Source organism: Cellulosimicrobium sp. EB106-03-01-XG111 (assembly GCF_058792115.1).
Map to the genome: position 1 here is coordinate 204,497 of NZ_JBYTEQ010000007.1, position 42,646 is coordinate 247,142.

The window sequence follows — 42,646 nt, forward strand, 5'->3', positions numbered from 1 at the left end:
CCCCCCCCCCCCCCCCCCCCCCCCCCCCCCCCCCGCCGCATCGCGACGGTGGTCAGGGCGGTGCCCGACGCGACGAGCGCGTCCTCGAGCGTGAGCAGGTTCGCGGCCCCGCCGGTGCCCATGACGAGGCGGGACCCGATCGGGGTGCCGGCGACGACGAACGGGTCGTCGGCACCGGCCGGGCCGCTCGCGGTGGCGGGGGAGAGGTCGGTCGTGGTCATGGGTCCTCCTCAGCCGCCCTGGACGGCGGTGACGATCTCGATGCGATCCCCGGGGGCGACGACGGTCGTCGCCCAGGCGCCGCGCGGCACGACGGCGTCCCCGACGGCGACCGCGACGCCCTGCGGCGTGCCGTCGGCGACGTAGGCGGGGACGAGCGCGGCGACGAGCCGCTCCAGGTCGACGTCGCCGTCGAGCGGGTACGGCTCGCCGTTGACGAGCGCGGAGGATGCGGGTGCGGTCACGGGTCTCACCTCGGTGTCGTGGCGGTGCGGACGAAGCGGTCGGTGCGGGCGGTCGCGAGGGCGGTCGCGACGTCGTCCCCGGGGGCGGTCCCGCCCGGCTCGGTCGAGCCGGGCTCGGGGAGGCCGCCGAGCCCGAAGACGACGGCGTCGGCCGTGAGCGGGGCGAGCAGGATGCCGTTGCGGCCGTGGCCCGTCGCGAGGTGCAGCCCCGGGACGTCCGTGGGCCCGACGAGCGGGAGGTTGTCCGGGGTCGCCGGGCGGGCCCGCGGCGTCACCTCGACCAGCGCGGCCTCGTCGATCCCCGGCAGGAGGGCACGCGCGTCCCGCAGGAGCGCGAAGACGCCGCCGGCGGTGGCGCGGCGGTCGTCGGGGTTCTCCTCGGTGGTCGCCCCGACGACGACCTCCCGGTGCCCGGCGCGCGGCCCCTCCGGCTCGGCGTCGCGCGGCACGACGTACACCGGCCGGCCCTGTACGAGCCCGCGCACGACGTGCTCCAGCGCGAGGTCCGGGCCCGCGTCGAGCCGCAGCGTCTGTCCCTTCACCGGGCGGGTGGGCACGACGACGCCCGGCACGCCCACCAGCAGGGCGCCCGACTGCCAGCCCGCCGCGACGACGACCGCACCCGCGCGGTGGAGCCGGCCCGCGTCGTCGTGCACGCCGACGACGCGCCCGGCCGGGTCGAGCGCGAGCCGGGTCGCGGCCGCGCGGACGACGCGCGCCCCCGTGGCCGAGCCCGCGCCTGGGGCGTCGCGTCGGCCGAGCGCCGCGAGCAGCGCGGCGTGCGTCGCCCGCGGGTCGACCGCGTGGTCCGCGGGCGCCCACGCGGCCCCGGCGACGCGCGGCCCGAGGTAGGGCTCGCGGCGGCGCGCGTCGGCGACGGTGAGCTCCTGCGACGCGAGACCGTGCACCGCGTGCAGGGCGAGGACGCGACGGAGCAGCGCGAGGTCGTCCGCGTCGTAGGCGAGGGTGAGCGTCCCGGCGGTCCGTAGCCCGACGTCCGCCCCCGTCGCCGCGTGCAGGTCCGCGGCGAACGCGGGCCACGCCGCGGCGGCCGCGAGGTGGAGCCGCAGGGCGGCCTCCTCCCCGAAGTCGGCCTCGGTCACCGGTGCGAGCATCCCCGCGGCGGCGTGGGTCGCGCCCGCGCCCGGCGCCGGGTCGAGCACCGTGACGGTCATGCCCGCGCTCGCCGCACGCCACGCGACGGCGAGGCCGACGATCCCGCCCCCGACGACGACGACGTCGCGTGCCTCGCCGGGCACGGCGGAGCCACCCGCGGACGGGCGGACGGACAGGCTCATGTGCGCTCCCTTCGCTGGCATGACCCAGATCAGGTTCGACGGTCGGCGGCGACGCCCTCTCAGCCCCGTGCGGGGCTCCCGTGCTGTCGGCCACAGTACCTCCTGCGGCGGACGCGCCGGGGCTAGGCTCCCGCGGGTGAGCTCCGAGACCTCCACCACCCCGGCCGCCCTCGCCCCGTCGGCGGCGGACGCCGCACGCGCCCGGCTCGCCGACGCCCGCCTGTACCTCTGCACGGACGCGCGCGAGGAGCGCGGCGACCTCGAGGACTTCCTGCGGGCGGCGCTCGCGGGCGGGGTGGACGTCGTGCAGCTGCGCGACAAGACGCTCGACGTCGCGCGCGAGCTCGAGCTCCAGGAGGTCGTCGCGCGGGTCGCGACGGAGCACGGCGCGCTGTGGGCCGTGAACGACCGGGCGGACGTGGCGTCGGTCACGGGCACACCGGTCGTGCACATGGGTCAGCGCGACCTGCCGGTGCCGGCGGTCCGGGCGCTGCTGGGCGCGGGGCCCGTGCTCGGCCGGTCCACGCACTCGGCCGCGCAGGCGGCCGCGGCGGAGGCCGACCCGGCGGTGGACTACTTCTGCGTGGGCCCGTTGTGGGCGACCCCGACGAAGCCGGGACGGGCCGCCGTCGGCCTCGACCTGCTGCGGGACGTCGCGGCGACCCGGCCCGCGACGCCCTGGTTCGCGATCGGCGGCATCGACGCGGACCGGCTCGACGCGGTCCTCGACGCGGGCGCGACCCGGATCGTGGTGGTGCGCGCGATCACCGGGGCGAGCGACCCGGAGGCCGCCGCCCGCGCCCTGCGCGAGCGGGTCCTGGAGCGCGCCGTCGCGCGCGCCGACGCCTGAGACGCGGGACGAGCCTCGCCGCACGGCGACTATCCTGGACGGGTGACGTCACCCGCCACCGCTCCCGACACCCCCACCACCGCCGAGGTGGCCTCGACCCCGCGGCCCGTGCTCGTCGTCGACTTCGGCGCCCAGTACGCGCAGCTCATCGCGCGCCGCGTGCGCGAGGCCAACGTCTACTCCGAGATCGTGCCGCACACGTTCACGGTCGAGCAGATGCTCGCCAAGGACCCGGCCGCGATCATCCTCTCGGGCGGTCCCTCGTCCGTGTACGCGACGGGTGCCCCGTTCGTCGACCCGGCGCTGTTCGAGGCCGGCGTGCCCGTCATGGGCATCTGCTACGGCTTCCAGGCCATGGCGAAGGCGCTCGGCGGCGAGGTCGCCCAGACGGGCCTGCGCGAGTACGGCGGCACCGAGGTCGAGGTGTGCGCCGCGGGCGTGCTGCTCGACGGCACGCCGCAGAACCAGACCACGTGGATGAGCCACGGCGACGCCGTGCACCGCGCGCCCGAGGGCTTCGAGGTCCTCGCGACGTCGTCCGGCTCGCCGGTCGCCGCGTTCGAGGACCGCGAGCGTCGCCTCTACGGCGTGCAGTGGCACCCCGAGGTCAAGCACTCCGCGCACGGCCAGACCGTGCTGGAGCACTTCCTGTACGACGGCGCGGGCCTCGCCCCCGACTGGACGCCCGGCAACGTCATCGCGGACCAGGTCGCGGCGATCCGCGCCCAGGTGGGCGACGCGCGCGTCATCTGCGCGCTCTCGGGCGGCGTGGACTCCGCCGTCGCCGCGGCGCTCGTGCAGCGCGCGGTGGGCGACCAGCTCACGTGCGTGCACGTCGACCACGGGCTGATGCGCGCGGGCGAGGTCGAGCAGATCGAGCGCGACTTCGTCGCGGCGACGGGCGTCAACCTCGTGATCCGCGACGAGAAGGAGCGGTTCCTCACCGCGCTCGCCGGGCACAGCGACCCGGAGACGAAGCGCAAGATCATCGGCCGCGAGTTCATCCGCGTGTTCGAGGACGCGGCGCGCCAGATCGTCGAGGACGCGGGCGAGGACGGCGCCGAGGTGAAGTTCCTCGTGCAGGGCACCCTCTACCCGGACGTCGTCGAGTCCGGCGGTGGCGAGGGCGCGGCGAACATCAAGAGCCACCACAACGTCGGCGGCCTGCCCGACGACCTCCAGTTCTCGCTCGTCGAGCCGCTGCGCACGCTGTTCAAGGACGAGGTCCGCGCGGTCGGCCGCGAGCTCGGCGTGCCCGAGGAGATCGTCGCGCGGCAGCCGTTCCCGGGCCCGGGGCTGGGTATCCGCATCGTCGGCGAGGTCACGGCGGACCGCCTCGAGACGCTGCGCGCCGCCGACGCGATCGCGCGCGAGGAGCTCACGAAGGCCGGCCTCGACCAGGAGATCTGGCAGTGCCCGGTCGTGCTGCTCGCCGACGTCCGCTCGGTCGGCGTCCAGGGTGACGGCCGCACCTACGGCCACCCGATCGTGCTGCGCCCCGTCTCGTCCGAGGACGCGATGACGGCCGACTGGACGCGCCTGCCCTACGACGTGCTGTCCGTCATCTCGACGCGCATCACCAACGAGGTCTCCGAGGTCAACCGCGTCGTGCTCGATGTGACGAGCAAGCCCCCGGGCACCATCGAGTGGGAGTGACCCCCTAGCGGGACGGGCGGGCCCGACGATCCACGGTGATCGTCGCGGCCCGTTCGTATGCCCGCTCCACGTCGGCGAGCACGCGGGGCCAGCCGGCCGACGACGGCACGTCCCGGTTGTGGGCGATGATCCGGTCGAGCAGGCCGTCCTCGGTCGCGAGCCGCACGAGCGCGTCCGCGAGGCCGGGGTCGTCGTCCGCGACGAGCGCGTCGACGCCGTCGGCGAGGCGCTCCGCGACGCCCGACTGCGAGCGGGTGAGGACCGCCAGCCCGGCGGCCTGGCCCTCGAGCGCGGCGATGCCGAACGCCTCCTCGACGGCGGGCGCGGCGAACACGTCGGCGCGCGCGTAGAGCCGCTGGAGGCCCGTCGCGTCGAGGCGCCCCGGGAGCGACACGACCGACCCCAGCCCGTGCTCCGCGACGAAGCGCCGCGCGTCGGGCAGCTCGGGGCCGTCCCCGGCGAGCGTCACGTGGAGCGCCCCCTCGGGGAGGCGCGCGACGGCGTCGCGCACGACCTCCAGGAACGGCAGCACGCGCTTGCGCGGGGCGAACCGCGTCGCGGCCACGACGTGGACGGCCGCGCCCTCCATGCGGTCGGCACGCTCGGTGCGGGGGACGCGCCACGCGTCGAGGTCGAGGCCGTTGTGCAGCACCACGACCTCGCCCCGGTCGCCGACGATGCGGCGCAGGGGAGCGGCGGTCAGCTCGCTCACGGCCGACCACAGCACGGGCCAGCGGGACCAGCGGACCACGCGGTCGAGCCCGGCGAAGGCGCGCTCCGCGCCGCCCCACACGCTGTGCACGGTGAGGACCGCGGGCAGCCCGGCGCGCACGACCGTGCGCAGCGACGCCTGCGTGGAGGGCGTCAGCACGCCCATGTGCAGGTGCACGACGTCGGGCCGCTCGTCGCGCACGATCCGCGCCACGTGGTGCGGCGCGCGCGGGTGCACGGGGTAGCCGCCCGGGACGCGCGCGGCGAGCCGGTGCACCGTGACGTCGCCGTCCCGCTCGGTCGACACGCCGTGGGCGCCGGGGCGCGCGGGCGTCGTGCAGACGACCGCGACGTCGTGACCGGCGGCCGCCTGCTGCTGCGCGAGCCGCGCGACCTGGGTCTCGATGCCGCCGAGCAGCGGCAGGTAGCAGTCGGTCAGGTGGGTGATGCGCACGGACGGCATCCTCCCATCCCGAACTCGGCGGGCCGTGCGGTCGCCGCCGCGCCTGCCCTGACGTGCGCGCCCGCCCTGAGGTGCGCGTTCGCCGCGCGGTGGGCGTCTCCCGTCGCTACCGTGGGCCCCGTATGGGTGGTTCGACCGTCACGTGACCGGCCCGCACCCGCGGGCCGCCTCGCGCGGGCGGTTGCAGGTGGGTCCTGACGAAGGGGAGAACGCGCCATGTCGAGCACCGTCACCGTCACACCGACGAAGGGGGCACGGGGCATCGGCCTCGTGTCGATCATCGCGGGCATCATCCTTCTCCTCGCGGGCATCGGCACATGGATCGTCGTGTCGAACCAGCTCTCCGCCGAGGAGATCACCGTCTCGGACGACGCGTCGTTCCTCGCGGGGCGCCACGTCAACGGGCCGCTCACCGCGTACGCGCAGGCGGAGGTCATCAACAAGCACGCGCTCGAGGCGAGCGACGGCAAGACCTACGCCGAGCTCGACCAGGACGACCCGACGCGCCAGACCGTCATGACGGCCTCGTTCCTGCGCGCGTCGCTGTTCACCTCCGTCGTGGCGTTCGGGGTGTGCGCCCTCGTCATCGGGCTGGGCATCCTGTTCATCCTCGTCGGCATCGCGCTGCGGCGGCTCGCGGGCGGGCCGAGCGTCGCCGTCGAGACCCCGGGCGGCTACTCGTCGTCGGGCGACCTGTCGGACTCCGGCCGGCACGCCGCGCCTGCGCACGCGTCACCGGGGCACGTCGAGCCGTCGCCGACGGCGCCTCCCGTGCGTCCCGAGCCGACGTCCCCCGGCCGCCCGTCCGCGCTCTCGACCCCCGGCGCCGAGGCCCGCGCGGCCGCACCCGGCACGACCGCGACGCCCGTCGAGCCGACCGGTGCCGCCGGCACGGGCACGCCGAGCGCGCCGGGCTCCTCACCCGCGGCCTCGCCCGACACCCCGACGACGACCACCGGGCCGACCACGCCCGAGCACCGGGCCGACGGCCCGACGCGGCGGGGCGACGAGCCGACCCCCTGACCGTCCCGGCCGCCCGTCCGGGCGCCGAGGACCCGCTCCCACCGGGTCGCACCGGGGAGAGCGTGCGGGGCGGCGTCGCTCGGGCACACCGAGGGCCGTGGCACGACGTGCCACGGCCCTCGGCGTGCCCGGAGGTCCCGGTGCGGCTCAGCCCCGACGGCGTCGTGCGCCGGAGACGATCGACCCGACGACGAGCGTGACACCCGCCGCGGCGAGCACGACGATCGTCGCGAGCCCGAGGTCGACGCGGGCGCCGAGCGCGGCCGCCAGCACCACGACGGCGAAGGCGACGATGACGAAGCCCCACACGATCGTGGCGACGCGCGGGCCGCGCCGCGGGAGCGGGCCGGGGTCCGCGATCCCGCCGAGACCGGTCTGCCCCGCCGCGGACGACGGGCCGGCGCCCGACGTCGTCGGGGGCGCGCCGTGGGACGCCGCCCCGAGGGGCGGCGCACCGACGGGCGGTGTACCGGCAGACGGGGCGTCCCCGGACCGCTTGTCGACCGACGGTCCGTCGACCGACAGCGGGTCGACCGACGGCGCGGTGGGCAGCGGCGTGGTGGCCCCGACGTCGGCGAGCGGCGTCGCGGCCGGGAGCGGCGTCGTCGTGCGGCTGTCGGCCGCGGACGACACGGCCGGGAGCGGGACCGTCGGGCCCGCCGCGGACGCCGGGTGCTCCGTGCGGGCGGGCTCGAACAGCTCGTCCCCGAGCGGCCGCGTCTCGTCGTCGCGGCGGTTCTCGTCGTTCATCAGTCCTCCTCGATCGTGACCTGGCCGGCGCCGACCTCGACCTGCAGCACGAGCAGCGGGTCGTCGCCCGCCTGGACCTCGTCGTTGTCGAACGTCACCGGTTGCGTGCTGACCCCGCCGATCTCCTGGCGGTCGCCGTCGACGTGCCAGCGCGCGTTGCCCGCGAGCACCTGCACCTCGGCGCGGACAGGGACGCCGTCCGGCACGACGACCGTCGCGTCGCCCGCGCCGAGCCGGACGGGGACCTCGACGGGCGAGCCGGCGGTCGCGTCGGAGAGGTCCAGGTCGGACAGGTCGATGCGCGGGTCGCCGAACGACACGCCGAACCCCTGCTCGGCGACGTCGGGGTCGGTGATGCGGTGCGTGCCGTCGGTGACGGTCCGCACGGAGTCGTCGACGAACACGGTGAACGGGGTCGTGCGCCACGCCGAGGCGGGGAGCGCGACGACGAGCAGGACCACCGCGAGCCAGCCGAGGCCGCCGCTCGTCCGCCCGCGCAGGCCGCTCACGACGATCGCGAGCCCGGCGAGGATCCCGCTGAGGCCGGCCCACGTGAGGAACACGGGCCAGGGCAGCTCGCCCTGGCGGTCGATCACCAGGAGCAGCGCCCCGAGCAGGAGGCTCAGCCCGACGACGACGCCGGTCGTCGTGGCACCCGGGCCGCGCGGTCGCGGGGGCTTCGGCGGGCGCGGGGCGCGCGGGGGCTGCGGCGGGCGCGGCGGCTGCGGTCCGCGGCCCTGGGCGGCGGCCCCGTGGTGCCCGAGCGGCGACGTGACGCCCGGCGTGTACGGGGCCCCCGGCGTGTACGGAGCACCGTGCGTGGACGGGGGGAGGGGGGCGGTCGTGCCGTGGGCGGCGGCCGCGTACGGGCTCGCCTCCGCCGACCAGACCGCGTCGTCCTGCGTCCCGACCGGCGCGCCGCCCGCGGGCGTCCCGCCGGGGGCGCCGGGCGTCGTCGGGCCGCCCGGGTACGCCGGGCCGGGGCTGCCCCACGGGGCGTCCGAGGGAGCACCGCTCGTGGGGGTGCCGGGGGGCGCCGTCGGGCCGTGACCCGGGGCGTACGGGCCCTGCGCCGGACCGGCGCCGCCCGGACCGTAGCCCGGGCCGCCCTGCCACGGCGGAGCCTGCGGCGGGGTGCCCTGGCCGCCGCGGGGGCCGCGCTGCGTGAGCGCCGAGACCGCGACGACCGCCACGGTGACGAAGGCCGCGACCCAGAACAGGCCGGTCAGCCAGCCCAGGTGGAGCGCGTCCCACCACGACCACCAGCCGCCGCCCCACGAGAAGCCGACGACGACGAACGCCGCCGCGCCGAGCAGCGCGACGTCGACGTTGCCGCGGAAGGCCTCCTGGAGGTGGATGCGACCGTCGCGGCGCTCGGGCAGCAGGGCCCACGCCGCGCCATACAGGACGAGCCCGGCGCCGGAGAGGAAGAACGTCACGAACAGCAGGCCGCGCACGACGAGCGGGTCGATCCCGAAGCGCTCCGCGACACCGGACGCGACGCCGCCGATCCAGCGGTCGTCCGACCGGTAGATGCCGACACGGCGGACCGCGTCGAAGAAGCCGTCGGTGCCGCTCGGCCGCCGGGGCGCCTCGCCCGGCGCCGTGCCCGGTGCGCCCGGGGGCGGACCGGCGGGGCCGGCCCAGCCCGGTCCGTCGCCGTGGTCGGGGCCGCTCGGTCCCGGAGGGACCGTGCCCGGCTGCGCGCCGGGCGTCTCGGTGTCGCCGCCGGAGCTCCCGGGCTGGGCGCCGGGTCCGGGGAGGTCGGGAGTGCTCATGACCACCATGCTGGTGCGCGGGGCGCGCCGCCGGTATCGGGTGCCACCCTGACCCGACCCTGAACCGTCCGGGGCGCGACCCTGGTTTCCCCGCCCGGGGACGCTCGGGGCGCCCGCGCCGTGTGACGATCGGGGGGTGACGACAGCAGCCCGGCCCGGTGCCCGACCGCGCGACCTGCCGCTGCGCCGTCCCGAGCGCGGCCGGTGGGTCGGTGGCGTGTGCGCGGGCCTCGCGGCGCACCTCGGCGTCGGCGTGGGGGTCGTGCGCCTCGTCATGGCGCTCCTCGCGCTCGCAGGCGGCGCGGGCGTCGCGCTGTACGTGTTCTGGTGGCTCACCGTGCCGCCGGGCGACCCGCAGGCCGCGCGCGACGAGCAGCGCCCCGCCTCCCTGTCCCGGCTCGCGCCGCGTCTCCAGGGGAGCGTGCGGCGCCTGCCCGTGCGCGACGTCGCGATCGGCGTCGTCCTGCTGGGCGGCGCCGCGCTGCTCGTGGCGCTGCGCACGGGCGTCGACGTCGAGGTCTCCTGGGTCATCCCGGTCCTCATCGCGCTCGCGGGCGCGGCGCTCGCGTGGAGCCAGCTCGACGCCGTCGAGCGGGGCCGGCTGCTCACCCGGGCGGGCGGACGCACGCCCGCCGGGGTCCTGCGCATCGCGGGCGGCGTCGTGCTCGTGCTCGTCGGCATCGTGCTGCTCGTCGGCCAGGACGCGCGGCCCACCCAGGTCGTCCGGGCCGCCGTGGCCGCGGTCGCGGTGCTCGCGGGCGTCGCGATCGTCCTCGCCCCGTGGTGGCTGCGGCTGATGCGCGAGCTCGGCGACGAGCGGGCCGCCCGGGCGCGCGAGGCCGAGCGGGCCGACATCGCCGCGCACCTGCACGACTCCGTGCTCCAGACGCTCGCGCTCATCCGCGCCCGCTCCTCCGACGCCGACACGGTCGCGCGCCTCGCCCGCGCCCAGGAGCGCGAGCTGCGCGAGTGGCTGTACGACGACCGCCCGTCGCCGGGCACGTCGCTCGCCGCGGAGCTGCGCGGGCTCGTCGCGGAGGTCGAGGACGGGCGCGTGGGCCGGCGCGCGGAACCCATCGGCGCGGCGCCCGGCACGCCCGATCCCGGGCCGGTCGTCGTGGACGTCGTCGTCGTGGGGGACTGCACCCCGACGCAGGAGACGGCGGCGCTGCTCCAGGCGACGCGCGAGGCGCTCGTCAACGCCGTCGCGCACGGCGGGCCGCCGTACTCCGTCTACCTCGAGGTGAGCGACGCCGCGGTCGAGGTGTTCGTCCGCGACCGCGGCGAGGGCTTCGACATGGACGACGTCGCCCCCGACCGGTTCGGGGTGCGCGAGTCGATCCTCGGGCGCGTGCAGCGCCGCGGGGGCAAGGCCGAGATCATCAGCCGGCCGGGGTGGGGCACCGAGGTACGGTTGCGCGTGCCGCAGGCCGCGCCGCAAGCCGCGCCGAAGGAGGCGCCGACGGACCCCGGCCCGGCGCGCACCGCACCGAGCGAGGAGACCCCGTGACGACCATCCCCAGCACGACGCCGGACGGCGCGCCCGCCACCGGGCCCGTCCCCGTGGTGCTCGTGGACGACCACCACATGTTCCGAGCCGGGGTGCGCGCGAGCCTCGACCCGGGGCTCGTCGCGGTCGTGGGCGAGGCGGACGACGTGGAGTCGGCGGTCGCGCGCGTGCACGAGCTGCGGCCGCCGGTCGTGCTCCTCGACGTGCACCTGCCCGGCGGGAACGGCGGCGGGGGTGCGGAGGTCATCCAGCGCTGCGCGGACGTGCTCGGCGACGTGCGGTTCCTCGCGCTGTCCGTGTCCGACGCCGCGGAGGACGTCGTCGCGGTCATCCGCGCCGGGGCGCGGGGCTACGTGACCAAGGCGATCTCGGGCCCGGACCTGTCGGCCGCCGTCGGGCAGGTCGCGGGCGGCGACGCCGTGTTCTCCCCGCGGCTCGCGGGCTTCGTGCTCGACGCGTTCGGCACGGGTGCGGCGGACGTCGCCGTGCACGACGACGAGCTCGACCGCCTCTCCGCGCGCGAGCAGGAGGTCATGCGCCTCATCGCGCGCGGGTACACGTACCGCGAGGTCGCGTCGGAGCTGTTCATCTCGATCAAGACCGTCGAGACCCACGTCTCCGCGGTCCTGCGCAAGCTCCAGCTGTCGTCCCGTCACGAGCTCACCCGCTGGGCGGCCCAGCGCCGCCTCCTCTGAGCCCCGCCCACCGCTGAGTGCGTGAAACAGTCGCGCCGAAGGGCTCCGAGGGCGACTGTTTCACGCACTCAGCGCGGGGCGGGCGGGGTACGGGGCGGCCAGGCGGGGGAGAGGGTGACCACGTCGCCGACGACGGTCACGGCCGGGGGGCGGACGCCGGCCTCGCGGGCCCGCTCGGCGATGGTCGCGAGCGTCCCGACCGTCGTCCGCTGGCGCGGGCCGTAGCCGTCCTCGACGACGGCGACCGGCGTCTCGGGCGGCCTGCCCTGCGCGACGAGCGCCGCGGCGGTCTCCCCGAGGCGCGAGACGCCCATGAGCAGGACGACCGTGTGGTCGCTCGCCGCGGGGACCTTCCCGGCGTCCTCGTGCCCCGTGAGCACGGTGAACCCGCGCGACAGGCCACGGTGCGTCACGGGGATGCCCGCCGCGGCGGGCACGGACACGGCGCTGGTCACGCCCGGGACGACCTCCACCGGGATGCCGTGCGCGCGGCACGCGTCGAGCTCCTCCCCGCCGCGCCCGAAGACGTACGGGTCGCCGCCCTTGAGCCGGACGACCCGCCGGCCCACGAGCGCGTGGTGCACGAGGATCCGGTTGATCTCGTCCTGCGGCACGGGGTGGTTGCCCGACGTCTTGCCGACGTCCACGACCACGACGTCGTCGCCGAGCTCGGCGAGCAGCGCGCGCGGCGCGAGCCGGTCGACCACGACGACGTCGGCCTCCGCGAGCGCCCGGCGCCCGCGCACGGAGATCAGGCCTGCGTCGCCCGGCCCTCCGCCGACGAGCGCCACGGAGCCCACGGGCCGCACGAGCGGCGCGGTGACGGCCCCCGCGGGGGAGGCCTCGGACCCGGGCCCCGCCTGCGCGACGGGAACGCCCGGGCCGGCGTCGGGACGGGCCGGACGCACCGGTCGCAGCGGGAGCTTGCCCGTCTCGAGGAGCGCCGCGACGGCGTCGCGCACGCGTACGGCGCGCCGGGGGTCCCGGCCCGCGTTGACGGCCACCGTGACCTCGGCCTCCGCGGTGCCGGGTGCGCCCGGCACGAGCGTGCGCGCGACGGCCGGGACCCACGCGGTCGCGCGCTCGGCGTCGCCCGCGGTGACGCAGAAGACGCGGTCCGCCTCGGCGTCGGCCGCGACCTCGCCGTCGACGCGGGCGTCGCCCGTCGCGGTGTGGACGAGCCACGCGCCGTCGAGGTCGCCCGTGAGGTAGTCGCGTCGCACCCAGGCGAGCCGGGCGTCCCGCGCCGGGCCGGCCGCGGGGCCGTGCGCGGACGCGTGACCGGCACCCCCCGGGCCGTGGGCCGCGAGCAGCTCGGCGAGGTCCTCGCACGCGAACGGTGCGACGACGGTCACGACCGCGCCCGCGTCGAGGAGGCCCCGCGTGCGGCGTGCGGCGACGGGGCCGCCGCCGACGACGACGACGCGACGGCCGTCGAGACGCAGGCCGAGGGGGTACGTCTCGTGGGTGGGTGCGGTCACGGTGCCAGCCTAGGTGTCGTCTAGATCGCGTAGGAGCCGGGGCGTTCCGCCGGGCGGCGGGCGGCGGCGAGCGCGTCGCCGACCATGCCGGCGGCGAGCGTGCCGCCGTCCTGGGCGTCGACGAGCAGGAACGCGCCCGTGCGGCGCGCCACGACGTACTCCTCCGCCGCGACGGGCGACGCGAGCCGCAGCGTCACGCGGCCGATGTCGTTGAGCTCCAGGCGCTCGGCGGGCTCGAGCTCGGCGGTGTCCAGGTCGAGGCGCCCGACGACGTCGCGCACCACGGCCTGCACGGTGCGGGTCGTGTGCTTGAGCAGCACGCGCGCGCCGGGCAGGAGCGGACGGTCGCCGAGCCACGCGACCGTGCCCTCGACGTCCTGCGTGACGTCGGGGGCCTCGGCCGCGGACGCGAGGAGGTCGCCGCGCGCGACGTCCACGTCGTCGGCGAGGCGGATCGTCACCGACTGCGGGGCGAACGCCTCGGTGAGCTCCGCGCCGCTCGCGAGGGAGTCGGCGGTGTCGATCCCGACGACCGTCGTGCGGCGCCCGGACGGCAGCACCACGACCTCGTCGCCGACCGTCACGACGCCCGACGCGACCTGCCCGGCGTACCCGCGGTAGTCGCGGTAGCGCTCGTCGGCCGCGGCCTGCGGCCGGATGACGACCTGGACGGGGAAGCGGAACGCCTCGGTCTCCGGATCGTCGCCGGTCGGGAGCTCCTCGAGCAGCTCGAGCAGGCTCGGGCCGTCGTACCAGGGCGTGCGCGTGCTCGCCCGGTCCACGACGTTGTCGCCGACGAGCGCCGAGACGGGGATCGTGTGCACGTCGCCGACGCCGAGCGACGTCGCGGCCGCGCGGATGTCCGCCGCGAGCTCCTCGTAGCGCGCCTCGCTGTAGTCGACGAGGTCGATCTTGTTCACCGCGACGACGACGTGCGGCACGCGCAGCAGGCTCGCGACCGCGAGGTGGCGGCGCGTCTGCTCCAGCAGGCCCTTGCGCGCGTCGATGAGCAGCACGACGACGTCCGCCGTCGACGCCCCGGTCACCGTGTTGCGCGTGTACTGCACGTGCCCGGGGCAGTCGGCGAGGATGAACGACCGGCGCGCGGTCGCGAAGTACCGGTAGGCGACGTCGATCGTGATTCCCTGCTCGCGCTCGGCACGCAGGCCGTCGGTGAGCAGCGCGAGGTCCGCGGTCTCGAGGCCGCGGTCGCGCGAGACGCGCTCGACCGCGTCGAGCTGGTCGGCGAGCACCGACTTCGAGTCGAACAGCAGGCGGCCCACGAGCGTGGACTTGCCGTCGTCGACGGAGCCCGCCGTCGCGAGGCGCAGCAGCGTGCCGCGGCGCGCGTCGTCGAGCGGGGGCGCCGCGTCCGCGGTGCCGGTGGTGGTCTGGGTGCCCATCAGAAGTACCCCTCCTTCTTGCGGTCCTCCATGGCGGCCTCGGAGAGGCGGTCGTCGGCGCGGGTCGCGCCGCGCTCGGTGATGCGCGTCGCGGCGACCTCGGCGATGACGTCGTCGACGCCGGTCGCGTCCGAGCGCACGGCTCCGGTGCACGACATGTCGCCCACCGTCCGGTAGCGCACGGTCTCCGTCCGCAGCGACGCGGCCTCGGCGTCCGTGCGGGGCGCGGAGTACGGCCCGACGGCGAGCAGCATCCCGTCGCGGTCGAACACCTCGCGCTCGTGGGCGTAGTAGAGCCCGGGGAGCTCGATGCGCTCGCGCGCGATGTAGCGCCACACGTCGAGCTCGGTCCAGTTCGACAGCGGGAAGACGCGCACGTGCTCGCCCGGGCGGTGCCGCCCGTTGTAGAGGTTCCACAGCTCGGGGCGCTGGTTGCGCGGGTCCCACTGGCCGAACTCGTCGCGCAGGGAGAACACGCGCTCCTTGGCGCGCGCCTTCTCCTCGTCGCGGCGGCCGCCGCCGAACACGGCGTCGAACCGGTGTCCCGAGATGGCGTCGAGCAGCGGCTGCGTCTGGAGCGGGTTGCGCGTGCCGTCGGCGCGCTCGCGCAGCCTGCCGTCGTCGATGTAGTCCTGCACGCGCGCGACCTCGAGGCGCAGGCCGAGGCGCTGGGCCGTGGCGTCGCGGTAGGCCAGCACCTCGGGGAAGTTGTGCCCCGTGTCCACGTGCAGTACGGGGAACGGCACGGGCCCGGGCGCGAACGCCTTGACCGCGAGGTGCAGCATCACCACGGAGTCCTTGCCCCCGCTGAACAGCAGGACGGGCCGCTCGAACTCGGCGACGACCTCCCGCACGATGTGGATGCCCTCGCTCTCGAGCGCGTCGAGCTGGGCGAGGCGGCGGCCGCCGGGGAGCGCCGCGGCGGGCGCGGTGCCCGCGTCGGCGGAGGCGCCGGGGGAGCCCGGCGCGTCGGTCGTCAGGTCGATGGTCGTCATGCCCGTCCTCATACGTGGAGTCCGCACTCTGTCTTGTCGAGCCCTGCCCAGCGGCCGGCCCTCGGGTCCTCGCCCGGCGCGACGCGCCGGGTGCACGGCTGGCAGCCGATCGACGGGTAGCCGTCGTTCAGCAGGGGGTTGAGGATCACCTGGTGCCGCGCGGCGTACGCGAGCAGGTCGTCGAACGACCAGGCCGCGAGCGGGTTGATCTTCACGAGCCCGTTCTTCTCGTCGAACGTCACGAGCGGGGTGCTCGTCCGGGTCGGCGCCTCGTCGCGACGCACGCCCGTGACCCACACCTCGTAGCCCGCGAGCGTGCGGTGCAGCGGCTCGACCTTGCGCAGCTGGCAGCACAGCGCCGGGTCGCGGCCGAACAGGTCCTTGCCGTGCGCCGCGTCCTGCTGGGCGACCGTGAGCTCGGGCCGGACGTCGACGATCGTCACGTCCATCTGCTGCTCGACGGCGTCGCGCGTCCCGACGGTCTCGGCGAAGTGGTAGCCCGTGTCGAGGAACAGCACGTCGACCCAGGGGATCTGCGCCGCCACGACGTGGGGGAGCACGGCGTCGGCCATGGAGCACGCGACCGCGACGGAGGTCCCGAACTCGCGCGCCGCCCAGGCGATGACCTCCTCGGCCGTCGCCTCCGGGCGGGTCGCCCCCTCGACACCGGGCGTGCCGGCGCCGTGCAGCAGCTCGGCGCCGCGGCGCGCGATCTCGCGCAGCTCGTCGAGGGACCGCTTGGCCCTGCCGTGCTGAGCGCGCTCCGCGTGGTGCGCGGCCTTCGCGCTCTCGCGCTGCTCGGTCCGGGCACGGGCCGCGGCGCGCAGCGCCGCGAGCGGGTCGGTGCTCGCGGGTGCACCGGGCCCGCCGGTCAGGTCCGCGGTCATCGGAGCGCCTCCTCGTCCGCGCGGTGCGCCCACTCGGCGAACGTCTCGGACCCGTCCTTGTCGCTCTCGTAGCGCCGGACGACGCGCTCGACGTAGTCGGTGAGGTCGTCCGCGGTCACCTTGAGCCCGCGGACGGTCCGGCCCAGCCCCGCGAGCTCGCGGTCGTCGGAGGCCAGCCCGCCGCCCAGGTGGACCTGGAAGCCGGGGACCTGCTGACCGTCATCGTCCATGACGAGCTGGCCCTTGAGGCCGATGTCCGCCGTCTGGATGCGCGCGCACGAGTTGGGGCAGCCGTTGACGTGCAGGGAGAGCGGCTTCATCTGGGACAGGTCGCCGAGGCGCTGCTCGAGCTCGTCGATCGTCGCGGTCGCGGTGTCCTTCGTGTCGACGATCGCGAGCTTGCAGTACTCGATGCCGGTGCACGCGATCGTGCTGCGCCGGAACGGGCTCGGCCGGGCGTCGAGGCCGTTCTCCTGGAGCGTCGACACGACGTGCTCGACCTGCTCGTCCGGCACGTCGAGCACCAGGAGCTTCTGGTGCGGCGTGAGGCGCACGCGGTGCGACCCGACGGACTCCGCCAGGTCGGCGACGTTGGCGAGGATCGTGCCGGACACGCGCCCGACGTACGGGGCCGCACCGACGTAGTTGAGCCCGTCCTTCTGCTTGTGCACCCCGACGTGGTCACCGGGGACGGACGGCTTGGGCGCCGGCGGCCCGTCGGGCAGCGCGTACCCGAGGTACTCGGTCTCGAGCACCTCCCGGAACTTCTCCGGCCCCCAGTCGGCGAGCAGGAACTTCAGGCGCGCCTTGTTGCGCAGCCGGCGGTAGCCGTAGTCGCGGAAGATCTGCACGACGCCGTGCCACACGTCGGGCACCTGCTCCTCGGTGACGAACGCCCCGAGGCGCTCCCCGAGGCGCGGGTTCGCGGACAGCCCGCCGCCGACCCACAGGTCGAACCCGACGCCCAGCTCGGGGTGGCGGTGCGCGACGAACGCGACGTCGTTGATCTCGTGGACGACGTCCTGGCTCGGGTGGCCGGTGAGCGCCGTCTTGAACTTGCGGGGCAGGTTCGCGAGCTCGGGGACGCCGATGTACTTCTCGGTGATCCCCGCGACGGCCGGGCCGATGTCGATGAGCTCGTCGGCGGCGATGCCCGCGACCGGGCTGCCGAGCACGACGCGCGGGACGTCGCCGCACGCCTCGGTCGTCTGCAGCCCGACGGACTCCAGGCGGCGCCAGATCTCGGGGACGTCCTCGACCTCGACCCAGTGGAGCTGGATGTTCTGGCGGTCGGTGATGTCCGCGCTGTCGCGGGCGAACTCCGTGGAGATGCCCGCGACGACGCGGAGCTGCTCGGTCGTGAGCGCCCCGCCGTCGATGCGGACCCGGAGCATGAAGTACCGGTCCTCGAGCTCGTGCGGCTCGAGCGTCGCGGTCCGGCCGCCGTCGATCCCGGGCTTGCGCTGCGTGTACAGGCCCCACCAGCGGAAGCGCCCGTGGAGGTCGTCGCCGGGGATGGAGTCGAAGCCGTCGCGCGCGTAGACCGTCTCGATGCGCTCGCGGACGGACAGGCCGCCGTCCTCCTGCTTCCACTTCTCGTTCGCGTTGAGCGGCTCGGTGCCGTCGACCTTCCACTGCCCGTTCGGGCGGGCGGCGCGCGCGGGGCGGTCTCCCGGCGTCCGGGCCGGGCGCTCGGCGGGCCGCGGCGGACGGGCGGGAGGAGTGCTGCCGTCCGTGGCCTCGGGCGCAGTCGGTGCCTGCGTCATCGGGGTTCCTCGTGTCCTCGTTCGGGGGCGGGGACGCGCGACGGCGAGCGCTCAGCGAGGATGCTGCGAGTGGCTGAGGACCGACGGCGCGCGCCGGTTCTCAGGGGTTCTCGGGAAGAGAGGCGAGCGACGGCTCGCGCTGAGTCGGGCGCGGTTCAGCGACAACAGCTGAGACACGTGTGCGCGCACGCCGACGTCCCGTGACCGGAGGTCACGAGGAGGGTGCGGGCTGCCGTGGTCATGCCGAGAACAGTAGCGGCGGTCCGGACGCGTGGACAGCCCCGGTCCGCATGGTGGGAAACCGGGAATAGTAGACCGATCTAGTCCGCTTTGTCGAGCGCTGGCGCGACCGGGCCTATCTCACCTTGTGCAAACTTTCACGACAGGGTCGTCAGCAAATACCATGGAGTCATGGAGTTCCTCTACAACGTCTTCGTCGCGCTGCACTTCATCGGGTGGGCCATCGTGCTCGGTGGCTACCTCGCGTCCCTGCGCTCGCCGGGCCTGTACAAGGGCGTCTTCCACGGTGCGCTCACCGCGCTCGTCGCGGGGATCGCCATGGTCGGGATCGGCGAGGCGTCGGTCTGGGGTGACGGCGGCCCGGACATGGCCAAGATCGGCGTCAAGCTGGTCGTCGCCCTCGTCATCGCCGTCCTCGCGTTCGTCGCCAAGCGCCAGGGGGCCAAGGCCTCCGACGGTGCCGTGGCGCCGGGCCTCAAGCACGCCATCGGCGGCCTGACCCTCGTCAACATCGTCGTCGCCGTGTTCTGGAACTGACCGCACCACCGGCCCCCGGCCCGTCGACGCTCCGCGTCGGCGGGCCGTCGTCGTCCCCGAGGCGTTGACCCGCGTCTAGGTGCATGATCTACTAGTCGTATGGTCCTTCGATACCTCGTGCTCGGGCTCCTCACGGTCCGGCCCATGACCGGCTACGACCTCAAGCGCGCGTTCGACACCTCCGTGCACCACTTCTGGGCCGCCGACCGCTCGCAGCTCTACCGCACGCTCGCGGCCCTCGTCGACGCGGGCCTCGCCGAGGTGGAGGTCGTGCCGCAGGAGAGCTACCCCGACCGCAAGGTCCACACGATCACCGCCGCGGGCCGCGCGGCGCTCCGCGACTGGCTCGCCGCGCCGCTCGAGCCGGAGGACGCGCGCGAGCCCTTCCTCGGGCGGCTGTTCTTCGCCGACCAGCTCGACGACGCGGGCGTCGCGGAGCTCCTCGCGTCCCGCCGCGCGCAGGCGGAGGAGGCGGTCGCGGCGCTCACCGCCGAGCAGGAGCGCGTCGCCGCCGTCCTGGCCGACGGCGGTCCCGACGCCGACCGCGTCCGCGGCACCCGGGGGCTCGCCCTGCGCCTCGCCACGCTCCGCCACGGTCTCGCGCACGCCCGGACCGAGCTCGCGTGGCTCGACGAGACCGAGCGGGAGGTGCTCCCGTGACCACGCCGGACGCCGTCGGGCGCCACCCCGCGACGCCGCCCGACGGCGCGGGGACGGACGAGGTCTCCGTCGTCCTGCTGCACGGCGGCAACGTCGCGTCGTGGATGTGGGAGCCGCAGGTCGAGCACCTCGCCGACCTCGACGTCCGGACACCGGACCTGCCCGGCTTCGGGTCCCGGGCGGCCGAGGACGTCGTGTCGCTGGACGCCACCGCCGACGACGTGGCCGCCCTCGTCGCGGCTCTGCCCGCGGGCCGGGCCGTGCACCTCGTCGGGCTGTCGTACGGCGGGATCGTCGCCCTCCGGGTCGCGGCACGGCACCCCGGGCTCGTGCGCTCCGTCCTCGCGTCCGGCGCGGCGGTCGACGGCGTGCCCGGGCTCGCCGGGGCCGTCGGGCGCGCGCAGCTCCGGGTGTGGGACCGGCGCTGGTACTGGGAGGCGCAGGCCCGCGCCTTCCGCCTCCCCGCCGACGCGCGCGACCTCTTCGTCCGGACCGGCCTCGCGATCCGCCGCGAGAACATGGCCCGCACCCTGCGCGACGTCTACGGCGGCTGCTGGCCGACGGGCCTCGAGGCGTCGGGCGCGCGCGTCCTCGCCGTCGCGGGCTCGCGCGACCTGCGCGCCGCCCGCTCCGCGCTCGGGACGATTGCCCGCCGGGTGCCGGACGCCGTCGTCCGCCTGGCGCCCGGCATGCACCACCAGTGGAGCGCGGAGGACCCCGACCTGTTCAGCGCGACGATCCGCTCGTGGGTGGTCGACGGCGTCGCGCACCCCCGGCTGGTCCCGCCCGCGGGGCGTGCGTAGCGCGCCGGACGTGCGAGGGTTTCCCCCGTGAGCGTCGGTGGAGAGGTCCTCGTCGGGCTGGCGATCCTGGTCGGGCTGATCGGGATCGTCGTGCAGATCCTGCCCGGGAACGTGCTCGTGCTCGGGGCGATCCTCGTGTGGGCGATCGTCACGGGCGGCACGGCCGCCTGGGTCGTCTTCGCGGTCGCGGCCGTGCTCGTCGTCGCCGCCGAGGTGTCGCAGTACGTCCTCGCGGGTCGGCACATGCGCCGGGCGGACGTCCCGTGGTCGACCCTCGTGTGGGGCGGGATCGCGGGCGTCGTCGGGTTCTTCGTCATCCCGGTGGTCGGCCTCTTCATCGGGTTCGTGCTCGCCGTGTTCCTCGCCGAGCTCGTGCGCCGCCGCGACCGGCGCGCCGCCTGGCGCGCGACGGTCGTCGCGATGCAGGCGACCGGCATCACGATCCTCGTCCAGCTCCTCGGCGGGCTGCTCGCCGCCGCGACGTGGGGCATCGGGCTCACGTTCACCTGACGCTCCGTCGGTCGCGCCTGTCGTGGCGAGGCCGCGCACGAGCGCGGCTCCTCCCGACTCGCGGGGAGGGCGCTGCAGGTGACGGATAGGGTGAGCGCCGGTGGGGTCTCCACCGACGGAGCACGGCAGGCGGCGAGGCATCCGATGGACAAGGCTCGTGTTTCGATGGCCGACACCATGCGCCACGTCAGTGCAGCGTCTGCGCCCAGCCCTCTCTTCACGTTCGTGCGGTGGGCGACCGCCTTCGTGATGGCAGCAGTCTTCGCGGTGACCTTCGCGGTGCTCGACGGGCCGTGGTTCGTCGCGGGATTCGTCTTCGCCGGAATCCCCGGCGGGCTCCGCGCGTCCGCCTACCTCGTCCGCAGGGGGCGCGGTCCGGGTCTGCCGAGGCTGGGTCTCGGACGCTCGGTCGCGCTCCTGGGGGCGAGCTGCGGGCTCGTGTGCGTGTCAGCGGGTTTCCTCGGTGCCTGGACCGCCCTGGCCTTCGGAGTGGTCACCTGGTTCGCGGAGTTCGTCGTCGCCCGAGAGTTCGTCCTGCGCGAAGGGGCGCGGGAGAGGCCTGACGACGGTGGTCTCGCCCGCTGACCCGGGGTGGGCGAACGCCGCCGGCCTGGTGTCTCCGCAGCACGGTCCGGGGCGTGGCGGGCCTGACCTTCCGGGAGACGGGCCTGACTTCTCGGGAGACAGGAGCTGCTCGAGCGAGCCCGCGCAGCGGGGAGCGCGACGCCGTGTCCCTCGGCGACGTGTCGGCCGGGCGGTGCCGGGTGTGGGCGCGGGCGCCTAGGCTGGAGGGGCTATGGCTTCGCTCTTCGAGAACCTCCCGCTGCCCGGCCTCGACACGCTGTTCGACGGCCCGCGCGTCGACCACGGCGGCGAGTCCCGCCTCCCGCGGACCGCCCCGCGCTGGACCGACGACCCGGCCGTGCCCGACGGTGCCGGGTCGCCTGCCGGTGACGGCGCACCGGGCACGACCGGCGGTGCGCCGTCGGGCGAGCGCCGTGGCCGGTACGCGCACCTCGACCCCGACGCGCTGCTCGACGGGCTCAACCCGCAGCAGCGCGAGGCCGTCGTGCACGCGGGCGGGCCGCTGCTCATCGTCGCGGGCGCCGGGTCGGGCAAGACGCGCGTGCTGACGCACCGCATCGCGCACCTGCTCGCCACGGGCCGGGCGCGCGCCGGGCAGATCCTCGCGATCACGTTCACCAACAAGGCCGCGGCCGAGATGCGCGAGCGCGTCGAGGCGCTCGTCGGTCCGTCGGCGCGGAACATGTGGGTCTCCACGTTCCACTCGGCGTGCGTGCGCATCCTGCGGCGCGAGGCGAAGACGCTCGGCCTGCGGTCGAGCTTCTCGATCTACGACGCGGCGGACTCCCAGCGGCTCATCACCCTCGTCACGCGCGAGCTCGACCTGGACCCGAAGAAGTACCCGGCGCGTTCGCTCGCCAACAAGATCTCGGACCTCAAGAACGAGCTCATCGACCCCGAGACCTACGCGCGCGACTCCGGCGCCCATGCGACGGACGACGGCCTCGCGGCGCGGGCCGGCCAGCACGGCGCGAACGTGCCCGAGTTCGACCAGGTGCTCGCCGACGTCTACACGCGCTACCAGGCCCGGCTGGTCGCGGCGAGCGCGCTCGACTTCGACGACATCATCATGACCACGGTCAACCTGCTCCAGGCGTTCCCCGCGGTCGCCGAGCACTACCGCCGCCGGTTCCGCCACGTGCTCGTCGACGAGTACCAGGACACCAACCACGCGCAGTACGTGCTCGTGCGCGAGCTCGCGGGCGTGGGCGAGGACTCCGCCGCGACCGACGCGGCGACGAGCGGCACGGGCGAGGCGCAGGTCCCGGCGCTCGACCCGGCCGAGCTCACCGTCGTCGGCGACGCCGACCAGTCGATCTACGCGTTCCGCGGCGCCACGATCCGCAACATCCTCGAGTTCGAGGCCGACTACCCCGACGCCCGCACCATCCTGCTCGAGCAGAACTACCGCTCGACGCAGAACATCCTCTCGGCCGCCAACGCCGTCATCTCGCGCAACCCCGACCGCAAGCCCAAGCGCCTGTGGACGGACTCGGGCGCGGGCGCGAAGGTCATCGGCTACGTCGCCGACAACGAGCACGAGGAGGCGCGGTTCGTCGCGGAGGAGATCGACCGCCTCGGCGACACCGAGGGCGTGCGCCCCGGCGACGTCGCGGTCTTCTACCGCACGAACGCGCAGTCCCGGGCGCTCGAGGAGGTGCTCATCCGCGTCGGCCTGCCGTACAAGGTCGTCGGGGGCACCCGCTTCTACGAGCGTCGTGAGGTCAAGGACGCCGTGGCGTACCTGCGCGCGATCGACAACCTCGACGACGACGTCAACCTGCGCCGCGTCCTCAACGTGCCCAAGCGGGGCCTCGGCGACCGCGCCGAGGGCGCCGTCGCGGCGCTCGCGGACCGCGAGCGCATCTCGTTCGGCGCGGCGCTCGCCCGCATCGACGAGATCCCCGGCCTGACGAACCGCACGCTCAACCCGCTGCGGGCCTTCGCGGAGCTCATGACGGGGCTGCGCGAGCTCGCGGACTCCGGCGCGAGCCCGTCCGAGATCCTCGGCGCCGTCCTCGACCGCACCGGCTACCTGGCCGAGCTGCGCGCGAGCGACGACCCGCAGGACGCGACGCGCGTCGAGAACCTCGCCGAGCTGCACGCCGTCGCGACGGAGTTCAGCGAGCTCGACCCCGAGGGCACGCTGTCCGACTTCCTCGAGCGCGTCTCGCTCGTCGCCGACGCCGACCAGATCCCCGCGGACGACGGCGACGACGAGGACGGCGAGGGCGAGGAGAAGGAGGACCCGGGCGTCGTCACGCTCATGACCCTGCACACCGCGAAGGGCCTCGAGTTCCCCGTCGTGTTCCTCACCGGCATGGAGGACGGCACGTTCCCGCACATGCGGTCCCTGCACGACGACGCCGAGCTCGCCGAGGAGCGCCGCCTCGCCTACGTGGGCATCACCCGCGCGCGCGAGCGGCTCTACGTGTCGCGGTCCGCGGTGCGCTCCGCGTGGGGCATGGCGAACGAGTTCCCGCCGAGCCGGTTCCTCGAGGAGATCCCCGAGGAGCTGTGGGACTGGCGGCGGCGCGAGTCGTCGATGGCGACCCTGCGCGCGGGCGGGTCCGTCTGGGGCCGTGGGTCCGGTTCCGGCTCGTGGTCCGGTTCTCGCTCGGGTTCCGGGTCGTGGTCGGGGTCGCGCGCCGAGGGGGCCGGCGCCGGTTCCGCCACTCGTAGCCCTCGATCCTCGGGCTCCTCCCGCCAGGCCCGCCACGATCCCGCCTCGAACGCCTCGGCGCGATCGTCGTTCGGCTCGCCGTCCGGTGGGGCGAAGTTCGGGTCGGCGACGCCGCGGGCCGACGGGGACGTGCCGAACCTCGCCGTCGGTGACAAGGTCACGCACGACGCGTACGGGCTCGGGACGGTCGTCTCGCTCGAGGGCGCGGGGCCGAACGCGGTCGCGAAGATCGACTTCGGCGCGGACGGCACCAAGCGGCTGCTCCTGCGGTACTCGCCCGTCACCAAGCTCTGACGCGCCACGCTCCGACGCGCCACGCACCGACGCACCGGGCGCTCGACCGGCCGGTCGAGCGCCCGTGCGCGCGTCTCTGGCTTCCGCCGCGTCAGCCGATCGTGCCGAGCGCGCGGTAGGCGAGGACGAACGCCGTGGCGACGACGGCGGTGCCTCCCGCGGCGACGGTCACCGGGACGGTGCCGCGCAGGCGCCGGGCGAGCACCGCGCTGAGCAGCACCAGCGACGCGAGCCCGATCACGACCCAGTACGTGGCGCCCGTCGTCTCGACGACCGTCGTGAGCCCGTACACCGACTCGCCGAGGCCGATGCCCGCGAGCACGGCCGTGCCGAGGGCCGCGCGCACGCCCGCGCGCCACAGCCACGCCGCGGCGACCCCGACGAACGGGCCGACGACGAGGCCGACCACCCCGAACAGCGTCGGGTCGTAGAAGTACCCGCGCAGGTCGGCGGCGACCGTGTACCCGAGGGTGAGCAGCACGAAGCTCGCCGCGCCCAGCACGGCGGCGTGCCAGGTCCGGGTCCGTGCGTCGCGCGCGGCCCAGGCGACGAGGAGCGCCGTGAGCAGGGTCCAGCCGCTCGCCGAGTTCGCGAAGGGGGCGGCGGCGTCGGGCAGGAAGCCCTGGGCGTACGACGTCAGGCCGCCGAGCACGACGCTCGCGGCGAGCACGACGGCGCCCCTCGCCCACGGCTGCCCGCCGGGAGCCGGGACCCCGGTCGAGCGGGCCGGCGCGGAGCGCGTGCGAAGGGCGGAGGCGTCGGAGCGGTCGTCCGAGCGGTGGGGGAGCGCGGTCTGGTCAGGCACACCCCGACGGTAGGCGCGGCTCCGCGGCGGGGCGTCAGCCCGTCGTCGGGCACGAGAGTCCGCCCGGTCCTACCGTGGCAGGACGACCGAGCCCGAGGAGCCTGCCGTGACCCAGCCGTCGGCCGCCCGTCCCGCCCCCTGGCCCGACCTCGACGTGCGCCGCTGGGAGCCGACGCGCCGGCCGCTGCACCTGTTCACGCAGGTCGTCGGCAAGGTCGTGCTCGACCTCACCCCGTTCGTCAACCACTGGTGGAACGTCGCGTTCCACGTGACTGCGCGAGGGTTCGTGACCCCCGTCATGCAGGTGGGCGAGCGTGCCCTCGACGTCGAGATCGACCTCGTGGGGGAGCGGGTCGCGTTCCGCACGTCCGACGGGCGCACCGAGACGATCGGGCTGGGGCCGATGTCGGTGGCCGACTTCTACGCCCGTACCCTCGCGTGCCTCGACCGGCTCGACGTCCCCGTGCGCGTCTGGTCGACCCCGCGCGAGGTCCCCGACCCCGTGCCGTTCGAGCAGGACACCGCGGTCGGGGAGTGGGACGGCGAGCTCACCCGCACCTGGCTCGCGACCGTGCAGCGCGTCGTCGCGGTCATGGAGCGGTTCCGCTCCGGGTTCTACGGCAAGTCCAGCGGGCCGCGCTTCTACTGGGGCGCGTTCGACCTGGGGCTCACGCTGTTCAACGGGAAGCCGCACCCGCAGCCGGACGACCTCGAGCCCATCTACCGCTACGCGGAGAACGCGGAGAACGTCGCCGTCGGCTACTGGCCGGGGGACCCGACGACGCACGCCGACCAGGTGTACGCCTACGCCTACCCGGAGCCGCCCGGCGCCGCTGGCCTCGACCTGGCGCCCGGGTACTGGGACCCCGGCCTGCGCGAGGCGGTGCTCCCGTGCGGCGTGCTGCGCGACGCCGCCGACCCCGACGCCGTGCTGCTCGCGTTCTTCGAGCGGTCGTACCGCGAGCTGGCCACGGCGGCCGGGTGGGACCTGGACGCGTTCACCGGGCCGGTCCCGCCGCGCTGAGCGCGTCGTCCGCGGTGACCGCGGGGGTACGTCGAGCCCTGCGCGGCTCGACGTGCCCCTCGGCACGTGCCGGTCAGGACGCGGCGCGGTGCCGGGTCGCGAGCGCGGCGCGCAGCCCGGCGTCGTCGGACCCGGCGGCCGTGAGCGCGCCGTCGAGCGCACGGTGGGCCGTCGAGCCCGTGCTGCGCGCGACGGCGGCGAGGACGTGGCCCGAGTCGATCACGCGCGACGCGTCGTGCACCGCCTCGCGCAGCGAGAGCTCGAGCACCTTCTTCGCCTCCGGGGTGAACGGGACGTGCGAGCGGCCTCGGCGTCGCCCGCGGCCCCGCGCGTCGTCTCCCGCCCGGTCGAGCGCGCCGGGGCCGAACGCGGCGTCCGTGCGGGCCCGGACCTGGTCCAGGTCGATCCCGAGCGCGGCCAGGGCGGGGCCGTCGAGGGCGTCGCGGCCGTCGGCCGCGTCGACCTGGCGCTCGAGCTCCGCGGGGCTCACGCCGACCGCGGCGAGCGCGGCCGACCCTGCGCTGCCCTCCTGCCGGGCGAGCGACAGGAGCAGGTGCACCCCGTCGATCGCGTCGTCGCCGCGTTCCCGCGCGACCTCCTGGGCGCCGACCACGGTCTCCCGGGCGTCGGCGGCGAAGCGTTCGAACATGTCACGACCTCCTCGTGGTGCGGGACGCGCCGTACTTCTTGTGCACGGCCTGACGCGTGACGCCGAGCCGGTCGGCGATCTCCTGCCAGGACCAGCCGAGCGACCGGGCGTGCTCGACCTGGAGCGCCTCCAGGCGCTCGGCCAGCATGCGCAGCGACCGCACGGCCCGCAGCCCGACGTCCGGGTCGGTGCTGCTCGCGGCGTCCATGTCGACGGGTTCCATACGTGTCAATCTAGGTTGACACCCTCTGCGGTGTCAACAGTGGTTGACGAAGGTCGTCAGAGGTGACGAAGGGAACACCCGCCCGCGCGGCCCCGCAGCGACCCCGGATAGGCGCGTCCCGGAGCGGGGGCTACCCTGTACGGGGATGTCTTGATGTCGAGACATCGGTCATGCCGCACACGGCGCATCAGACGGAAGGACGCAGCAGGGTGGACCTGTTCGAATACCAGGCGCGTGACATCTTCGAGAAGCACGGCGTGCCCGTGCTGGGCGGGGTCGTCGCGACGACGCCCGAGGAGGCCCGCGCGGGAGCCGAGAAGCTCGGCGGGGGCACCGTGGTCGTCAAGGCCCAGGTGAAGACCGGCGGCCGCGGCAAGGCCGGCGGCGTCAAGCTCGCCCACTCGCCCGAGGAGGCCGCCGAGAAGGCGTCCGAGATCCTCGGCATGGACATCAAGGGCCACACCGTCCACCGCGTGATGGTGGCGCAGGGTGCCAAGATCGCCGAGGAGTTCTACTTCTCGGTGCTGCTGGACCGCTCGAACCGCAACTACCTCGCCATGTGCTCCGTCGAGGGCGGCATGGAGATCGAGCAGCTCGCCGTCGAGCGCCCGGAGGCGCTCGCCAAGGTCGCCGTCGACCCGATCGTGGGCATCGACGAGGCGAAGGCGCGCGAGATCGTCGACGCCGCGGGCTTCGCCGAGGAGCTCAAGGCGCCGGTCGCCGATGTCATCCGCTCGCTGTGGACCGTGTTCACGGCCGAGGACGCGACGCTCGTCGAGGTGAACCCGCTCGTCCGCACCGAGGACGGCTCGATCATCGCGCTCGACGGCAAGGTCACGCTCGACGACAACGCGTCGGAGGTCCGGCACCCGGACCACGAGGCGCTGGAGGACAAGGAGTCGACCGACCCGCTCGAGGCGAAGGCCAAGGAGAGCGGCCTCAACTACGTCAAGCTCGACGGCGAGGTCGGCATCATCGGCAACGGCGCCGGGCTCGTCATGAGCACGCTCGACGTCGTCGCGTACGCGGGCGAGGAGCACGGCGGCGTCAAGCCGGCCAACTTCCTCGACATCGGCGGCGGCGCGAACGCGCAGGTCATGGCGAACGGTCTCGACGTCATCCTCAACGACCCGCAGGTCAAGTCGGTCTTCGTCAACGTCTTCGGTGGCATCACCGCGTGCGACGAGGTCGCGAAGGGCATCGTGGGCGCGCTCGAGATCCTCGGCGACGAGGCGACCAAGCCGCTCGTCGTGCGCCTCGACGGCAACAACGTGGAGCTCGGCCGCGCGATCCTGCGCGAGGCGAACCACCCGCTCGTGACCCTCGCCGAGACCATGGACGGCGGTGCCGCCAAGGCGGCCGAGCTGGCCAACGCCTGATCGCCCGTAGACGCGGAAAGCTGAGACAGAGAACACCATGTCGATCTACCTGAACTCCGACTCCAAGATCATCGTCCAGGGCATCACCGGCGGGATGGGTGCCAAGCACACCGCCCTCATGCTCGACTCGGGCGCGCAGATCGTCGGCGGCGTCAACGCCCGCAAGGCCGGCACGACCGTCACCCACAAGGACCACGAGGGCAACGACGTCACGCTGCCGGTGTTCGGCACCGTCGCCGAGGCGATGGCCGAGACGGGCGCGAACGTGTCCGTCCTGTTCGTCCCGCCGGCGTTCACCAAGGACGCCGCGATCGAGGCGATCGACGCCGAGATGCCGCTCATCGTCGTCATCACCGAGGGCGTGCCCGTCCAGGACACGGCCGAGGTCTGGGCCTACCTGCAGGGCAAGGGCACGCGCATGATCGGCCCGAACTGCCCCGGCATCATCACGCCGGGCGAGTCGCTCGCCGGCATCACCCCGCACACCATCACGGGCAAGGGCCCGGTCGGTCTCGTGTCGAAGTCGGGCACGCTGACCTACCAGATGATGTACGAGCTCAAGGACCTCGGCTTCTCGACCGCCATCGGCATCGGCGGCGACCCGATCGTCGGCACCACGCACATCGACGCGCTCGAGGCGTTCGAGAACGACCCCGAGACCAAGGCGATCGTCATGATCGGCGAGATCGGTGGGGACGCCGAGGAGCGCGCCGCGGCGTACATCAAGGAGCACGTCACGAAGCCGGTCGTCGGCTACGTCGCGGGCTTCACGGCCCCCGAGGGCAAGACGATGGGCCACGCCGGCGCCATCGTCTCCGGCTCCGCGGGCACCGCCCAGGCGAAGAAGGAGGCCCTGGAGGCCGTCGGCGTCAAGGTCGGCAAGACGCCGTCCGAGACCGCCGCGCTCCTGCGCGAGGTCCTCGCCTGACCCTGGCTCCGTCGGGCAGCACGGCCCGCAGCCACCCCGTACGACGCCCCGCGACCGGTCCGCCGGTCGCGGGGCGTCGTCGTCCCCGGAGCCGGTGGCGCCGGTAGTCTGGCGCGCCGGGGCGAATGCCCCGAACCGACCTCTCGATCGACGACGATGGGCACCATGAGCACCACCAGCACGACTCGCGGTGCGCGCACGCGCACCGTGGAAGGCAGCCCGGCACCCGCACCCGTCGGGGTACGCCGTGCACCGTCCGGCGTGCTCGCCGCGCTCCAGGCGCTCACCCTGTCGCTCGCCGTCGTCGTGCTCCCGGGCGTCGTCGCGTTCCTGGCGTCCTCGACCGGGGCGTCCGAGGGGACGGGCTGGGGGCAGTCGGTCACCGTCGCGGCGGGCTTCTGGCTCCTCGGTCACGGCGTCCCGCTCGTCGCGAGCGGCACGACGGTCACCCTCGTCCCGCTCGGGCTCACCGCGCTCGCGCTCTTCTGCTGCTTCGCGTCGGCACGCCGCTCGGCGCACACCGCGACCTCCGCCTGGGTCGCCGGCACCGTCACGTACGCGCTCGCGACGCTCGGCGTCGCGCTGCTCGCCGGTTCGACGCCGCCCTGGGGTCTGGGCGTCGCCGTCGTCGGGGGAGCGGTCGTCGGAGGGCTCGGGCTCGGCGGCGGGATCCTCGCGCGCCCGGACGCGCCGTTCGTCGCCGACCTCGCCCGGCGCCTCGACCGGGTCGTGCCGCCGACGGTGCGGCTCGGGCTGCGGGGCGGTCTGCTCGGCACGAGCCTGCTCGTCGGCGCCTCCGCCGTCGTCGTGGGTGCGTGGCTCGTCGCGGGTCGCGCGACGTCGGGCGACATCGTCGCCGGGCTCGTGCCCGGCACCGTCGGAGGGATCGTCCTCGCGCTCGGCCAGCTCGCCGTGCTGCCGAACCTCGTGGCGTGGGCCGGGGCGTGGCTCGTCGGCCCCGGTTTCGCCGTGGGCGAGGGCAGCACGTTCGCGCCCGGCGGGTCGGAGCCGGGCGCGCTGCCCGCGATCCCGCTCCTCGGGGCGCTGCCCGGCGACGACTGGACGAACGCCCTCACCCCCTGGGTCCCGGCGGCCGTCGTCGCGCTCGGCGTCGTCGCGGGCGTGTTCGTCTGGCGGCGCCTGCGCGACGTGACGGGCACCCACCCCGACGACGACGCCCCCTGGTCCGCCGTCGTCCTCGCGCTGACGGGCGTCGCGCTCGCGTCCGGTCTGCTCGTCGGGCTCGTGAGCTGGCTCGCCGGGGGAGCGGTGGGTCCCGGCCGGCTCGAGGTCGTGGGCGCGGACGCGCTCGTCGTCGGGGCGCTCGCCGCGGCCGAGATCGGCGGCGGCGCCGCGCTCGCCGTCCTGTGGGCACGGCTCGAGGTCCTGGGCCGGCGCCACGACGACGCCGGCTGACCGGCGCGCAGCCTGGTCGCCGGGGTGGACCGGGCAGGAGCTGCCGCGCGGCGTCGTCCGCGGCGGTCAGCCCGCCGGGGTCGCCGGCCCCGTCACGCGCTCACCGTCGGCGAGCTGCGTCGCGAACGGGTGACGGAGCCTCGACGCGTCAGGAGGACGCGGGGGCGGGGGTCGGGATCCAGCGCGCGAACTTCTCCTCGAGCGCGTGCGTGCGCTCGACGTCGCAGCGCTTCTCGGCCGAGACGGTGATCGCCCCGTCGAGGCACTGCTGGTGCGCGAGCGCGACGTCCCAGGTGACGAGCGTCGAGACCATCTGGAGCGCGAGCATGGCCGAGAGCCCGACGCCGATCCCGAGGGCCGGGACCAGCGCACCCCGCACGCGGGCCCGCCAGACGGCGAGCAGCGCCCGGATGCCCACGACGATCGCGCCGAGCGCGAGCGCGAGGCTCACGGCCTGCCACGGGAACGGCATGGTGCTCACGACGATGACGGCGAGCAGGAGCAGCCCGAAGTGCAGGGTGCGTCGCGTCGCCTGCCGGGCGAGCTCCGGGTCCGGCTCCGGGGGCTCCGGCGGCGCGGGGCGCCGGTGACCCGGCCCGGCCTGCTGGTCCGGGCGCACGGGTGCCGGGGGGAGCGGGGCGGGCGCAGGGCCCGGTGCGGGTGCCGGCGCGTCCGGACGCGCTCCGTCCTCCGGCTGCGCGGGCTCGGGTCGAGGCTGCTGCGGCGCGTCGGGACGGGGCGGTGCGTACGGGTTGCCCACGGGCAGCTCCTCGGTCGGTCGGGCGGCTCGCGGTACATTCTCCCATCGGAGGCTGCGTGCCCCGACGGCTGTCCCACCGGCCCGCCGCGGCGACCGCGCCCCGAGACCCGCGAACCCCCGAAGCCCCGCAGGAGCACCGTGCAGACGCCGTCCGGCCACCCCGTCGAGTCCACCTCCGCCGCCCGCGTCGTCGTCCTGGTGTCCGGGGCGGGCAGCAACCTCGCGGCGCTCCTCGCCGCGCACGACGACGCCGCGTACGGCGCGCGCGTCGTCGGCGTCGTCTCCGACAAGGCCGACGCCGGCGGTCTGGACCTCGCCCGCGAGGCGGGCGTCGCCGCCGTCGTCGTCGCCCCCGGGGAGTTCGAGGACCGCGGCGCGTGGAACGAGGCCGTCGCCCAGGCGGTGGACGTGTTCCGGCCCGACCTCGTGGTCCTCGCCGGGTTCATGCGCATCCTCGGCCCCGCCTTCGTGGGGCGCTTCGCGGGCCGCACGCTCAACACCCACCCCGCGCTCCTGCCGTCCTTCCCCGGCGCCCACGGCGTGCGCGACGCGCTCGCCTACGGCGTCCGCGTCACGGGCTGCACGGTCCACGTGGTCGACGACGGCGTCGACACCGGCCCGATCGTCGCCCAGGTCGCGGTGCCCGTCGAGGACGGCGACGACGAGTCGTCGCTGCACGAGCGCATCAAGGTGGCCGAGCGCGCCCTGCTCGTCGAGACCGTGGGGCGCGTCGCGCGCGAGGGCCTGCGCATCGACGGTCGCCGGGTCGCGTTGGGGTAGCGGGCGCTTCCTGCCCCAGATGATCGTTGAGCTGAGCGATACCTTCTCCTCATGACGACGGACGACGAGCAGGACTACTGCGACTGGTGCATGGGTCCGTTGTCGAAGGAGTCTCGGAGGCGATCTTCCTGGCTAGGCCTGCCCACAGAGGACGCCTGGGCGTGCGACGACTGCCTTCAGGCAGGCCGGTATCGCGTTCCACCGGACGGGTGGAACGGTCCGATGGAGGAGTGGCTCGCCCGTGACGAGTACGTGCTCGAGGCAGCCGATGTGCTCGCCATCGTCAACGCTCTCGACGAGGTCCTGCACGGCCCGAGCGCAGTCGGCGAGTCCGAGTTTCCGTCGCGGATCGGTGTCTCGCGTGCGTCAGCCCGTCAGACGCTGAGGCGAATCGGCACGCCAGCTTCCTAGCCCACACGGCTCGTGCGACCAGGACGATGGCAGCGCGGCGGATCGTGGCGTGCTTGTCGTCGCACATCGACCGGGAGCGCCGCCGCGCGCGGGGATGAAGGCCGTTCGGCGACGGCGTGACCGACCCAGATCAACCACGGCGCCCGTTGGAAACAGCCGCTCCGGGCCCCGTCGCACTCCCGCATGGTGGTACGACATGGGCAGAGGAGCCCTAGACAGCGGGCACCGCGGCCGGTCGGCCCGACGGATCCTCTCCGGGCGGGGGCGACGGTTCGTCGTCCGCGGAGGGCAGGTCGCGCGGGGCGAGCACGGCGAGGACCTGGTAGGTCTCGCGGCGCGCTTCGGGGTCCGCGCGCCCCTCGTCGAGCGACCGCGTGTTCCAGCGCTCCAGGAGCTCCTGGAGCTCACGCGTCATCGTCGCCGCCTGCTCGGGGCTGAGGACGAGCGTGCTCAGCGCGAGGATGCGATCCTCGCGCGCGCCCATCACGCTCCCGCGGCGGAAGGTCTCCTCGGCCCAGGCGAGCGCCGGGCGGACGACGTGGCGCACCGCGTCGGGCGTCCCGGGCTCCACCGCGTAGCTCTGCGCGACGTTCTTCCACACGCGGTCCCGCCGGTCCCGGGCGTGCTCCGGGGCCTCGACGATCATGCCCGCCCGGGCGAGGACGCGGAGGTGGAAGCTCACGGAGTTGGCGGGCTCCCCGGTGGCCCGGGCGAGGTCCGCCGCGCGCGCGTGCCCGAGGACGGCGAGCTCCATGAGGATCCGTTGGCGCAGCGGGTGCGCGATCGCGCGCAGCGCCGCGGGGTCCTGGACGTGGAAGGTGTCGAGCACACGCCGAGGCTAGCAACGCCCGGGCGTCCCGCACGGGGGAGTGCTCACGACATAGTGCGCAATGACTATTGCGCAACTGGCGTTGCGCACATAGGTTCGTCGGTATGACGAACCAGCCGCCGACGTCCCCGCCCGACCGCCCGTCCCCGCTCTCGTCCAGGGCCGCCGTCGGTCTGGCGCCGGACGCGCCCACCGCGACCCCCGACCCGGGCACGACCGCGGACGCCCCGGTCCCGGAGGCGACCCCGGTCGCCACCGGCTCCGCACCCGCCGACCCGCCGTCGCTCCTGCGCAACCGCTCGTACCTGCTGCTCATGACCGGCCTGACCGCCGAGTCGCTCGGTGCGGGGGTGGCGCTCTTCGCCGTCCCGCTCGTGGCGTACGGGCTGACCGGGTCCGTCGTGCAGGCGGGGGTGGTGGCCGCCGTCGGGCAGGTGGGCGCGCTCCTGGCCACGCTGCCCGCGGGCGTCGTCGCCGACCGCGTGGACCGACGCCGCCTCGTCGTGGGCGCGGCGACCGTCGGGGCCCTGCTCTGGACGACCGTCGCGGTTGCCGCCGGCACCGGGTCGCTCACCGCGTGGCACCTCGCCGCCGTCCTCTTCGGGGCCTCCGTCGTCGGCGCGCTCGTGGACCCGGCGACGAGCGGCGCGTTCCGCTCGGTCGTGCCGGTGCCGCAGCTCCCGACGGCGCTCGCGGCCGCCCAGGGGCGGGACGCGGTGGCGAGCCTGCTCGCCGGACCGCTCGGCGGGGCGCTCTACGCCGTCGCGCACGCCGTCCCGCTCGCCGGGGCCGCGATCGGGCACGCGGCGACCGCGGTGTGCACGTGGCTCGTGCGCGAGCCGCTCAACGGCGACGTCGAGGCGGCGCGCGCGACCCGGCCCCTCGCGGCGCTGCGCGAGGGCCTGCGCTTCGTGTGGGCCGTGCCGCTGTTCCGTGCGCTGCTCGGCCTGTTCGTCGTCATCAACGTCGCGTTCGGCAGCCTCATGGTCGGCATCAACCTCGAGCTCGTGCGCACGGGCACCGCGCCGCTCCTCATCGGCCTGGTCGACCTCGCGGTCGGCGTGGGCGTGCTCGTCGGCGCGGTGCTCGCGCCCCGGCTCGTCGCCCGGGTCCGCGCGGGGGCGCTCGTCGTCGCGGCCCTGGGCGTGCTCGCCGCAGGGTCCGTCGTCATGGCCGTGCTGGAGTCGTACGCGGCGTACCTCGCGGTGCTGCCTGTCGCCCTCCTGCTCGTCCCGGCCGTGAACGCGGGCCTGTCGGGGTACGCCGCGGCGGTCACCCCGCCGCAGCTCCAGGGCCGGCTCGCGTCCGTGCTCGGGCTCACCGGCCTCGCGGCGGGCCCCCTCGTCCCGCTCGTCGGGAGCGGGCTCCTCGAGCGGTTCGGGCTCGGGACCGCGCTCGCCGTGCTCGCCGGGCTGCTCGTCGTCACGGTCGCGGTCCTCAGCACGGTCCGGTCCCTCTGGCGGGTCGGCACCCCGGACACGTGGGCCGACGACGCGGCCGCCCTCGCGGCGTCGGGTGCCATGCCGGGTGCCGTGCCGGGCGCCGTGCCGGCCGAGCCGGGGCCTTCGCCGTCGGGCCGCTAGACTGGACGACGGCCGCGACTGGCGAGGGTGGGAACGACCACCGGGGAGCGGCCGGATCTACCTGCTGGAGCGTCGACCGCCTGGGCGCCTGGGTTCTGCCACTCGCGTCGGCTCCGCCGGCGCGGCGACCGCGACCCAGAGGAGCCCCTCGTCATGTCCCACCCGGCCCCGCACGTGCCCTCCGCCCCCGACGTCCAGCTCACCGACGACGCGCGGCGCCCCGTGCGTCGCGCGCTCCTGAGCGTCTACGACAAGACGGGTCTCGTCGAGCTCGCCACGGCGCTGCACGCCGCGGGCGTCGAGCTCGTCTCGACCGGCTCGACGGCGTCGACGGTCGCGGCCGCGGGCGTCCCGGTGACGAAGGTCGAGGACCTCACCGGGTTCCCCGAGTGCCTCGAGGGCCGCGTCAAGACGCTCCACCCGCGCGTGCACGCCGGCATCCTCGCGGACTCGCGCAAGGCCGACCACCTCGCGCAGCTCGACGAGCTCGGCATCGCGCCGTTCGAGCTCGTCGTCGTCAACCTCTACCCGTTCGCCGCGACCGTGGCGTCGGGCGCGGGGCCGGACGAGGTCGTCGAGCAGATCGACATCGGCGGCCCGTCGATGGTCCGCGCCGCGGCGAAGAACCACCCGAGCGTCGCGGTCGTCGTCGACCCCGCCCGCTACGACGACGTCGTCACGGCCGTGCAGGCGGGCGGCTTCACCTACGCGCAGCGCAAGGCGCTCGCCGCCGCGGCGTTCGTGCACACGGCGACGTACGACGTCGCCGTCGCGTCCTGGATGGGCAACGTCGTCGCGCCCACGGACGCGGTCGAGACCGACGGCGAGACCGTGAGCACGGGCTTCCCGGCCTGGATCGGCGCCACGTGGGACCGCGCCGACGTGCTCCGGTACGGCGAGAACCCCCACCAGCGTGCCGCGCTCTACACGAACGGCCACGGCGCGACGGGGCTCGCCCAGGCCACGCAGCTCCACGGCAAGGCGATGAGCTACAACAACTACGTCGACGCCGACGCGGCGTGGCGCGCCGCGCACGACCACGACGAGCCGGCCGTCGCGATCATCAAGCACGCGAACCCGTGCGGCATCGCGGTCGGGGCCGACGTCGCCGAGGCGCACGCGCGCGCCCACGCGACCGACCCGGTCTCCGCCTACGGCGGCGTGATCGCCGCGAACCGCGTCGTGACCCGGGCGGCCGCGGAGCAGATCGCGCCCGTCTTCACCGAGGTGGTCGTCGCGCCCGGGTTCGAGCCGGACGCGCTCGAGGTGCTCCGGGCGAAGAAGAACCTGCGCCTCCTCGTCGTCGACGCCCCGCCGACGACGACCGTCGAGACCCGTCCGGTCAGCGGCGGCCTGCTCGTGCAGAGCACGGACCGGGTCGACGCCGTCGTGACCGACGCCGAGGGGAACGTCACCGGCGGCGACGCGCCCGAGCACTGGACGCTCGTCACGGGTGAGGCCGCGGACGACGCGACGCTCGTCGACCTCGCGTTCGCGTGGCGCGCGATCCGTGCGGCGAAGTCGAACGCGATCCTCCTCGCGCGCGACGGGGCCGCCGTCGGGGTCGGGATGGGGCAGGTCAACCGCGTCGACTCGTGCCGCCTCGCGGTCGAGCGAGCCAACACGCTCGCGGACGGCGAGGAGCGGGCCCGCGGCGCCGTCGCGGCCTCCGACGCGTTCTTCCCGTTCGCCGACGGCCTGCAGATCCTGCTCGACGCGGGCGTGCGCGCCGTCGTGGCGCCGGGCGGGTCGATCCGCGACGCCGAGGTGGTCGAGGCCGCCCGGGCCGCGGGCGTGACGATGTACTTCACGGGGACGCGCCACTTCGCGCACTGACGCGACCTGCGCGACGCCCCCGTCGGTCACCGGACCGGCGGGGCCGTCGCGCGCCCGGCGTCAGTCCAGGGCGTCAGGAGAGGGCGTCGCGCAGGCGTCGGGCCGGGTCGCGCGCGACGTCGAGGTCGACGCGCAGGCGGCCCGTCCGGTTCATCGCCTTGCGCACCGGCCCGACGTCGCGCGGCGAGTCGACGAGGAGCACGGCCCGGACGTCGGTGCCCCGGGTGGCCGGGTCGTCGCCCGCGGCAGGGCTGCCGGGCTCGGAGACCGTCGTGGGCGGCACGTAGAACGCGGCCCAGCCCTCGTGGCCGGTGGCGCCGCCCGCGGGGTCGCCGCGCAGCACGACCTCGTCGCCCTCGGCCGGCACGCCGAACAGTGCGAGGTCGTGCCCGAGCTGCTGGGAGAACACGTAGGGCGCGTGCGCGGCCCGGTCGCCGTCGTCGCCGAGCAGCGCCGCGACGGTCGCGTCCGGGTCGTGGAGCGCCGCCGACCAGTGCCCGCCGGGCACGGCGCCGAGCACGGGGTGGTCGCGGTTCGCGCAGTCGCCGACCGCCCAGAGGCCGGGCAGCCCCGGCACGGCGCCGTCCGCGTCCACCGGGACGCCGCCGCGCGCGTCGCGCGGCACGACGCCGTCGAGCCAGTCGGTGGCGGGCCGGGCGCCGACGGCGGCGAGCACGACGCCGGCCGGCAGCTCGCGGCCGTCGGCGAGCCGCACGCCGTCGGGCCGGACCTCGGCGACGGTGGCGCCGGTGACGAGCTCGGCGCCCGCGGCCGAGTACCAGGGAGCGAGGCGCGCCCCGACGTCCGGGCCGAGCTGGCGGTGCAGCGGCGCGCCCGCGGCCTCGACGACCGTGACGTGCGCGCCCGCGCCCGCCGCGACCCCGGCGAGCTCCGCGCCGATCCACCCGGCCCCGACGAGGACGAGGCGCAGGCCGGGCCGCAGCGCGGCGCGCAGGCTCTCGGCGTCGGCCGCGGTGTGGAGCACGCGCGCGTGCTCCCAGCCGCGGGGCCGCACGGGGACGGAGCCGACCGCGAGCACGACCGCGTCGGCGGCGAGGCGGTCGCCCGCCCGTGTCTCGACGGACCAGCCGGGAGCGTCGGCGGTCCCGGTCCGCTCGAGGCGCACGGCCGGGTCGGCGAGACGGACGTCGTCGGCGAGCGCGTCGACGTCCACCCCGAGGTCGTCGGCGAGCCACGCGGGGGCGGGCCGGCTGAGCAGCTCCTTGGACAGGGGCGGGCGGTCGTACGGCGGCACGCCCTCCGCGCCGAGCAGCGTGACGCGCCCGGCGTAGCCGCGGCGGCGGAGCGCCGCGACGGTCTGGGCGCCCGCGAGCCCGGCGCCGACGACGACCACGGACGACGGCGGCCCGCCGTCGTGGGACGCGGGCGCGGGACCGGGCGCCGGGCCGGTCGCGGGGCCGGTCGCGGGGCCGGTCGAAAGGCCGGCCACAGGGTCGGTCATGGTGGCGGGGGGAGCGGACGGGACCGGCGGCACGACGGACGGCATGCACGTCACGCTAGGGCACGACGGTAGGCTTCCGGGCGTGGAAGGTGCAGCAGCGTGAGCGACGTCACCGCGGACGGGGGGACGCGGCACCGGCCACGCGCGACGCTCGTGCCGGTGTGGCACCACGTGGACGACGAGACCGACGACGGCCCTGCTCCCGAGGGCGCTCCTGCGCCCGACGACGCGACCCCGCCCCCGGTGCCCGAGCCGCCCGCGAGCCTCGCGCCGTCGCGCCAGCCCGCGATGTGGCTCGTCCTCGCGGGCGTCGCCGTCTCCACGCTCGTGTCCGTCCTCGCCGGTGCGCGGGCGGGCTGCTTCGCGCTCGCGGGGCTGCTCGCCGTCGCGGGCGTGTGCCGCGCGTCGATCCCCGGCCCGGGCCCGGTCGGCATCACCGTCCGGTCGCGCGGGCTCGACGTCTTCTTCTTCCTCGCGCCCGCCGCGGTCATGGCGTTCCTCGCGCTGAGCCTGGACCAGGGCGAGCTCTGACGCCCGCGCGGAGCGCCGCGCGCGACGTCGGGCACTGACGACGACGGGCCCGGACCGCGTGCGCGGTCCGGGCCCGTCGGGCGTGCGGGGGAGAGGTCAGACCCGCGGGGTCGTGCCCTCACCGGCGGCGGGGGAGTCGGGGTCGTCCGTCTCAGGCTCCGTCTCGACGACCTCCTCGACCGCGACCACGTCACCGTTCTCGTCCGTGACGACGACCGCCTCCTCGACGACGGTGCCCGCGCCGGCCCCGGCGACGGCCGCGCCCGCACCGGCGCCGACCGCGCTCCCGGCACCGCCGGCCACCTCGGCCTCGGTCAGCGTGACGACGTGGTCCTCGCCGAGCAGGTCGTCCTGCTTCGGGGCGAACGCGAACGCGCGGTAGAAGAGGCCCGCGATCGCGGCGCCGAGGAGCGGCGCGACCCAGAAGACCCACTGCTGCTTCCACAGGTCCCCGTCGCCCGCGAACACGGCCGACGCCATGGAGCGCGCCGGGTTGAGCGACGCGTTCGTGACGGGCACCGCGACGAGGATCAGGGCGGTGAGGGTGAGGCCGATGACGACCGGCGCGTACTGCACGGTCGCGCGCTTGTCGGTCACGCCGAGGATCACGCCGACGAAGACCGCGGTCGCGATGGTCTCGATGAGCAGCGCGGCGAGCAGCCCGAACTCGGTGCCGCCCTGCGACGCCGTGGAGAGGGACGAGAAGTCCCCGTAGCCGTTCGCGGTCGACACGAAGAGGCCGCCGCGGCCCTCCTGCCCGACGAGCGCCGGCAGCGAGTTCGGGACGGTGGCGAGCAGGACGAGGCCCGCGAGGAGGGCGCCGACGAGCTGCGCGACCCAGTAGGGCAGCACGTCGCGCCATGCGGTGCGGCCGCCGATGGCGGCGCCGAGCGTCACCGCCGGGTTGAAGTGGCCGCCGGAGACGTTGCCGACGGCGGCGGCGCCGGCGAGCAGCGCGAGGCCGCCCGCGAGAGCGACCGCGAGGGCGTTCTGCTGGCTGACGAAGGTGTACAGCGCCACACCGATGATCGCGAGGACGAGGAAGAACGTGCCGAAGACCTCGGCGCCGAGGCGCGCGAGGAGGCTGGGCTGGACGACAGCGACGGCCTCGGTCGGCGCGAGGCGCGCGTCGTCGACGTAGCCCTCCGGTGCGCCGGGAGCGGTGGTGTCCTGGGACATGATGATCCTGTCTGGTTCGGTGGGAACTTCGGGCAGTCCCGGCCCGGTGTGCCACGGTGCGGCACCGGCGGGCCGTCGGGACGACGGCACGATGCCTGACCGAGTGCCCGGCCATTCCGGCATCTGGGGGCATCTTGCCACCACCACCCGGGAGATGCGTGGAGATCTGCGGTGCTGCACCTGAGAACGGACGCCCGGTCTCACGATCCGAACGCGGTCGCCGGGGGCCGACAAAGTATCTTGACGTCGAGAAGTCGAGTACCCTGGACCGCGGTCAGCAACGCCCTCGTGTGCGACGGACCGGGCCCACGGGCCGCACGGTCGCCGTCCGACACCCGGGGGCTCCAGTCCCCGACAGTTGGAGCGATCTGCGCATGGGCAAGATCAAGGTCGTCAACCCGGTCGTCGAGCTCGACGGCGACGAGATGACGCGCATCATCTGGCAGTTCATCAAGGACCGCCTCATCCACCCGTACCTCGACGTGGACCTCAAGTACTACGACCTGTCGATCCAGAACCGCGACGCGACCGACGACCAGGTCACGATCGACGCCGCGCACGCGATCAAGCAGTACAACGTCGGCGTCAAGTGCGCGACGATCACGCCCGACGAGGCGCGCGTCGAGGAGTTCGGCCTGAAGAAGATGTGGGTCTCGCCGAACGGCACGATCCGCAACATCCTCGGTGGCGTCGTCTTCCGCGAGCCGATCATCATCTCCAACATCCCGCGCCTCGTGCCGGGCTGGAACAAGCCGATCATCATCGGCCGTCACGCCCACGGCGACCAGTACAAGTCGACCAACTTCAAGGTCCCCGGCCCGGGCAAGATCACGATGACGTTCGAGCCGGCCGACGGCTCCGAGGCCCAGAAGTTCGAGGTCGTGACCATGCCCGAGGAGGGCGGCGTCGCGATGGGCATGTACAACTTCAACGAGTCGATCCGCGACTTCGCGCGCGCCTCGTTCGCGTACGGCCTCCAGCGCGAGTACCCCGTGTACCTCTCGACGAAGAACACGATCCTCAAGGCCTACGACGGCGCCTTCAAGGACATCTTCCAGGAGGTGTTCGACGCCGAGTTCGCCGAGGCGTTCGCCGCGAAGGGCCTCACGTACGAGCACCGCCTCATCGACGACATGGTCGCCTCGGCCATGAAGTGGGAGGGCGGCTACGTCTGGGCCTGCAAGAACTACGACGGCGACGTGCAGTCCGACACCGTCGCGCAGGGCTTCGGCTCGCTCGGCCTCATGACGTCGGTCCTCATGACCCCGGACGGCCAGACCGTCGAGGCCGAGGCCGCGCACGGCACCGTGACGCGTCACTACCGCCAGCACCAGCAGGGCAAGCCGACGTCGACGAACCCGATCGCGTCGATCTTCGCGTGGACCCGTGGCCTCATGCACCGCGGCAAGCTCGACGGCACGCCCGAGGTGACCGAGTTCGCGCAGACGCTCGAGGACGTCGTCATCAAGACGGTCGAGTCCGGCAAGATGACGAAGGACCTCGCGCTCCTCATCGGCCCGGACCAGGAGTGGCTGACGACGGAGGACTTCCTCGCCGCGCTCGACGAGAACCTCAAGGCGCGCCTGGGCTGACCCGGCCCGCACCGCACGCCCGACGGCGGCGCCCCCTCGCGCAGGGGGCGCCGCCGTCGTCGTCCCCGGGCAGGGGCGGAGACGCGGCCGCGGGCGTGCCGCCCCGCCGTCCGGGCGCGTCGCGTTGTGGGAGAGTGAGCGCATGACTTCCCCCGTGAACGTGACGGTGACCGGCGCGGCCGGTCAGATCGGTTACGCGCTGCTGTTCCGCATCGCGTCGGGCCAGATGCTCGGCCCCGACACCCCCGTGCGCCTGCGCCTCCTCGAGATCCCGCAGGGCGTCAAGGCCGCCGAGGGCACGGCCATGGAGCTGGACGACTGCGCGTTCCCGCTGCTCGCCGGCATCGACATCTTCGACGACCCGACGGCGGCGTTCGAGGGCACGAACGTCGCGCTGCTCGTGGGCGCCCGCCCGCGCGGCCCGGGCATGGAGCGCGGCGACCTGCTCGAGGCGAACGGCGGCATCTTCAAGCCGCAGGGCCAGGCGATCAACGCGGGCGCGGCGGACGACGTCCGCGTCCTCGTGGTCGGCAACCCCGCGAACACGAACGCGCTCATCGCCGCGTCGAACGCGCCCGACGTCCCGAAGGGCCGGTTCACCGCGATGACGCGGCTGGACCACAACCGCGCGCTCACGCAGGTCGCGAAGCGTGCGGGCGTCCCGGTGTCCGAGGTGCGCAAGGTGACCATCTGGGGCAACCACTCGGCCACGCAGTACCCCGACCTCTTCCACGCGGACGTCGCGGGCACGCCGGGCGCGCGGCTCGCCGAGGACCGCGAGTGGCTGGAGAGCACGTTCATCCCGACGGTCGCGAAGCGCGGCGCGGCGATCATCGACGCGCGCGGCGCGTCGTCCGCGGCGTCGGCGGCGAACGCGGCCATCGACCACGTGCACGACTGGGTCCTCGGCACGCCCGAGGGCGACTGGACGAGCGCGGGCGTCGTGTCGGACGGGTCGTACGGCGTCCCGACCGGCCTCATCTCGTCGTTCCCGGTGGTCTCGCGCGGCGGGTCGTGGGAGATCGTCCAGGGCCTGGAGCTCTCGGACTTCTCGCGCGGGCGCATCGACGCGTCGGTCGCGGAGCTCCAGGAGGAGCGTCAGGCCGTCGAGGAGCTCGGCCTGGTCTGAGCCTCACCGTCGCGGGGGGGGGGGGGGGGGGGGGGGGGGGGGGGGGGGGGGGGGGGGGGGGGGGGGGGGGGGGGGGGGGGGGGGGGGG

Annotated in this window: 39 protein-coding genes, 1 pseudogene and 2 riboswitches (1 of these 42 only partly in view); of the genes and pseudogenes, 22 read left to right on the forward strand and 18 right to left on the reverse strand. The window is 75.3% G+C overall.

What is annotated here, in order from left to right:
• From AC3WT4_RS09170 to thiO, 3 genes and pseudogenes are all read right to left on the reverse strand, one after another.
• Positions 1–122, reverse strand: a pseudogene (locus tag AC3WT4_RS09170) (thiazole synthase) (it extends 690 nt beyond the left edge of the window).
• 108 nt (positions 123–230) lie between these two features.
• Positions 231–464, reverse strand: a complete 234-nt coding sequence (gene thiS, locus AC3WT4_RS09175; RefSeq protein ID WP_108048828.1) for a sulfur carrier protein ThiS — start codon at positions 462–464, stop codon at positions 231–233.
• A 5-nt stretch (positions 465–469) separates the two neighbouring features.
• Positions 470–1,762, reverse strand: a complete 1,293-nt coding sequence (thiO, locus tag AC3WT4_RS09180; RefSeq protein WP_492315280.1) for a glycine oxidase ThiO — start codon at positions 1,760–1,762, stop codon at positions 470–472.
• A riboswitch (TPP riboswitch) is annotated at positions 1,752–1,854 on the reverse strand. Its footprint overlaps the gene before it by 11 nt.
• A 44-nt stretch (positions 1,855–1,898) precedes the next feature.
• On the opposite strand from thiO, the gene thiE reads away from it, so the two are divergent.
• Positions 1,899–2,612, forward strand: a complete 714-nt coding sequence (gene thiE / locus AC3WT4_RS09185) for a thiamine phosphate synthase (protein WP_492315281.1) — start codon at positions 1,899–1,901, stop codon at positions 2,610–2,612.
• Positions 2,613–2,654: 42 nt separating this feature from the next.
• Entirely contained in the window at positions 2,655–4,268 is a 1,614-nt protein-coding gene (gene guaA, locus AC3WT4_RS09190) for a glutamine-hydrolyzing GMP synthase (RefSeq protein WP_492315282.1), read from the forward strand.
• A gap of 4 nt (positions 4,269–4,272) precedes the next feature.
• Here guaA and AC3WT4_RS09195 read toward each other — a convergent pair whose 3' ends face one another.
• Positions 4,273–5,433 carry a glycosyltransferase family 4 protein gene (locus tag AC3WT4_RS09195; RefSeq protein ID WP_074809383.1) on the reverse strand — a complete coding sequence of 387 codons (1,161 nt, stop codon included), beginning with the start codon at positions 5,431–5,433 and terminating at the stop codon, positions 4,273–4,275.
• A 225-nt stretch (positions 5,434–5,658) separates the two neighbouring features.
• On the opposite strand from AC3WT4_RS09195, the gene AC3WT4_RS09200 reads away from it, so the two are divergent.
• Positions 5,659–6,465, forward strand: a complete 807-nt coding sequence (locus AC3WT4_RS09200) for a hypothetical protein (protein WP_074808978.1) — start codon at positions 5,659–5,661, stop codon at positions 6,463–6,465.
• Positions 6,466–6,612: 147 nt separating this feature from the next.
• Here the strand turns inward: AC3WT4_RS09200 and AC3WT4_RS09205 are convergent, their stop codons facing one another.
• Positions 6,613–7,215 (reverse strand): hypothetical protein, encoded by a 603-nt coding sequence (locus tag AC3WT4_RS09205; RefSeq protein WP_492315283.1) that lies wholly within the window; start codon positions 7,213–7,215, stop codon positions 6,613–6,615.
• On the reverse strand, positions 7,215–8,993 hold the full coding sequence (locus AC3WT4_RS09210) for a PspC domain-containing protein (RefSeq protein WP_492315284.1): 1,779 nt from the start codon (positions 8,991–8,993) through the stop codon (positions 7,215–7,217). Before AC3WT4_RS09210 ends, AC3WT4_RS09205 begins: the two co-directional genes overlap by 1 nt.
• A 136-nt stretch (positions 8,994–9,129) precedes the next feature.
• Here AC3WT4_RS09210 and AC3WT4_RS09215 point away from each other — a divergent pair, with 136 nt between their 5' ends.
• Positions 9,130–10,503 (forward strand): PspC domain-containing protein, encoded by a 1,374-nt coding sequence (locus AC3WT4_RS09215; protein WP_492315285.1) that lies wholly within the window; start codon positions 9,130–9,132, stop codon positions 10,501–10,503.
• On the forward strand, positions 10,500–11,198 hold the full coding sequence (locus tag AC3WT4_RS09220) for a LuxR C-terminal-related transcriptional regulator (protein ID WP_286185857.1): 699 nt from the start codon (positions 10,500–10,502) through the stop codon (positions 11,196–11,198). Before AC3WT4_RS09215 ends, AC3WT4_RS09220 begins: the two co-directional genes overlap by 4 nt.
• A 68-nt stretch (positions 11,199–11,266) precedes the next feature.
• On the opposite strand, the gene cobA is transcribed toward AC3WT4_RS09220, so the two are convergent.
• From cobA to AC3WT4_RS09245, 5 genes are read right to left on the reverse strand one after another with little or no spacing between them, the layout of a single operon-like run.
• Positions 11,267–12,679: a uroporphyrinogen-III C-methyltransferase gene (gene cobA / locus AC3WT4_RS09225; protein WP_492315286.1), complete on the reverse strand. Its 1,413-nt coding sequence runs from the start codon at positions 12,677–12,679 to the stop codon at positions 11,267–11,269.
• A 20-nt stretch (positions 12,680–12,699) separates the two neighbouring features.
• Complete coding sequence (locus AC3WT4_RS09230) at positions 12,700–14,082, reverse strand: sulfate adenylyltransferase subunit 1 (RefSeq protein ID WP_074808988.1); 1,383 nt, start codon at positions 14,080–14,082, stop codon at positions 12,700–12,702.
• On the reverse strand, positions 14,082–15,077 hold the full coding sequence (gene cysD, locus AC3WT4_RS09235; RefSeq protein ID WP_492315287.1) for a sulfate adenylyltransferase subunit CysD: 996 nt from the start codon (positions 15,075–15,077) through the stop codon (positions 14,082–14,084). The genes AC3WT4_RS09230 and cysD overlap by 1 nt, the downstream gene beginning before the upstream one ends.
• An 8-nt stretch (positions 15,078–15,085) precedes the next feature.
• Positions 15,086–15,964, reverse strand: a complete 879-nt coding sequence (locus AC3WT4_RS09240) for a phosphoadenylyl-sulfate reductase (RefSeq protein ID WP_400110277.1) — start codon at positions 15,962–15,964, stop codon at positions 15,086–15,088.
• Positions 15,961–17,730, reverse strand: a complete 1,770-nt coding sequence (locus tag AC3WT4_RS09245) for a nitrite/sulfite reductase (RefSeq protein ID WP_492315288.1) — start codon at positions 17,728–17,730, stop codon at positions 15,961–15,963. Before AC3WT4_RS09245 ends, AC3WT4_RS09240 begins: the two co-directional genes overlap by 4 nt.
• A gap of 411 nt (positions 17,731–18,141) precedes the next feature.
• Between AC3WT4_RS09245 and AC3WT4_RS09250 the strand changes: the two genes are divergently transcribed.
• The 6 genes from AC3WT4_RS09250 (at position 18,142) to pcrA (ending at position 24,042) form a co-directional block, all read left to right on the forward strand.
• The gene (locus AC3WT4_RS09250; RefSeq protein ID WP_492315289.1) at positions 18,142–18,507 is read left to right on the forward strand and encodes a hypothetical protein; all 366 of its coding nucleotides are present in this window, start codon (positions 18,142–18,144) and stop codon (positions 18,505–18,507) included.
• Between the two features lie 99 nt (positions 18,508–18,606).
• On the forward strand, positions 18,607–19,167 hold the full coding sequence (locus AC3WT4_RS09255; protein WP_400110283.1) for a PadR family transcriptional regulator: 561 nt from the start codon (positions 18,607–18,609) through the stop codon (positions 19,165–19,167).
• A complete protein-coding gene (locus AC3WT4_RS09260) occupies positions 19,164–19,970 on the forward strand; it encodes an alpha/beta fold hydrolase (protein WP_492315290.1) in 807 nt (268 codons plus the stop codon). The genes AC3WT4_RS09255 and AC3WT4_RS09260 overlap by 4 nt, the downstream gene beginning before the upstream one ends.
• 27 nt (positions 19,971–19,997) lie before the next feature.
• The gene (locus tag AC3WT4_RS09265; protein ID WP_492315291.1) at positions 19,998–20,480 is read left to right on the forward strand and encodes a DUF456 domain-containing protein; all 483 of its coding nucleotides are present in this window, start codon (positions 19,998–20,000) and stop codon (positions 20,478–20,480) included.
• A 165-nt stretch (positions 20,481–20,645) separates the two neighbouring features.
• Positions 20,646–21,065, forward strand: coding sequence for a hypothetical protein (locus AC3WT4_RS09270; RefSeq protein ID WP_492315292.1), 420 nt, complete (start codon positions 20,646–20,648; stop codon positions 21,063–21,065).
• A 211-nt stretch (positions 21,066–21,276) separates the two neighbouring features.
• On the forward strand, positions 21,277–24,042 hold the full coding sequence (gene pcrA / locus AC3WT4_RS09275) for a DNA helicase PcrA (protein WP_492315293.1): 2,766 nt from the start codon (positions 21,277–21,279) through the stop codon (positions 24,040–24,042).
• Positions 24,043–24,133: 91 nt separating this feature from the next.
• On the opposite strand, the gene AC3WT4_RS09280 is transcribed toward pcrA, so the two are convergent.
• On the reverse strand, positions 24,134–24,847 hold the full coding sequence (locus AC3WT4_RS09280) for a DUF6518 family protein (RefSeq protein WP_492315294.1): 714 nt from the start codon (positions 24,845–24,847) through the stop codon (positions 24,134–24,136).
• A gap of 106 nt (positions 24,848–24,953) precedes the next feature.
• Here AC3WT4_RS09280 and AC3WT4_RS09285 point away from each other — a divergent pair, with 106 nt between their 5' ends.
• Entirely contained in the window at positions 24,954–25,871 is a 918-nt protein-coding gene (locus AC3WT4_RS09285; RefSeq protein WP_492315295.1) for a DUF5996 family protein, read from the forward strand.
• Positions 25,872–25,944: 73 nt separating this feature from the next.
• Here AC3WT4_RS09285 and AC3WT4_RS09290 read toward each other — a convergent pair whose 3' ends face one another.
• Together AC3WT4_RS09290 and AC3WT4_RS09295 are read right to left on the reverse strand one after the other, a co-directional pair.
• Complete coding sequence (locus AC3WT4_RS09290) at positions 25,945–26,520, reverse strand: Clp protease N-terminal domain-containing protein (RefSeq protein ID WP_492315296.1); 576 nt, start codon at positions 26,518–26,520, stop codon at positions 25,945–25,947.
• A gap of 1 nt (position 26,521) precedes the next feature.
• On the reverse strand, positions 26,522–26,743 hold the full coding sequence (locus AC3WT4_RS09295) for a helix-turn-helix domain-containing protein (protein WP_492315297.1): 222 nt from the start codon (positions 26,741–26,743) through the stop codon (positions 26,522–26,524).
• A 209-nt stretch (positions 26,744–26,952) separates the two neighbouring features.
• On the opposite strand from AC3WT4_RS09295, the gene sucC reads away from it, so the two are divergent.
• The 3 genes from sucC (at position 26,953) to AC3WT4_RS09310 (ending at position 30,466) form a co-directional block, all read left to right on the forward strand.
• Entirely contained in the window at positions 26,953–28,122 is a 1,170-nt protein-coding gene (gene sucC / locus AC3WT4_RS09300) for an ADP-forming succinate--CoA ligase subunit beta (protein WP_492315298.1), read from the forward strand.
• A gap of 37 nt (positions 28,123–28,159) precedes the next feature.
• Positions 28,160–29,050: a succinate--CoA ligase subunit alpha gene (gene sucD / locus AC3WT4_RS09305; protein WP_021482340.1), complete on the forward strand. Its 891-nt coding sequence runs from the start codon at positions 28,160–28,162 to the stop codon at positions 29,048–29,050.
• Between the two features lie 165 nt (positions 29,051–29,215).
• Positions 29,216–30,466 carry a cell division protein PerM gene (locus AC3WT4_RS09310; protein WP_492315299.1) on the forward strand — a complete coding sequence of 417 codons (1,251 nt, stop codon included), beginning with the start codon at positions 29,216–29,218 and terminating at the stop codon, positions 30,464–30,466.
• Between the two features lie 148 nt (positions 30,467–30,614).
• On the opposite strand, the gene AC3WT4_RS09315 is transcribed toward AC3WT4_RS09310, so the two are convergent.
• Positions 30,615–31,226 (reverse strand): hypothetical protein, encoded by a 612-nt coding sequence (locus AC3WT4_RS09315; protein ID WP_492315300.1) that lies wholly within the window; start codon positions 31,224–31,226, stop codon positions 30,615–30,617.
• A 138-nt stretch (positions 31,227–31,364) separates the two neighbouring features.
• Between AC3WT4_RS09315 and purN the strand changes: the two genes are divergently transcribed.
• Both purN and AC3WT4_RS09325 read left to right on the forward strand, forming a co-directional pair.
• Positions 31,365–32,006, forward strand: a complete 642-nt coding sequence (gene purN / locus AC3WT4_RS09320) for a phosphoribosylglycinamide formyltransferase (RefSeq protein WP_257417054.1) — start codon at positions 31,365–31,367, stop codon at positions 32,004–32,006.
• Between the two features lie 51 nt (positions 32,007–32,057).
• Positions 32,058–32,417 carry a hypothetical protein gene (locus tag AC3WT4_RS09325; protein WP_257417053.1) on the forward strand — a complete coding sequence of 120 codons (360 nt, stop codon included), beginning with the start codon at positions 32,058–32,060 and terminating at the stop codon, positions 32,415–32,417.
• Between the two features lie 211 nt (positions 32,418–32,628).
• Here the strand turns inward: AC3WT4_RS09325 and AC3WT4_RS09330 are convergent, their stop codons facing one another.
• On the reverse strand, positions 32,629–33,246 hold the full coding sequence (locus tag AC3WT4_RS09330; protein WP_492315301.1) for an ArsR/SmtB family transcription factor: 618 nt from the start codon (positions 33,244–33,246) through the stop codon (positions 32,629–32,631).
• A 104-nt stretch (positions 33,247–33,350) separates the two neighbouring features.
• Here AC3WT4_RS09330 and AC3WT4_RS09335 point away from each other — a divergent pair, with 104 nt between their 5' ends.
• Both AC3WT4_RS09335 and purH read left to right on the forward strand, forming a co-directional pair.
• Entirely contained in the window at positions 33,351–34,829 is a 1,479-nt protein-coding gene (locus AC3WT4_RS09335) for an MFS transporter (protein ID WP_074809010.1), read from the forward strand.
• Positions 34,830–34,833: 4 nt separating this feature from the next.
• A riboswitch (ZMP/ZTP riboswitch) is annotated at positions 34,834–34,922 on the forward strand.
• A 60-nt stretch (positions 34,923–34,982) separates the two neighbouring features.
• The gene (gene purH, locus AC3WT4_RS09340; RefSeq protein WP_492315302.1) at positions 34,983–36,665 is read left to right on the forward strand and encodes a bifunctional phosphoribosylaminoimidazolecarboxamide formyltransferase/IMP cyclohydrolase; all 1,683 of its coding nucleotides are present in this window, start codon (positions 34,983–34,985) and stop codon (positions 36,663–36,665) included.
• A gap of 73 nt (positions 36,666–36,738) precedes the next feature.
• Here the strand turns inward: purH and AC3WT4_RS09345 are convergent, their stop codons facing one another.
• Positions 36,739–38,127 carry an FAD-dependent oxidoreductase gene (locus tag AC3WT4_RS09345; protein WP_492315303.1) on the reverse strand — a complete coding sequence of 463 codons (1,389 nt, stop codon included), beginning with the start codon at positions 38,125–38,127 and terminating at the stop codon, positions 36,739–36,741.
• Positions 38,128–38,226: 99 nt separating this feature from the next.
• Here AC3WT4_RS09345 and AC3WT4_RS09350 point away from each other — a divergent pair, with 99 nt between their 5' ends.
• On the forward strand, positions 38,227–38,658 hold the full coding sequence (locus tag AC3WT4_RS09350; RefSeq protein ID WP_074809013.1) for a DUF3017 domain-containing protein: 432 nt from the start codon (positions 38,227–38,229) through the stop codon (positions 38,656–38,658).
• Positions 38,659–38,754: 96 nt separating this feature from the next.
• On the opposite strand, the gene AC3WT4_RS09355 is transcribed toward AC3WT4_RS09350, so the two are convergent.
• Complete coding sequence (locus AC3WT4_RS09355) at positions 38,755–39,837, reverse strand: MIP/aquaporin family protein (protein WP_492315304.1); 1,083 nt, start codon at positions 39,835–39,837, stop codon at positions 38,755–38,757.
• 374 nt (positions 39,838–40,211) lie between these two features.
• Here AC3WT4_RS09355 and AC3WT4_RS09360 point away from each other — a divergent pair, with 374 nt between their 5' ends.
• Positions 40,212–41,429 (forward strand): NADP-dependent isocitrate dehydrogenase, encoded by a 1,218-nt coding sequence (locus AC3WT4_RS09360; RefSeq protein ID WP_074809017.1) that lies wholly within the window; start codon positions 40,212–40,214, stop codon positions 41,427–41,429.
• A 142-nt stretch (positions 41,430–41,571) separates the two neighbouring features.
• A complete protein-coding gene (locus tag AC3WT4_RS09365) occupies positions 41,572–42,558 on the forward strand; it encodes a malate dehydrogenase (RefSeq protein WP_492315305.1) in 987 nt (328 codons plus the stop codon).
• The last annotated feature ends 88 nt before the right edge of the window (positions 42,559–42,646 follow it).

Bases quoted from the DNA above. Each gene is read 5' to 3' on its own strand.
- thiO (WP_492315280.1), bottom strand. From the start codon at position 1,762: ATGAGCCTGTCCGTCCGCCCGTCCGCGGGTGGCTCCGCCGTGCCCGGC.
- AC3WT4_RS09200 (WP_074808978.1), top strand. From the start codon at position 5,659: ATGTCGAGCACCGTCACCGTCACACCGACGAAGGGGGCACGGGGCATC.
- AC3WT4_RS09205 (WP_492315283.1), bottom strand. From the start codon at position 7,215: ATGAACGACGAGAACCGCCGCGACGACGAGACGCGGCCGCTCGGGGAC.
- AC3WT4_RS09210 (WP_492315284.1), bottom strand. From the start codon at position 8,993: ATGAGCACTCCCGACCTCCCCGGACCCGGCGCCCAGCCCGGGAGCTCC.
- AC3WT4_RS09230 (WP_074808988.1), bottom strand. From the start codon at position 14,082: ATGGGCACCCAGACCACCACCGGCACCGCGGACGCGGCGCCCCCGCTC.
- cysD (WP_492315287.1), bottom strand. From the start codon at position 15,077: ATGACGACCATCGACCTGACGACCGACGCGCCGGGCTCCCCCGGCGCC.
- AC3WT4_RS09240 (WP_400110277.1), bottom strand. From the start codon at position 15,964: ATGACCGCGGACCTGACCGGCGGGCCCGGTGCACCCGCGAGCACCGAC.
- AC3WT4_RS09245 (WP_492315288.1), bottom strand. From the start codon at position 17,730: ATGACGCAGGCACCGACTGCGCCCGAGGCCACGGACGGCAGCACTCCT.
- AC3WT4_RS09250 (WP_492315289.1), top strand. From the start codon at position 18,142: ATGGAGTTCCTCTACAACGTCTTCGTCGCGCTGCACTTCATCGGGTGG.
- AC3WT4_RS09255 (WP_400110283.1), top strand. From the start codon at position 18,607: ATGGTCCTTCGATACCTCGTGCTCGGGCTCCTCACGGTCCGGCCCATG.
- AC3WT4_RS09270 (WP_492315292.1), top strand. From the start codon at position 20,646: ATGGCCGACACCATGCGCCACGTCAGTGCAGCGTCTGCGCCCAGCCCT.
- pcrA (WP_492315293.1), top strand. From the start codon at position 21,277: ATGGCTTCGCTCTTCGAGAACCTCCCGCTGCCCGGCCTCGACACGCTG.
- AC3WT4_RS09290 (WP_492315296.1), bottom strand. From the start codon at position 26,520: ATGTTCGAACGCTTCGCCGCCGACGCCCGGGAGACCGTGGTCGGCGCC.
- AC3WT4_RS09295 (WP_492315297.1), bottom strand. From the start codon at position 26,743: ATGGAACCCGTCGACATGGACGCCGCGAGCAGCACCGACCCGGACGTC.
- sucD (WP_021482340.1), top strand. From the start codon at position 28,160: ATGTCGATCTACCTGAACTCCGACTCCAAGATCATCGTCCAGGGCATC.
- AC3WT4_RS09310 (WP_492315299.1), top strand. From the start codon at position 29,216: ATGAGCACCACCAGCACGACTCGCGGTGCGCGCACGCGCACCGTGGAA.
- AC3WT4_RS09325 (WP_257417053.1), top strand. From the start codon at position 32,058: ATGACGACGGACGACGAGCAGGACTACTGCGACTGGTGCATGGGTCCG.
- AC3WT4_RS09335 (WP_074809010.1), top strand. From the start codon at position 33,351: ATGACGAACCAGCCGCCGACGTCCCCGCCCGACCGCCCGTCCCCGCTC.
- purH (WP_492315302.1), top strand. From the start codon at position 34,983: ATGTCCCACCCGGCCCCGCACGTGCCCTCCGCCCCCGACGTCCAGCTC.
- AC3WT4_RS09345 (WP_492315303.1), bottom strand. From the start codon at position 38,127: ATGACCGACCCTGTGGCCGGCCTTTCGACCGGCCCCGCGACCGGCCCC.
- AC3WT4_RS09355 (WP_492315304.1), bottom strand. From the start codon at position 39,837: ATGTCCCAGGACACCACCGCTCCCGGCGCACCGGAGGGCTACGTCGAC.
- AC3WT4_RS09360 (WP_074809017.1), top strand. From the start codon at position 40,212: ATGGGCAAGATCAAGGTCGTCAACCCGGTCGTCGAGCTCGACGGCGAC.
- AC3WT4_RS09365 (WP_492315305.1), top strand. From the start codon at position 41,572: ATGACTTCCCCCGTGAACGTGACGGTGACCGGCGCGGCCGGTCAGATC.